This window comes from Pseudomonas sp. NPDC086581 (genome assembly GCF_044746165.1).
Classification (GTDB): Bacteria; Pseudomonadota; Gammaproteobacteria; order Pseudomonadales; family Pseudomonadaceae; genus Pseudomonas.
In genome coordinates this window covers 110,161-167,089 of the sequence record NZ_JBIVBR010000010.1, presented here as the reverse complement: position 1 = coordinate 167,089, position 56,929 = coordinate 110,161, and the positions used below count along the sequence as shown (strand labels likewise).

Sequence of the window (56,929 nt, the reverse complement as noted above, 5' to 3'; positions counted from 1 at the left end):
TCAATCCGCAGCTAGGTGAAACGGTCCTAGAAACCGTAAAACCTCAACAATAACAACTGCTTAACTGCATGGTACCAGCATGACCAGCGCGATCACCATCGAGCGGATATGCATGGAGTTCGGTACACCCGGACAAGGCCTCAAGGCCTTGGACGATGTGTCACTGGAAATCCGCGCCAACGAATTCTTCACCCTCCTCGGCCCATCGGGATGCGGCAAGACCACCTTGCTGCGACTGATCGCCGGCTTCGAACAACCCTCCTCCGGCAGCATTCGCCTTTACGGCGATGCGATGGAAGGCCTTCCCCCCTTCAAGCGCCCGGTCAATACCGTCTTCCAGAGCTACGCCCTGTTCCCCCACATGACCGTGGCCGAGAACATTGCCTTCGGCCTGGAAATGCAGGGCAAGCAACGCAGCGACATCGACGCCACGGTGCAGAAGATGCTCGACCTCGTGCGCCTGCCGGATGTCGGCAAGCGCCGCGCCGACCAGCTCTCCGGCGGCCAGCAACAGCGCATCGCCCTGGCCCGAGCTCTGGCCAGCCGGCCCAAGGTACTGCTGCTCGACGAATCGCTGTCCGCGCTGGACCTCAAGCTGCGCAAGGAAATGCAGATCGAGCTCAAGCGCCTGCAGCACGAAACCGGCATCACCTTCATCTTCGTCACCCATGACCAGGAAGAAGCGCTGACCATGTCCGACCGCATCGCGGTGATGAGCCGCGGCAAGGTCATGCAGATCGGCACGCCCACCGAAATCTACGAGGCACCGGTCAACCGACTGGTGGCCGACTTCATCGGCGAAACCAACTTCCTCGAGGGCGAATCCAGCGGCGACAGCGTGCGCCTGGCTGACGGCCAGCTGCTGCCGGCCGCCACCACCCTGCCCGGCAAGGTGACCCTGGCGATCCGCCCGGAGCGCACCGAGCTTGCGCAGGATGGCCAGCTCGAAGGCGTGGTGGAGAACATCGTCTACGTCGGCACCGACACCGTGTACCACCTCAATGTCGCCGGTCAGGGCGGCTTCCGGGTCCGTCAGCAGAACCGCGACGGCGCCCTTTCCACCCACGCGCCCGGCGCACGGGTGCGGGTCCGCATTCCCGCCACCGCCATCCGGGTGCTGGCCGAATGAGTACACTGCGCGCACAAGCGGAACGAAAGTCGCTGTTCAATCGCCTGGCCCTGACCAGCCCGGCGATGATCATGCTGGTGGTGTTCCTCGTCCTGCCGCTGGGCATCATGTTCGCCGTGTCGATCCAGGCACCGGGGGACTACGGCGGCGTGAAATGGGGCCAGCATACCGTCGAGGCCTACATCAATTTCCTCTGGGAACGCGACCTGGACGACAGCCTGGCGTTCAACGCCGACTACCTGGGCATCTTCCAGCGCTCGTTCTGGCTGTCGATCCTGACCACCCTGGGCTGCGTGCTGATCGGCTTCCCCACCGCGCTGTACCTGGCGCTGCAGGACGAACGCCGGCGCAACCTGCTGCTGTTCCTGGTCACGGTGCCGTTCTGGACCAACCTGCTGGTGCGGGTCTACGCCTGGATGCTGCTGCTGCGCAACGGCGGGCTGATCGATGAGGGCCTGCACGGGCTGGGCTTCTCGGACGCCTCCCTGGGCATCCTCTACACCGATAACGCGGTGATCATCGGCCTGCTCTACACCTACCTGCCGTTCATGGTCCTGCCCATCTACACCAGCCTGGAGAAGATGGACTGGCGTCTGGTGGAAGCGGCCTTCGACCTGGGCGCCAACCGCTGGAAGGCCCTCAAGCGGATCATCATCCCGCTGGCCATGCCCGGCATCGTCGCCGGCTGCATCCTGGTGTTCATCCCTTCGCTGGGCAGCTACATCATTCCCGAGCTGCTCGGGGGCGGTAAGTCGCTGATGATCGGCAACCTGATCCAGCTGCAGTTCGGCACGGCGCACAACTGGCCGTTCGGCGCGGCGCTGTCCTTCGCCCTGCTGGCCTTCGTGCTGCTGGCGATGATGATCTACAGCATGCGGTTCAAGCAGGGCGCGTCGGGAGGTCATCCATGAAGTCGGCCAACCCGCTGTGGAAGTTCACCGGGGTCCGGCCCGCCGCGTGGCTGTTCTTCGCCTTCCTCTACATCCCGATCTTCGTGCTGGTGGTGCTGAGCTTCAACAGCGGCCAGTCGGCGACGCTGTGGGAAAGCTTCAGCCTGAAGTGGTACTCGGTGGTGGCGGACGACCCGGAGATCCTTCGCGCGGCGAAGAACTCGCTGATCGTCGCGACCCTCGCCACTGTCGTCGCCACCACCCTGGCCACGCTCGCCGCACTGGGCATGCGCGGTCGCTCGTTCCGTGGACAGACGCTGATGAGTGGCGTACTGGGCCTGCCGCTGCTGGTGCCGGAGATTGTCACCGCCGTGGCAACCCTGATGTTCTTCGCCTTCATCGGCCTGAAGCTGTCGCTGTTCACCATCCTGCTGGCGCACATCGTGTTCTGCATTCCCTTCGCCTACCTGCCGATCCGCGCCCGTCTCGAAGGCATGGACCCGCGGCTGGCGGAAGCGGCGGCGGACCTCTATGCGTCGCCGTGGAAGACCTTCTGGAAGGTGACCTTCCCCCTGCTGACGCCGGGGATAGTGTCCGGTGCGATGCTGGCGTTCATCATCTCGATGGACGACTTCGTCATCACCTACTTCGTCGCTGGCGCCGGGGCCACCACCCTGCCGGTGTACATCTTCAGCTCCATCCGCATGGGGATTTCCCCGAAGATCAACGCCATATCTTCAATAATACTGTTGATTTCCATCGCGTTCGTTGCGTTGTCGTACTACGTCGGCCAGCGTCGCCGCTGACCTCCTGCCGCCAATCAAAACAACATTGCAAGGAGCTTCACCGATGAAATTCCGCCGTACCCCCATCGCCCGCGCGCTCGTCGCCGCCAGCTTGCTGCTGGCCGGCAGCGCCCACGCCGACGGTACCCTGCACTTCGCCAACTGGTCCGACTACTTCCCGCCGGAACTGCTGAAGAAGTTCGAAAAGGACACCGGCATCCACGCCACCCTGGACTCCTACGACAGCAACGAAACCCTGCTGGCCAAGCTGAAGGCCGGCGGCGGCGCCTACGACGTGGTCGTGCCGTCGGACAGTTTCATCGAGATCTTCGTCAAGGAAGGCCTGCTGCAGAAGCTCGACAAGTCGCAGCTGCCGAACCTGGCGAACCTGAAAGACAAGTTCAAGACCCTGACCTACGACCCGGGCCACGACTACTCCGTGCCCTACCTGTGGGGCACCACCGGCTACAGCTACGACAGCGCCAAGGTGCCCGGCGGCAAGCTGGATGAGAGCTGGAAGCCGTTCTTCGAACCGCCGGCCGAGCTGAAAGGCAAGGTGGTGGCACTCAACTCCATCGAGGAGCTGTACGCCCCGGCGTCCTACTACCTGGGTATCGACGAGTGCACCGAGGACCCGAAAGAGGCGGCGAAGATCCAGGACCTGCTGCTCAAGCAGAAACCGATGCTGGCCATGTACAACAGCGACGGCACCATCGAACGCATGGCCGCCGGCGAAGTTTCCATGCACCAGCAATGGAACGGCGCCTTCCACCGCGCCCACGCCCAACGCGCCAGCCTGGTCTACGTCTATCCCAAGGAAGGCGTGCGCCTGTTCATCGACAACCTGACCATTCCCAAGGACGCCACCAACATCAAGGAGGCCCACGCCTTCCTGAACTGGATGATGCAGCCTGAGAACATCGCCCTGGCCTCCAACTTCGCCAAGTACAACAACGCGATCGAAGGCTCTGACAAGTTCATGGACAAGGAGCTGTTCGACGACCCGGCGATCAACACCCCGGCGGACAAGCTGGATCGCCTGAAGCCCTTCAAGCTGTGCTCGCCCAAGGCACTGCAACTGCGCTCCAAGGTCTGGACCAAGCTGAAGAAATGACCCGCAGGTCACCCGGCGCGGCGGTGCGCGCCGGGTGGCTCTGACAGCCAATTTGGCCATTTCGATCCCTTTTTGACCCTTTGCAGGGTTCTGCCCGGCACCCTCGGTTGCTAGAGTCGGGCGGCTCGCGCAGGGAGCGGCTGGAAAGGCGGCCAGCCCTTGCCCCATCACAGATGGCGCAAGGATTTCCCGAGGGAACGCGAGCGCGTTATCCACAAGAACAAATGCCCCGAGAACGCCCATGACCAGCTTTTGCGTCACCCTGCAGCAAACACCCTCATTCCTCGCGCGTCGTCAGCGCTGCGGCTGAGCCGTAGTCGACGACATCAGGACGGCCACCGAACGCCGCCCGCCCGCAAGATCACATAAAAATCGCGAGGAATCCCCATGGCCAGCCAACACAGCGCCAGCACCACACGCACTCCACAGAGCACCCAACAGGGCACCCCGGCCAACGCCGACGCCCGCCTGAAACGCGTCCTGGGCCTGCCCGCCCTGGTCTTCTTCGGCCTGGTCTACATGGTCCCGCTGACCATGTTCACCACCTACGGCGTGGTCACCGAAATGACCGGCGGCCGTACCGCCACCGCCTACCTGATCACCCTGCTGGCGATGCTGTTCACCGCAGCGTCCTACAGCTTCATGGTGCGCAAGTACCCGATTTCCGGCTCCGCGTACTCTTACACCAGCCTGAGCTTCGGCCCGGTGGTCGGCTTCCTGTCCGGCTGGTCGCTGCTGCTCGACTACCTGTTCCTGCCGATGATCAACTACCTGCTCATCGGCCTGTTCATGAACATCGCCTTCCCGGAAATCCCGGCGTGGATGTTCGTGGTCGCCTCCATCGCCCTGGTCACCGTGCTCAACGTGGTCGGCATCAGCCAGGTCGCCGGCATGAGCAACGTCATCGTCGGCGCGCAGCTGGTGTTCATCGTGGTGTTCGTGGTCATGTCGATCAAGAGCCTGGCCGGCGGCGCCGCGATCGACTTCTCCCTGCCCTTCATCGGTGACGGCACCCAGCCCGGCTTCGCCCCGCTGATGGCCGGCGCCGCCGTGCTGTGCCTGTCGTTCCTGGGCTTCGACGCGGTCTCGACCATGGCCGAGGAAACCCGCGACGCGCGCCGCGACATCCCCCGCGCGATCATCATCACCACCGTCATCGCCGGCCTGATGTTCACCCTGCTGGCAATCATCAGCCAGCTGGTATTCCCCGGCAGCGTGTTCCAGAACGCCGACTCGGCGGCCAACGAAGTGATGCTCAAGGCCGGTGGCCAGTTCCTCGGCAACTTCTTCACCTCCGCCTACATCGCCGGCTGCATCGGCTCGGCGCTGGCATCCCAGGCTTCGGTGTCGCGCATCATCTTCACCATGGGCCGTGACGGCATCCTGCCGCGCAGCCTGTTCGGTGTCCTGCACGCGCGCTTCCAGACCCCGGTCGTGGCGATCCTGGTGGTCTCCGCCGTGTCCCTGCTGGCGGTCGTGCTGGACCTGACCACCCTCGCCTCGATGATCAGCTTCGGCGCGCTGGTGGCCTTCTCCGTGGTCAACCTGGCGGTGATCCGCACCTACCTGGGCGTCGAGCGCCGCCGCGGCGCGAAGAACGTCCTGCTGTACGGAGCGATTCCGTTCATCGGCCTGTGCCTGACCCTGTGGCTGTGGACCAGCCTCTCGCAGCTGACGCTGGTCGTCGGCCTGAGCTGGTTCGCAGTCGGCTTCGCTTACCTGGCGGTGCATACCGGCGGCTTCCGTCGCAAGGCACCGAGTGTGAATTTCGAGGAAAACGCCTGACGGCAGAGCTACTAGAACCCAACGGGCGCCCGGAGGCGCCCTCAGGAGCGCGTGATGTTGACGATCTATACCGACGACCATCGCTTGCACCACGGTCAGCACGAGCTGATCGGCGGCCAGTTCACCCCCTGCTTCGAAAAGCCCAGCCGCGCCGACATGGTGCTGGACCGGGCCAAGGCGGTGAAACTGGGCGACATCCAGGCCCCGCGTGACTTCGGCCTGGAACCCATCCTGAGGGTGCACAGCGAAGGCTTCGTGCGGTTCTTGCAGCACGCCTGGCGTGACTGGCTGGCCACCGGCCGGACCCACGACATGCTGCCGATCTGCTGGCCTACCCGCCGCCTGCGGCAGAAGGAACCGGACAGCATCGACGGCCGGCTGGGTTACTACAGCCTGGACGCCGGCGCGCCGATCACCGCCGGCACCTGGCAGGCGGTGCTCAGCTCGGTGAACGTGGCGATGACCGGCCAGGCCGAACTGGCCAAGGGCGCGCGCTCGGTGTTCTCGCTGTGCCGCCCGCCGGGTCACCACGCCTCGGCGGACTTCATGGGCGGCTACTGCTTCTTCAACAATGCGGCCATCGCCGCCCAGTCGATCCTCGACCAGGGCGCCAACCGCGTGGCCATCCTCGACGTCGACTACCACCACGGCAACGGTACCCAGGACATCTTCTACGACCGCGCCGACGTGCTGTTCACCTCGATCCACGGCGACCCGCGCTTCGAGTACCCCTACTTCCTCGGCTACGCCGACGAAAAGGGCCAGGGCGTCGGCGAAGGCTTCAACTTCAACTATCCGCTGGCCTCGGGCAGCGACTGGTCGGTGTGGAGCCTGGCGCTGCAGGCGGCGATCCGGCAGATCTCGGCGTACAAGCCGGACGTGCTGATCGTGTCGCTGGGCGTGGATACCTACAAGGAAGACCCGATCTCCCAGTTCAAGCTGGACAGCCCGGACTACCTGCGTATGGGCGAAGCCATCGGCAAGCTGGGCCTGCCGACCCTGTTCGTGATGGAAGGCGGTTACGCGGTGGAAGAGATCGGCATCAACGCGATCAACGTGCTGCAGGGCTTCGAAAGCATCGGTTGACGCCGCTCCGGCGGAACGCTGAAAACAAGAAAGCCGCACCGGGATTCCCGGCGCGGCTTTTTCGTTGGAGCTGGATTACTGGAGAACTTCCACGCGATCCACATCGATGTCGGTGGCCTTCAGCTTGTGATGGTCGACCTCGCCAGTCAGGCGCACCTTGGTGTTCTCGGAGACCGAGGCACCGGCGGGCCAGTCGTCGTGGTCGATCTCGACCTGGATGCTGCCGGTGGCGTCCTTGAACTCGTAGTGTTCACCGCCGATGCGCTTGGTGATCACGCCCTCCAGCACCACCGGGGTGTCGTCGGCGGCGGACTGTGCCTGCTTGACCGTGGTGATCTGCGCGGCGGCGGCAGCGGGCTTGGCATCGCTGCCCGGGCCGGTGTAGCCGGCGGCCAGGGTCATGGTGGAGAACAGGCCAGCGGCAGCGATCAGGGGGAGATGACGAAGTTTCATGGATGAGCCTCCTGGGGCGTTTTCGATGGGTTCAGCTTAGAACCGGTGGCTGAAACCAGCCTGAATCCGGACTTAACCCAACCTTAAAGCCATCCGACCCGCACTCCCCCGCTCTGGATCAATCTGTTTTGACGGTCGCCTCGCGCTTGAACACGTAGAACAGGTCCGGCTCGCTCACCATGTAAATGGTGCCCTGCTCGTCGATGGCCACGCCCTCGGCGCGCGGGATGCGGTCGTCCAGGCCATTGAGCCCGCCGAGCAGACTGATGAAGCTGATCGGCTCGCCCTTCTCGTCCAGTTCCAGCAGCAGGTGCGACTCCGCCGACAGCACCAGGGTATGGCCGGTGCGCGGGTCAATGCTCAGCGCCGACACGTTGGTCATCAGCAGGTCGCTGGGCAGGGGCTGCAGCGCACCGCTCAGGCTGGCCCCACCGTCGCTGGGCAGGCTGAACAGCGCCAGCGGATCACGCTCCTGGCCCAGCACCAGTCGATGCTGGCGAGGGTCCCAGGCGATTCCCTCGATACCCTTGTTCTTCTTGCCGCGCGGACCGAGGTCGAAGCTGGACAGCTTCGCGGTGCTCAGTTCGCGGGTCTGCGGGTCGACATGGAAGATGGTCAGGGAGTTCTGGCGTTCGTCGGTCACGGCAACATTGCCGTTCTCCAGTACCGCAACGCCCTCGGGGTTCGACATGCCCAGCAGCGGGATCACCCGCAGCACATCACCGGTAAGCGACAGCTCGGCCAGCAGCGGCTTCTTGCCGGTAACGGTGAACAGGGTGCGGGTCACCGGGTTGTAGGCCAGGTCGGAGGTCTCCTGCCCCTCGAGGCCACCCTTGAGCGGCTTGGCCTGGATCACCGCCCGGTAACCGGGCAACCAGACGCTTTCCGAGCGCGCCTGGGCGCTGGTGTCCTGTTCACGCAGCCAGAGGCGCGCGCGGTCATCCCAGTGGAAGCGGGAGGTCAGGTAGCCGAGCACCACGAGGAGGAACAGCAGGGCCAGCAGCAGCCAGCGGGGACGAAGGATGGACATGGTCATGACGACTCTTGTTGGTCAGCACGGCAAGGTGCCCCGCAACAAGCGAAGGCCGCACAAACGGCGGCCTTCGGCGGGACAACGGGGTTAAAGCACGCGGCTTTCGAATCGGCTGGCACCGGGAAGTTCCAGCACCACCTCACTGCCGCTCGTGAGCGGGCCGACGCCGACCGGGGTGCCGGTGGAGACCACGTCGCCCGGCTGCAGCGAGAAGTGCCCGCAGATGTGCTGGATCAGCGGCACGATGGGGTTGAGCATGTCGCGGCTGTTGCCGTCCTGGCGGACCTCGCCGTCGATCACCAGGCGGATGCCGATGTCGGTCGGGTCCGGGAAGTGGTCGGCGCTGACGAAGGGCGCCAGCACGAAGGCGCCGTCGAAGGACTTGGCCAGCTCCCAGGGCAGGCCCTTTTCCTTCAGCTTGGCCTGTACGTCACGCAGGGTCAGGTCCAGCGCCGGGGCGTAGCCGGAGATGGCATCCAGCACTTCCTCGGTGCTCGGCTTGCGCGACAGCGGCTTGCCGATCAGCACGGCGATTTCCGCCTCGTAGTGCACCGAGCCACTATCCTCCGGGATGGCAAAGCCGCCGGCCTGCGACACGGTGCAGGAGCCGGGCTTGATGAACAGCAGCGGCTCGGTCGGTACCGGGTTGTTCAGCTCCTTGGCGTGCTCCGCGTAGTTGCGGCCGACGCAGACCACCTTGCCCAGGGTGAAATGGATCGGGGTGCCATCGACGTACTGGTGCTGGTAACTCATGACCGACTCCTGACAACGCATGGAAGAGATGATCCGCGCGGGGCTCGTGATCCCGCACGGTTGCCCGCGTCCTGCCGGCGTACGCGCCACTTCCCGTGACGCTGACGTGCGAAGGGCCGGCCCCTCTATCCAAAGAACCGGCCCTTCTGGATACAGCAGCTTATTCGGCGAAGATCTTGCCGGGGTTCATGATCCCGTTCGGGTCGAACACCGCCTTGACCGCCTTCATGTAGCCGATTTCAGCCTCGGAGCGAGAGTAACCCAGGTAATCGCGCTTGGTCATGCCCACGCCGTGCTCGGCCGAGATGGAGCCGTTGTACTTCTGCACGGTCTCGAAGACCCACTTGTTGACGGTCGCGCACTTGGCGAAGAACTCGTCCTTGGTCAGGTTCTCGGGCTTGAGGATATTCAGGTGCAGGTTGCCGTCGCCGATGTGGCCGAACCAGACGACTTCGAAGTCGGGGTAGTTGGCCGCGACGATATCGTCGATGTCCTTGAGGAAGGCCGGGACCTTGCCGACGGTGACGGAGATGTCGTTCTTGTAGGGCGTCCAGTGGGAGATGGTCTCGGAGATGTACTCGCGCAGCTTCCACAGGTTCTGCAGCTGCTGTTCGCTCTGGCTCATCACGCCGTCGAGGACCCAGCCCTGCTCTACACAATGTTCGAAAGTGGCCAGCGCCTCGTTGGCCACTTCCTCGGTGCTCGCCTCGAATTCCAGCAGCGCATAGAACGGGCAGTCGGTCTCGAAGGCCGGCGGCACGTCGCCACGGGCCATGATCTTGGCCAGGGCCTTGTCGGAGAAGAACTCGAAGGCGGTCAGGTCCAGCTTGTTCTGGAAGGCGTGCAGCACCGGCATGATCGAGTCGAAGTCCGGGGTGCCGAGGACCATCGCGGTGAGGTTCTTCGGCTGGCGCTCCAGGCGCATGGTGGCCTCGACCACGAAGCCCAGGGTGCCTTCGGCGCCGATGAACAGCTGGCGCAGGTCATAGCCGGTGGCGTTCTTGATCAGGTCCTTGTTCAGTTCGAGCAGGTCGCCCTTGCCGGTGACGACCTTCATGCCGGCCACCCAGTTGCGGGTCATACCGTAGCGAATGACCTTGATACCGCCGGCATTGGTGCCGATGTTGCCGCCAATCTGGCTGGAACCCGACGACGCGAAGTCCACCGGGTAATACAGGCCGTGCTCTTCGGCGAAGGTCTGCAGCTGCTTGGTGATCACGCCCGGCTGGCAGACCACGGTGCGGTCGAATTCGTTGAATTCCAGCACCTTGTTCATGTAGTCGAAGGCCACGACCACTTCGCCATTGGCGGCGACAGCGGCGGCGGAGAGACCGGTACGGCCACCCGAGGGAACCAGCGCGACCTTGTGTTCATTGGCCCAGCGGACGATGGCCTGGACCTGCTCGGTGCTCTTGGGGAAGGCGATCGCCAGAGGCGCCGGGGCGAAATGCTTGGTCCAGTCCTTGCCATAGGTCTCGAGGGAATCGGCGTCTGTCAGCAGCTTCCCAGCATCCAGCAGGGGCTTGAGCGATTCGATCAGGGCGTCGCGGGTCATTGGAGGAACTCTCAAATGGTTCATGGTCGTCCTGAGAACAGCTCAGGTCGCAACCGGGCAAGGAAAAGGGAGAACATGCTAGCATACGCACCCCACGCAGATCGCCACCTGGCGCCAAGCTTGGCACCGGCCGGTCCGGCCTGAGCTGTTCAATTTCTCGCCACATCCCGGGACTACAGGTTCAAAGCAGATGAGCAAGACTTCTCTCGACAAGAGCAAGATCAAATTCCTTCTCCTTGAAGGCGTGCACCAGAACGCCGTCGACACCCTCAAGGCGGCCGGCTACTCCAACATCGAGTACCTCAAGACCGCACTGTCCGGTGACGAGCTGAAGGAAAAGATTGCCGATGCCCACTTCATCGGTATCCGCTCCCGCACCCAGCTGACCGAAGAAGTCTTCGACGCTGCCAAGAAGCTGATCGCCGTCGGCTGCTTCTGCATCGGCACCAACCAGGTCGACCTGAACGCGGCCCGCGAGCGCGGCATCGCCGTGTTCAATGCGCCCTACTCCAACACCCGTTCGGTTGCCGAACTGGTGCTGGCCGAGGCCATCCTGCTGCTGCGCGGCATTCCGGAGAAGAACGCCTCCTGCCACCGCGGCGGCTGGATCAAGTCCGCTGCCAACTCCTTCGAGATCCGCGGCAAGAAGCTGGGCATCGTCGGCTACGGCTCGATCGGCACCCAGCTCTCGGTCCTGGCCGAAGCACTGGGCATGCAGGTGTTCTTCTACGACACCGTGACCAAGCTGCCGCTGGGTAACGCCCAGCAGGTCGGCAACCTGCACGAGCTGCTCGGCATGTCCGACATCGTCTCGCTGCACGTGCCGGAACTGCCGTCCACCCAGTGGATGATCGGCGAGAAGGAAATCCGCGCCATCAAGAAAGGCGGCATCCTGATCAACGCCGCCCGTGGCACCGTGGTCGAGCTGGACCACCTGGCCGCCGCGATCAAGGACGAGCACCTGATCGGCGCTGCCATCGACGTGTTCCCGGTCGAGCCCAAGTCCAACGACGACGAGTTCGAAAGCCCGCTGCGCGGCCTGGATCGCGTGATCCTGACCCCGCACATCGGCGGCTCCACCGCCGAAGCCCAGGCCAACATCGGCCTGGAAGTGGCCGAGAAGCTGGTCAAGTACAGCGACAACGGCACCTCGGTTTCTTCCGTCAACTTCCCGGAAGTGGCCCTGCCGTCGCACCCGGGCAAGCATCGCCTGCTGCACATCCACGAGAACATCCCGGGTGTGATGAGCGAGATCAACAAGGTGTTCGCCGACAACGGCATCAACATCTCCGGCCAGTACCTGCAGACCAACGACAAGGTCGGCTACGTGGTGATCGACGTCGACGCCGAGTACTCGGACCTGGCGCTGGAGAAGCTGCAGCACGTGAACGGCACCATCCGCAGCCGCGTCCTGTTCTAAGCGCTGCCGGTGACAAGAAAAAAGGAGGCCTTGGCCTCCTTTTTTCGTTTCTGTCTCCCAGCAACTCGATCCAGGGCCAAAGCCCCTCACCCCAGCCCTCTCCCAGAGGGAGAGGGAGCCGCTCGGATTTCCGGGGCAGTCTCGGCGTCAGCCGGCGAACACCAGAACATCAGCACACTCAGGACAGTCCCCTCTCCCTCCGGGAGAGGGTTAGGGTGAGGGCAAGCCCCCACGCCCAAGCCAATCGTCACTTCACATTGATGGTGATCTGCTGCGACTCCACCGGCGGGTCGAACGGCACGTGGTTCTTGTCGCCCACCAGCAGCTGCAGGGTGTGCTTGCCCGGCGGCAGGGTCACCTGGGTCTCGGTCTGGCCCTTGCCGAAGTGCTTGATCTGGTCGGTCATCGGCAGCGGCATGTTCATCGCCGGCTGCTCCTTGAGGTCGATCAGCAGGTGGTGGTGCCCGGTGGCCGGCGAATCCACGCCCGCCGGCGCGACGCCCATGCCCTTGAGGCCGAATTTGACGGTGAAGGTCTTGTCCACCGTGGCACCGTCGGCCGGCTCGATGAAGTACACCTTGGCGCCTTCCGGGGCCGGGGTGCGCGGGATTTCCGCGGCGATGGCGGAAGTACCGGCAAGCAGCGCGGCAAGACCGAGGCAAGGCAGCAGGGTTCTCATGTTCTTCTCCTTCTACGTGGAAATCGAAAAGGCGAAGGATCCGCTCAAGCCGGCCCGCGCCTTTACGCATGGAACGCACAAGCATAGGCGCCAGGGCGGCAGGCTCAAGGAAAATAGTGCGTCTTCGAGTGTCGGAAAGCGCTCTAGCCTCCGGCTTCCAGCCCGGCCAGGCAGACGGCGGCGGCGTCCAGTTCTTCCTCGCTGAACACCAACACGCCCATGCGCTTGAGCGCGGCGGCGGTAACGCCTTCGCCAGCAACCTTCTGGCCGCTGAAGCTGCCGTCGTAGTTCTCGCGGTTGCCACAGGAAGGGCTGCGCGCCTTGAGCACCGCCAGACGGATGTCGTGGCGGCGCACCAGCGCCATGGCCTCTTCGGCACCGAGCAGGAAGGCATCGCTGACGTCCTCGCCCTCCACCGTCATCACCGGGCGGGCGCGCTCCAGCACCGCCATGCCCTGACCGCCGGGGATCTCCGCCGGGGCGCGAGGCGTCGGCAAGCCGCCGGCGACTTCCGGGCACAACGCGACCACCCGCCCCTGGTCGAGCCAGCGTGACAGCAGGTCGAACGGCCCGTGCGCGCCGCCGTCGTAGCGGACGCGATGGCCAAGCAGGCAGCGGCTGACGAGAACCTTCTGCATAGGCGAATCACTCCCTTTTGGAAGGGGACAGACTAGCCGCTCGCCGTTTGCCGGTCACGCCAGGTAACGCAACTTTCATCGGAGCGTCTGTCGCAACAGGTTTCCGACCCGCCGAAAGTCGGGTCCTTGAGCGGAGCACCGGTCGTCGGCGCACGCTCAGACCCGAGCCAAGCACAACCTTCGACGGGAACAGCTATCCGGCACTGGCTGCCAGGCAGGCCGCCACCCAGACTCGCGCATCGGCCAATCGCCATGGAGCCTCCGTCATGCCGCGTCTCTTGCTCTGCACCGCCACCTTCGCCGCGCTCTCCTACCTGCCGCTGGCCTTCGCCGAACTCCGGGCGCTGGACAACGAGCACCTGGGCGCCGTCACCGGCCAGGACGGCATCAGCATCCGCGCCGACGTGCTCGCGCACATGGACAGCGTGGCGTGGAAAGACGACGGCGGCAGCGTCTCGCTGCGCAACGTGTTCATCGACAACGGATGCGTGGGTGCCGGCGATTGCCCCGACGGGCGTGGCGGCAGCCTGCCCTACGGGCCCGCGCAGTTGGGCCTGAGCCTACCGATCTTCGGCATTGAGCAACCGACCCTGCAGGTGGACGTGGTGCAGGGCACTGGCGGGCAGCAGCAACTGGCGCTGACCCTGCCCGACCTGACCACCATCAACCAGCAGCTCAATGCCAGCGGGCTGCCGTCGCAGACCATCCGTTTGCGCGTGGCCGGCGATCTCTATGTGGGTGGCGGCAAGCTGGGGAGCATCGAAGTGCGCGACATCCAGGACATCAGCGGTACCCTGAAGATCTGGGGCCACTGACGCCTTCGGCGTTCAGCGCGCGGCATCGCCACGGCGACGGAACCAGCCGGTGAGCGACAGGCGCTCATGGGTGGCCGGCAGCACCTCGTGGGGAAAGTCGCCGGAGAGGAACACCACCAGCCGGCCGGCCAGCGGCGGCAGATCCAGTATCCGTTCGTCGGGGAGGTACATCCGCAGCTCGCCGCCCTGCGTCACCGGCCAGTCGCGGTTGAGGTAGAACACGGCGGAGAGGGTGCGGCGGTCGTCGTCGCGGAAGCGGTCCAGGTGCTTCTGGTAGAACGCCCCAGGCGGATAGAGCGCGAAGTGCCCCTCGAAGTCTTCCAGGCCCAGGTACAGCGAGCGATTGATCTGCTGGCGCAGCGCGTCCAGTGCACCCAGGTAAAGGTCGCAGGCCTCGGACTGGCCGGGCTCCAGCCACTGGATACGATCGCCGCGAATGCCCTCGCGCACGGCCTGCCCGTCGCCCCGGCCGATGGCGGCGGAGGCCAGCTTGCCGGCCGCGTCGCGGGCACGGCATTCCGTCGCCAGCTGGGCAACCAGGGCATCGGGAAGGAAGGCGTCCTGCTGCGACCAGCCCTTCTCGGCGAGGTCGTCAACGATGCTTTGCAGGAGGGGAGAGTCGGCGTCGAAGCACATCGCGCATTGTAACGTCCGGCGCTAGTGTCTCGACAAGCGGGGCAAGCCTTGCCGACAATAGCCCCCGGCGAGCGAACCCTGCCGCCCAAAAGGAGTTGCAATGCGCGTACTGCTGGCCCTCACCCTTCTTGTACTGGGCACGCCTGCCCTGGCCGACAACTACCAGCGCCTGTACCAGGCCGCCGGCTGGCCGGAACAGCGAGCGCACTTCAATGACGCCCTGCATGCCGCGCAGAAGCGCTACCAGGGCAACCTGCCGCCAGCGCTGTACCAGACGCTGGTGGACAACAGCAACCAGCGTTTCGCCCCCGCCGACATCGATCAGCGCGCTCTCAACGGCCTACGCCAGAACCTGCCCGACAGCACGGCGGCGGTGAACTTCTTCGAGTCGCCACTGGGCCGCAAGGTGGCCGGTGCCGAGACCCTGGCCACGCGCAGCGACCAATTGCAGAAATACGCCAATGGCCTGCCACGCCAGCAGGCCAGCGATGCGCGCAAGCAGATCATCCATCGCCTGAGCCAGATCCTGCCGGCCCGCGAAGCTGGCGCCGAAGTCAGCCTGGCGCTGGCCAGCGTGGCCGCCGACAGCCTCAGCCAGATGCTTCCCGGCCTGCTCGGTGGCGGCAGCGCCCAGGGCATGCTCGAAGGCCAGCGGCAGAAGCTGATGAGCCAGATCGGCGCCGATCTCGACAACACACTGCTGTACGTCTATCGCGGCCTTAGCGACGCCGAGCTGGGCCAGTTCGCCGACTTCAGCGAGTCGCCGGCAGGCCGCGATTACTACCGCGCCGCCCTGGCTGCCCTTAAGGCTGGATTAGCGGTGTCGTCCAACGGACAGTGATCGGAAATCACCTACGGACCTTGCGGACCACTCCGAGGAACACCTCCCCTAGAATGGCACCCGCTGTACAGAGGGTGGCGCCTGAGGATCATGGCGCAAGGAGTGAAGGACACACCCTCGACTACAGCGGCTCTCTTCCCCGCAGTCCCCGCTACGCCATCCGCTCACTGAGAAAATCAAAATAACGCCGGCGCAGCGTCTCGCTCTCGTTCGCCAGGTGGTGCCGCGCGCCGGTGAGCAGCAGGCATTCGATCTTCTCGAACTTGTCCTCCAGCACCTTCAGGTTGTAGCGCCAGTCCACCGTCTCGTCGGCATCGCCCTGCACCACCAGCAGGCTCTGCACCCCGTGGCCGGCCGCCTCGATGCGCGGAATCCAGCGCGCCAGCGCACCAACCCAGGCCGTGGGCAGAATCTTCGGCTGCAGCGGATCGCGATCGCGCAGGAAAGAAAGGAATTCGGCGTCGTTGGAGTTCTCGCTGAAACGTCGCGGGATCGAGTCCACGAAGGGCCGCAGCATCTGGTAGCTGAACTTCGACCAGCCCCAGGCCCGTGGACGCACCAGCGGCGCCAGCAGGATGGTGCGGCCCAGCTCTGGGCGCGGTGCGCCGGTGAGCAGGTAGTCCAGCAGGATCGCCCCGCCGGTGCTCTGCCCACAGAGATGCCAGGGTTGCGGCAGGTCCAGCTCCTGGGCCTGGCCCAGCAACGCGCCCAGCACCACCTGGTATTCGGCAAAGTCGCCGATGCTGGCGGCGGCCCCGCCCGACAGGCCGTGCCCCGGCAGGTCGCAGGCCAGCACCGCGAAGCCCATGCCCAGCGCCCAGTCGATCACGTGGCGGTACAGGCCCATGTGGTCGTAGTAGCCGTGCAGCAGCACGACGGTTCCTCGCGCCAGCACCGGTCGCCAGTACTGCGCGGCGATCTGGTAGCCGCCGGCCTCGAAGGTGCCCAGCCGACTCTGCAGGCCGGGATGACGGGCGTGCAGGTCCAGGCCGTAGAAATGCTGGTACAACGCGATGCCAACCTCGTTCGCCTCTGCGGTCAGAGGTCGCAGCAGGGGGCGCAGCAGATCGGGCTGGAAGGCTTCAGGCATGGGCGTTTCGCTTCTGGCAGGCGGGTGACGAAGGGAGCGCGTGCAGCAGCGGGATATTCTGCCGCGCTCGCCCCCGTGGCAAGCTTGTCGGCTATCTTACCGACTCTGTCACTGGTCGCCGCCATGTCCTCACGCCGAAAATCGTTGCTCACCTGGCTGATCGCCGCGCTCTGCCTGGGAGCGCTGCTTGCCACCTACTGGTGGTACGAGAATCGCTTCATCCGCCCGTTCAGCCACCAGCCGCAACTGTTTTCCGGCGACCACCTGATGCTGCCCGCGCAGCTGGCCGGCCCCGGCAAGATCCGCCTGGTGCACTTCTGGGACCCGGCCTGCCCGTGCAACGTCGGCAACCAGCAGCACCTCGCCGAGCTGATCCAGCGCTTTGGCCCGCAGGGCGTGGAGTTCTTCGCCGTGCAGAAGCCCGGGAGCCGCGGCCACCTGCCGGACACGCTGAACGCCATGCGCGCGCTGGACTCGCTGCCCGGTGCCGAGCAGTTGCCCGCCAGCCCCGCCGTGGCGATCTGGGACGCCCAGGGCAAGCTGGCTTACTTCGGCCCCTACAGCGAAGGTGCGGTGTGCACCTCCGGCAACAGCTTCATCGAGCCGATCCTCGACGCCCTGGTGGGCGGCCGCCAGGTGAACGCGACGCACACCCTGGCCGTGGGCTGCTATTGCCCCTGGGATGGCGCAAAGCACTGAGCCGCATCAACGAAGCCAATGGCCAATCCGTGACTACACTTGGTTCGCCGGCCCATGAGGGGCCGATCGCCACCAAGGAGCTTTTCGCATGCGTCTTCCTTCCGCCCTCGCCTTCTGCGCCGTTCTCTCCACCGGGCTAGTGCTGCCCCTGGCCGCCCACGCCGAAGATGCACCCAGCAGCAAACAGGTGATGGAGCAACACAAGCAGGCCATCAACAACCGCATCGCCGACATCGACTACAAGCGCAAGCGCATCGTCGAAGCCAACATGAAGCTCACCCCGCAGGAAACCGAGAAGTTCTGGCCGATCTACAACAGCTACCGCACCGAGGCGGACAAACTGAGCAAGCAGACCCTGGCGATCATCATCGACTACGCCAACAGCTATAACACTGGCTCGGTGAGCAACGACGAGTCGGCCAAACTGCAGAAGCAGGTGCTGGAGTTGCAGGACGACCGCCAGGAGCTGAAAGAGAAGTACCTCAAGCGCATCGCCAAGGAAGTCTCGCCACAGCGCGCCCTGCGCTTCCTGCAGATCGAAGACCAGCTTGATGCCATGGCGCTGCTGGAAGTCAGCCGCGAAATCCCGCTGGCCGAGTAACCATCAGCCTTCGGTGCCGCCCTGCAGGCGCTGGCGATAGCGCTCGGGCGGCACCGAGTACCAGCGCTTGAACGCGCGATAGAACGGCGACAGCTCTGCAAAACCACAGGCCCGCGCCACCTCGCGGATAGCCTCGCCCTGTTCCAGAAGCTGCGCGGCACGCTGCCGGCGCACCTCTTCCCGCACCTCCCTGAAGGTCTGCGCCCGGCTCGCCAGGTTGCGCTGCAGCAGCCCCGGCCGCACGCCGAGTTCGCGGGCGCAACTTTGCAGAGTGCACTCCTCCTCCCCCAACCGTATTGCGATCAGGTAGCGCAGGCGATTGAGCAGGTCGTTCTCGTCCAGCGTGCCCAGCTGTTCCCGCGCGTGCTCGGTGAGCAATCGGTGCAGCACCGGGTTGCCAGTACGTGAAGGCCGAGACATCTGGGCGCGATCGAACAGCAAGGCGTCATTGGGCTTGCCAAAGCTCGGCGTGAGGCCGAACAGCCGCCGGTGCTCGCTCAGCCGACGCGGCTGCGGATGGCGGAACTCGATGGCCTGGACGCGGAATTCATCGTCGGTGATCAGCGCCAGCAGCTTGAGGAACAGCAGCATCAGGCACTCCATCTGCTGGCGCAGGTTGCTGGTGCCCAGATAGTTGAGGTCGAGGATCAGCCGCACCTGCTCGCCCTCCTCGCGCATCTGCGCGGCAAAGCCCCCGGAGAGGATGTGCTGGAAGCGCAGGAAACTGTGCAGCGCCTCGCGCAGGTCGCTGCTGGCCATCAGCAGGTAGCCGACCACGTCCAGCAGACGCGGCTTCATCGCCTCGCCCAGGTGCAGGCCGATATCGGCGTCGCCGGTAATTTCGTCAAGCATCGTCCAGAACAATGGAGCGTCGTCATGCACCAGACGGCCACTCTGCGCCGGCGGCGGCAGGCGCACCTTCTGCAGGGCCTGGCGGTAGATATCGGTGGGGTCGAAGCCCAGCACCGAGAGCGCCTCGTACAACTGGCGGCGCAGGGTGGCGGACTGGGTCAGCGCCGGGGTGGCGGGGAAGTTCAGCTCGGGGGCGGCCATGGTCACTCCTGGGATTGACCGGAGAATTCCAGTAGCGAGACGTTTGGTCAATGAGCGACGTGCGCTATCCACTGCAGAATCGCCGCATAACAACAAGGAGTTGCCGCATGAAACGCACTTTGACTGTCCTCGCTGTCGTTGTCGCCGCTGCTGCGGCGGGCACCGGCTGGTACCTGCACGACAAGCAGCCGGTACGCGACGGACAACTGCCCCTGGCCGGCCTGGCCAGCGAAGTCACGGTTCGCTACGACGAGCGCGGCGTGCCGCACATCAAGGCGGGCAGCGAGGAGGACATGTACCGCGCGATCGGCTACGTCCACGCCCAGGATCGCCTGTTCCAGATGGAAATCCTCCGCCGCCTGTCCCGAGGCGAGCTGGCCGAGGTGCTCGGGCCCAAGCTGGTGGACACCGACCGCATGTTCCGCAGCCTGCGCATCCGCGACCACGCCGCCGAATACGTGGCCAGGCAGGACAAGAACTCCCCGGCCTGGAAGGCGCTGGTCGCCTACCTCGATGGCGTCAACCAGTTTCAGGACAGCCACCCGCGCCCGGTGGAATTCGACATCCTCGGCATTCCCAAGCGCGCCTTCACCCCCGAAGACACCGTAAGCGTTGCCGGCTATATGGCCTACAGCTTCGCCGCCGCCTTCCGCACCGAGCCGGTGCTGACCTACGTGCGCGACGAGCTAGGCGCGGACTACCTGAAGGTCTTCGACCTCGACTGGCATCCCGAAGGCGTGATGACTCCCAAGGCGCTCGCCGCCGCCGACTGGCAGGACCTGAGCGCTATCGCCCGCCTGAGCCACGCCGCGCTGGAGAAGGCCGGCCTGCCGCAGTTCGAGGGCAGCAACGCCTGGGCCGTCTCCGGCAGCCGCACCAAGAGCGGCAAGCCGCTGCTGGCCGGCGACCCGCACATCCGCTTCGCCGTGCCGGCAGTGTGGTATGAGATGCAGGCCAGCGCACCGGGCTTCGAGCTGTACGGCCACTACCAGGCGCTCAACCCCTTCGCCTCGCTCGGCCACAACCTGCAGTTCGGCTGGAGCCTGACCATGTTCCAGAACGACGACGTCGATCTGGTCGCCGAGAAGGTCAACCCGGACAACCCCAACCAGGTCTGGTACCACGGCCAGTGGACGGACCTGAAAAGCGAGGAGCAGAGCATCGCGGTGAAGGGCGAGGCGCCGGTGAAGATCACCCTGCGCAGCTCGCCCCACGGCCCGCTGGTCAACGATGCGCTGGGCACCGCCGCAGGCAAGACACCGGTTTCCATGTGGTGGGCTTTCCTGGAAACCCAGAACCCGATCCTCGACGCCTTCTATGAGCTGAACCGCGCCGATACCCTGCCCAAGGCCCGCGCGGCTGCCTCGAAGATCCAGTCGCCGGGCCTCAACGTGGTCTGGGCCAACGCTCGTGGCGACATCGGCTGGTGGGCATCAGCGCAGCTGCCTGTGCGCCCGGACGGGGTCAACCCGAACTTCCTGCTCGACGGCGCCAGCGGTCAGGCCGACAAGAGCGGTTTCTACCCCTTCAGCGAAAACCCGCAGGAAGAAAACCCGGCGCGCGGCTACATCGTCTCCGCCAACTTCCAGCCGGTGCCGGCCAACGGCCGGCCGATTCCGGGTTACTACAACCTGCCCGATCGCGGCCAGCAGTTGGACAAGCGCCTGTCCGACACTTCCGTGAAGTGGGATCTGCAGAATAGCCAGGCGCTGCAACTGGACACCGCTACCGGCTACGGCCCGCGTGTCCTCAAGCCGTTGCTGCCGATCCTGCGTGGAGCCGCCGCCACCGACGAAGAAAAGGCGCTGGTGGAGAACCTCGCAAGCTGGCAGGGGGACCATCCGCTGGATTCGGTCACCGCCACCGTGTTCAACCAACTGCTCTACCAGATCGCCGACGGCGCCATGCGCGACGAGATGGGCGACGCCTTCTTCGACAACCTGCTGTCCACCCGCGTGCTCGACGTCGCCCTGCCGCGCCTGGCCGCCGACGAGAACTCGCCCTGGTGGGACAACCGCAAGACGCCGCAGAAGGAAACCCGCACCGATATCGTCAAGGCCGCCTGGAAGGACAGCCTGGCGCACCTGCGTGCCAAACTCGGCCAGGACTCGAAGCAGTGGCAGTGGGGCCAGGCGCACACCCTCACCCACGGCCACCCGCTGGGCCAGCAGAAGCCGCTGGACCGCATCTTCAACGTCGGTCCGTTCGCCGCTCCTGGTGGCCATGAGGTGCCGAACAACCTGTCCGCCCGCGTCGGCCCGGCGCCCTGGCAGGTGATTTACGGCCCGTCCACCCGTCGCCTGATCGACTTCGCCGACCCGGCCCACAGCCTGGGCATCAACCCGGTAGGCCAGAGCGGCGTGCCATTCGACAAGCACTACGACGACCAGGCCGAGGCGTACATCGAGGGCCAGTACTTGCCGCAGCACTACGACGACAACGAGGTGAAGGCCAACACAAAGGGCATCCTGCGATTGATTCCCGTGCGTCGCTGAAGCCCGGTCGACTAGAGCTAAACGGAAATGAAAAACCCCGCTCCTGCGGGGTTTTTCATTGGTGCGATATAGAGAGTGTTGCGGGAGATGCCGAAGCTCCCTGGCGCGTTATTTCCCCAAGGGATAACGATCGGGGTGTTGTATTGGGCGCCGTCTCCCGCACGGAGTGCCATAAGGCGTCACTGGAAGTTTGCCGGCGGCACGATCCGGTCCTGGTTCGGGGGGTGACCGGAAAGCGCCACCGAACGCTTAGAGCGTAGTTGGCAATCGGCCGGGTGGGGGGCTTTGCAACCCACGGATTTTTCCGATAAACCCCGTACTTCCAAGCACTTCGGAATAACGTGTGTGCAAAAAACACGGGCCACCCGAAGGTGGCCCGTGGTTCGACAATCGCCGGATACTACCGGCCGACAAGACGGCGTCAGGCGGTGGCTGTCGAACCCTTCTGCCAGTCGGTCGCGTTGGACTCCATGGCTTCCTGGATCGCACGCTTGCGACGTTCCTCGGCCTGACGGGTGAAGTACCAGGCGAAGAAGGTGAACAGCGAAACGGTGAGCAGGATCAGGCTGGCCACGGCGTTGATCTCCGGCTTCACGCCCAGGCGCACGGCGGAAAATACTTCCATCGGCAGGGTGGTGGAACCAGGACCGGACACGAAGCTGGCCAGTACCAGGTCATCCAGCGACAGGGCGAAGGACATCATGCCGCCCGCCGCCAGCGACGGGGCAATCATCGGGATGGTGATCAGCATGAACACTTTCCAGGGCTTGGCGCCCAGGTCCATGGCCGCTTCCTCGATGGACAGGTCCAGTTCGCGCAGGCGCGCCGACACCACGACCGCCACGTAGGACGAGCAGAAGCTGGTGTGGGCGATCCAGATGGTCACGATGCCGCGTTCCTGCGGCCAGCCGATCAGCTGGGCCATCGCAACGAACAGCAGCAGCAGCGACAGACCGGTGATCACTTCGGGCATGACCAGCGGCGCGGTGACCATGCCGCCGAACAGCGTACGGCCACGGAAGCGCGGGATGCGGGTCAGCACGAAGGCGGCCAGCGTACCCAGGGCCACGGAGGAAATCGCGGTGTAGCAGGCGATCTCCAGCGAGCGGAACACCGAACCGACCAACTGCTGGTTGTCCAGCAGGCCGACGTACCACTTCACCGACCAGCCGCCCCATACAGTCACCAGCTTGGAGCCGTTGAACGAGTAGATGACCAGGATGAGCATCGGCACGTAGATGAAGAGCAGGCCCAACACTAGCATGATGTTGGAGAACGACCAGCGCTTGTTCATACCTTGCCCTCCAGCTCTTTAGCTTGGTTCTTGTTAAAGAGGATGATGGGCACGATCAGGATCAGCAGCATCACCACGGCAAGGGCAGAAGCCACCGGCCAGTCACGGTTGTTGAAGAATTCCTGCCAGAGCACCTTACCGATCATCAGCGTCTCGGGGCCACCGAGCAGTTCCGGGATCACGAACTCGCCCACAGCCGGGATGAACACCAGCATGCAGCCGGCGATGATGCCGTTCTTGGACAGCGGGACGGTGATCTTCCAGAAGCTGGTGAAGTTGCGCGCGCCGAGGTCGGACGCGGCTTCCAGCAGGCTCATGTCGTGCTTCACCAGGTTGGCGTAGAGCGGCATGACCATGAAGGGCAGGTACGAGTAGACGATGCCGATGTACACCGCGAAGTTGGTGTTCAGGATAGTCAGCGGCTCGTTGATGATGCCCAGCCACATCAGGAAGCTGTTGAGGAGGCCGTTGTTGGACAGGATGCCCATCCAGGCGTACACGCGGATCAGGATCGCCGTCCAGGTCGGCATCATGATCAGCAGCAGCAGGACGGTCTGCATTTCCTTGCTGGCGCGGGCGATGGCATAGGCCATCGGGTATCCGATGAGCAGGCACAGAAAGGTGCTGATCGCCGCCATCTTCAGCGAGCCCAGGTAGGCGTCGATGTAGAGCGGGTCGTCCGTCAGCATCAGGTAGTTGCCCAGGTTCATCACAACCTGGAGCGTCTGGTCGGCGTACTGGAAGACTTCGGTGTACGGCGGAATGGCCACGTCCGCTGCCGCCAGACTGATCTTCAGCACGATGGCGAAGGGCAGCAGGAAGAACAGGAAGAGCCAGAAGAACGGCACACCGATCACGGCATGCCGGCCGTTCGGCAGGCGTTTCATGAGCGATTTGCTGATGTTCATGATTGCAGTACCACACCGCTGTCGTCGTACCAGCTGATGTAAACCGGCTGGTCCCAGGTCGGGCGCGCGACGTGGCGCTCGGCGTTGGCCATGAAGGCCTGGACGATAAAGCCGGAGGCCAGCTTGATGTAGTACACCGAGTGACCGCCCAGGTAGGCGATGTCGTGGACGGTGCCCTGGGCGACGTTGAAGCCTTCGTGCTCGAGGTTTTCCGGCTTCTGCGCAGTGACCATGACCTTTTCAGGACGCAGCGCGTAGGTCATGCGCTTGTTCTCGGCACGGGTGCTGATGCCGTGGCCGATGTAGATCGGGTTTTCCAGCTGCGGGCAGGCGATGACCGCGTGGTCCTGCAGGTCCTCGACGATCTCGCCGTCGAACAGGTTGACGTTGCCGATGAACTCGCAGATCAGGCGGCTGGCCGGCGTCTCGTAGATGTCCATCGGGCTGCCGATCTGCTCGATGCAACCCAGGTGCATGATGGCGATGCGCTGGGCCATGGTCATGGCCTCTTCCTGGTCGTGGGTCACCATCACGCAGGTCACGCCCACGCGCTCGATGATCTCCACCAGTTCCAGCTGCATCTGCGAACGCAGTTTCTTGTCCAGCGCGCCCATGGGCTCGTCGAGCAGCAGCAGCTTCGGACGCTTGGCCAGGGAGCGGGCCAGGGCCACGCGCTGACGCTGGCCGCCGGAGAGCTGGTGCGGCTTGCGCTTGGCGTACTGGGTCATTTGCACGAGCTTGAGCATCTCGTCGACGATCTTGTCGATCTCAGCCTTGGGCAGGCCGTCCTGCTTCAGGCCGAAGGCGATGTTCTGCGCCACGCTCATGTGAGGGAACAGGGCGTAAGACTGGAACATCATGTTGATCGGCCGCTCATAGGGCGGCAGGTCGGTAATGTCCTGGCCATCGAGGAAGATGCGACCTTCAGTGGGACGCTCGAAACCAGCCAGCATGCGAAGCAGGGTCGACTTGCCCGAACCCGAACCACCCAGCAGGGCGAAGATTTCGCCTTTCTTGATGTCCAGGGACACGCTGTCCACAGCCAGCGTTTCGTCGAACTGCTTGCTGACCCGGTCGATTTTTACCAGAACCTCTTTAGGCTTCTGGTCGCCACTCAAGGCTTTCTTGTAGGCACCGGAGGCTATTGCCATTACCACAACTCCCAAATCATAGAGGCCCGGCCCCCGCGGCCGGGCATGCTTGGTATTACAGGGCTGGCGCAGTTTACGTGCGCCGCTGGGCCTTTCGAGGGGCCCTGCGACGCTCCGTGCCCGCGCGGACGGATTTGGGGAAAACCGTCTTACTTGCCCGACTTGATCTTGGTCCAGGAACGGGTCATAAGGCGCAGGATCTTCGGCGGCAGCTCATGCTGCACGAAGAGTTTGTCGAGAACCTCCTGGGATGGATAAACCTCAGGATTGTTGCGCACGGACTCATCCATGAATTCGCCAGCCTTGGGGTTCGGGTTGGCGTAACCGACGTAATCGCTGACCTTGGCGATCACTTCGGGTTTGAGCAGGTAGTTGATGAACGCGTGGGCCGCCTTCGGGTTGGAGGCATCCTTCGGCACGGCGAGGATGTCGAACCAGAGGTTGGCGCCTTCCTTGGGAATCGCGTAGGCGATGTTCACGCCCTTGCCGGCTTCCTTGGCGCGGTTGGCAGCCTGGAATACGTCACCGGAGAAGCCGGCAGCGACGCAGATATTGCCGTTGGCCAGGTCGGAGATGTATTTGGAAGAGTGGAAGTAGGTGACGTACGGACGCACCGCCATCAGCTTCTCTTCGACCTTCTTGTAGTCATCCGGGTTGGTACTGTTGGGATCCAGCCCCATGTACTTGAGCACAGCCGGCATCATCTCGTCGCCCGAATCAAGGAAGGCGACGCCGCACTGGCTGAGCTTCTTCATGTTCTCGGGCTCGAAGAGGACGGCCCACGAATCGATGGTGTCGACACCCAGCACGGCCTTGACCTTCTCGACGTTGTAGCCGATGCCGTTGGTGCCCCACAGGTAAGGCACGCCGTACAGGTTGCCCGGGTCGTTGGCCTCGAGCTGCTTCATCAGGTGCGGGTCGAGGTTCGACCAGTTCGGCAGCTGGCTCTTGTCCAGCTTCTGGAATGCACCGGCCTTGATCTGGCGACCGAGGAAGTGGTTGGACGGCACGACCACGTCGTAGCCGGTGCGACCGGCCAACAGCTTGCCTTCCAGGGTTTCGTTGGAGTCGAAGACGTCGTACACCGGTTTGATACCGGTTTCCTTCTCGAAATCGGCGAGGGTGGTTTCACCGATGTAGTCCGACCAGTTGTAGATGTGGACGGTCTGCTGCGCCTGTGCCAGCGAAGTCAGGCCGAAGACGGAGACTGCAGCGATCAGGGTTCTGCGGAAGGGAATGCGCACACGTGAGTCCTCTCGTTGTTTTTGACTACTTCGGTCGGTTGCTGCCGGGGTTTCGACGGCCGGTCCGTGGATAGCGCCGAACCCGTTACAGCACGAGAGCGCCGGGGCTTGCGCAGCCATTCCACCGATGGAAGCTGTTTGTTGCTGCCGGTAGCGGGCGGAGGAGCGCACTCCCCCGCCGCTTGCCCGGACCATCCACTGCCGCGCCAGGCGGCAGCGACTACCCGATTACTTGCCGGACTTGATGGTGGTCCAGCTGCGGGTCATCAGACGCTGGGTCTTCGCCGGCAGGTCCGGGAAGGCGTACAGCTTCTTCATCACCTCGTCGGTCGGGTAGATGCCCGGATCCTTGCGAATGGCCTCGCTCACCAGCGGAGTGGCGGCGGAGTTGCCGTTCGGGTAGGAAACGGTATCGCTGATCTCGGCAATGACTTTCGGCTCGAGCAGGAAGTTGATCCACTTCAGGGCGGCTTCGGAGTTCTCCGCATCCTTCGGTATGGCGACGGTATCGAAGAACGCGCCGGCGCCTTCCTTCGGAATGTTGTACTTCACGGTGACCTTGTTCTTGGCTTCTTCAGCGCGAGACTTGGCCTGGTACACGTCACCCGAGTAACCGATGGCCACGCAGATGTTGCCGTTGGCGATATCGGAAATGTACTTGGAGGAGTGGAAGTAGGAGATGTAGGGACGAATCTTCAGGAACAGCGCCTCGGCTTCCTTCAGCTCTTTCGGATCCTGGCTATCGGGCTTGTAGCCCAGGTAGTGCAGGGCGGCCGGCAGCATTTCGGTCGGCGAGTCGAGGAAGCTCACGCCGCAGGACTTCAGCTTCTGGATGTTTTCCGGCTTGAACACCAGGTCCCAGGAATCCACCGGAGCGTTGTCGCCCAGCGCGGCCTTGACCTTGTCCGGGTTGTAGCCGATGCCGATGGTGCCCCACAGGTACGGGATCGCGTACTGGTTGCCCGGGTCACTGATCTCCAGGGTCTTCATCAGGTCGGGGTTGAGATTCTTCCAGTTCGGCAGCTTGGACTTGTCCAGCGGCTGGTAGACGCCAGCCTTGATCTGCTTGGCCAGGAAGGAGTTGGACGGCACCACGATGTCGTAGCCCGACTTGCCGGCCAGCAGCTTGGCCTCCAGCACTTCGTTACTGTCGTAGACGTCGTAGACGACCTTGATTCCGGTTTCCTTGGTGAACTGATCGACCGTGCCCGGCGCGATGTAGTCCGACCAGTTGTAGACGTGCAGTACTTTGTCGTCAGCCTGCGCCATACCAGCCACAGCACCTGCCAGCGTCACGGCGAGCAGGGATTTGCCGAAGGTCTTGAACATGCGGGTAGCTCCGTTTGTTTTTTTGATGTTCCGGGTGGCGTGGACATCTCCTTCCGTCACCACCCGGTGAGCCTGGCCAACGCACAGGCGCAGTCTGTCAAAGGTCTGGTGAAAGACTCAAGACAGAACGGCTGCGGCGGTTTGATCGAGGCACTTGCGCGCCAGGGTGATCAGGTCATCGATCTGCGATTTCTCGATCACCAGCGGCGGCGAAATAATCATAGTGTCTCCCACCGCGCGCATGATCAGACCGTTGCGGAAGCAGTGCTCGCGGCACAGCATCCCGACACCCTTGCCTTCGAAGCGCTCGCGGGTCTTCTTGTTCTTCACCAGCTCCAGTGCTGCCACCAGGCCTACCCCGCGGGCTTCGCCTACCAGGGGATGGTCGGCCAGCTCTTGCCAGCGCTGCTGCAAATACGGTGCCGTTTCGTTCTTCACACGCTCGACAATCTTCTCTTCCCGCAGGATGCGGATGTTTTCCAGTGCCACCGCTGCGGCTACCGGGTGACCAGAGTAAGTGAAGCCGTGGTAGAACTCCCCACCCTCATTCAGGGTATGGACGATCTCGTCGCGAACGATCACACCGCCCATGGGGATGTAGCCGGAGGTCAGGCCCTTGGCGATCGGCATCAGGTCCGGGGCGTTGCCGAAGTATTGGCTGCCGAACCATTCGCCGGTACGGCCAAAGCCGCAGATGACTTCGTCGGCGATGAACAGGATGTCGTACTTGGCGAGGATCTCGCGGATCTTCGGCCAGTAGGTTTTCGGCGGAATAATCACGCCGCCCGCGCCCTGCAGGGGCTCCGCGATGAAGGCGGCGACCTTGTCTTCGCCGACTTCGAGAATCTTCTTCTCCAGCTGTTCGGCAGCCCAGACGCCGAACTCTTCCGGGTCCATGTCGCCGCCTTCGCCGAACCAGTAAGGCTGGGCGATGTGCTCGATGCCGGGGATCGGCAGGTCACCCTGCTCGTGCAGCGCCTTCATGCCGCCCAGGCTGACGCCGGCGACGGTCGAACCGTGGTAGCCGTTCCAGCGACCGATGACCACTTTCTTCTGCGGCTGACCCTTGATGCTCCAGTAATGGCGGACCATGCGCAGCACGGTGTCGTTGGACTCCGAGCCCGATCCGGTGAAGAACACGTGGTTCATGCCTTCGGGGGCGATGTCGGCGATGGCCTTGGACAGCTCCAGCACCGGCGGATGCGCGGTCTGGAAGAACAGGTTGTAGTAAGGCAGTTCCTGCATCTGCTTGTAGGCGACTTCAGCAAGTTCCTTGCGACCGTAGCCGACGTTCACGCACCACAGGCCAGCCATGCCGTCGAGGATCTTGTTGCCCTCGCTGTCCCACAGGTACACGCCTTCGGCCTTGGTGATGATGCGCGCACCCTTCTCGTTCAGTTGCTTGTAGTCGGTGAACGGAGCCAGGTGGTGATCGCGGCTGAGCGCCTGCCAGTGTTGGGTGTTGGCGCTGGTCTGGTTAGTCATCTTGATAAAACCTCTTCTCTAAGAAACACGGGGCCCGGCCACGCGCCGGACCCCACGCCGATCAGACAGAAAGCAGGAGGAACTCGCGCTCCCAGGAACTGATTACTCGCTTGAAGTTCTCGTGCTCGGCGCGCTTCACCGCGACGTAGCCCCGAATGAACTTGTCACCCAGGTATTTCTCCAGGGTCTTGCTGCCTTCCATGCACTCCAGGGCGGCTTCGATGGTCAGCGGCAGGCGCAGGTTACGCCGTTCATAGCCACGACCCTTGACCTGGGCACTGGGTTTGAGGCCTTCGACCATGCCGATGTAGCCACACAGCAGGCTGGCGGCCAGGGCCAGATAAGGGTTCGCGTCGGCGCCGGCCAGGCGGTTCTCCACACGGCGGTTGTCCGGGGTGGAATCCGGTACGCGCAGGCCCACGGTGCGGTTCTCCTCGCCCCACTCCACGTTCACCGGCGCCGAGGTATCGGGCAGGAAGCGGCGGAACGAGTTGACGTTCGGGGCGAACAGCGGCAGCGCCTCGGGGATCAGCTTCTGCAGGCCGCCGATGTGGTGCAGGAACAGCTCGCTCATGCTGCCGTCGGCATTGGAGAAGATGTTCTTGCCGGTCTTGATGTCGACGATGCTCTGGTGCAGGTGCATGGCACTGCCCGGCTCGCCGGTCATCGGCTTGGCCATGAAGGTCGCGGCGACGTTGTGCTTGAGCGCGGCCTCGCGCATGGTGCGCTTGAACACCACGATCTGATCGGCCAGGTCCAAGGCGTCGCCATGACGGAAGTTGATCTCCATCTGCGCGGTGCCTTCTTCATGGATCAGGGTGTCCAGATCCAGGCCCTGCAGTTCGCACCAGTCGTACATGTCCTCGAACAGCGGGTCGAATTCGTTCGCCGCGTCGATGGAGAAGGACTGGCGACCGGTTTCCTGGCGGCCGGAACGGCCGATCGGCGCCTGCAGCGGATAGTCGGGGTCGTCGCTGCGCTTGGTCAGGTAGAACTCCATCTCCGGCGCCACGATCGGCCTCCAACCCTTGTCGGCGTATAGCTGGAGGACGCGCTTGAGTACGTTGCGCGGCGACAGCTCGATGGGGTTGCCCAGCTTGTCGTAGGTATCGTGGATGACCATCGCGGTCGGCTCGATGGCCCAGGGGACGAGGAACACGGCATTCTCGTCCGGGCGGCAGACCATATCGATGTCGGCCGGGTCCAGCAGGTCGTAATAGATGTCGTCTTCGACGTAATCACCGGTCACGGTCTGCAGGAGAACGCTTTCCGGCAGGCGCATGCCCTTCTCGTTGAGGAATTTCGCGGTCGGCGCGATCTTGCCCCGGGCAATCCCGGTCAGGTCAGCGATCATGCATTCCACTTCAGTGATCTTGCGTTCCTTCAACCAGCCACTGAGCTGGTCTAGCTTGCTAGTCATAAAGACCTCAGGGTTTGAGAGCCCGGCCCCAACGCCGGACTCAGCGGTTCCCCGCCCTCTTGCCGCAGGCTTTGCCGAATGCCTGGAAGATAGCGAGATAGTTGGGGTTCGTTTCGACCTGCCATTCCGGGTGCCACTGCACCCCGACGGCGAAGGCCGCACCTTCGACGGAGAAGGCTTCAACCAACCCGTCAGGCGCCAGAGCTTCTACACGAAGGCCGGGCGCCAGACGATCAACGCCCTGGCCGTGAATAGAGTTGACCTGGAACTGCGAGGGTAGCCCGATACCGGCGAAAACGCCGCCCGGCTGCACGTCGACGACGTGCCGCAGACCATATTGGATTTCAATCGGCTCACCGGCGGGTTCGCGGTGGTCCATGAAGCCTTCGACTTCGTGCACCTTCTGGTGCAGCGAGCCGCCGAAGGCGACGTTCATTTCCTGGAAGCCGCGGCAGATGCCCAGCACCGGAATCCCGGCCGCGACGGCGCGGCGAATCAGCGGCAGCGTCGTACTGTCGCGCTCGGGATCATGAGGAGTGCCTGCAATGCTGGCGGAGCCACTATAATGATGGGGTTCGACGTTCGACGCCGAGCCTGTGAAGAGCAGGCCGTCGAACGCGGCCAACATGTCTTCCTGGTCGATGGCATCGCCCAGGGAGGGAATGATCAAAGGAATGCCCGAGGCCCCGGAGATCAGCGCTCTGAGGTATTTGTCGCCAGCAACATGGTAGGGTTTGGAACCGATCTGCTTGATGCAGGCGGACACGCCGATTAACGGCAGGCGAGACATGGGACACCCGTGTTTGTAAGTGTTATGGGCTTGAGGCCGAGCTTAGCCTTGTTCATTTTTTTACACAATAGTCATGTAAAAAATCAAACACGCCCCACTGAACAGCCCGCCAGCAAAGGCTCTCCGCTCATCAAAAGCGGCTCGAAACGCCCCAAAAACGGCCCATCGCGACCGGTGCGCCCCACTTTGGTGCGACATTGACAACCCTTGCCAATTCGGATTGACTCACACCTCAGCTTTCGAATGATTGAAATTTTTAACAATAAAGGTGTTACATCATGTCGGTACCCCAGAGTGCCGTGTCGCTCGAAGAAGCGAGTGAGTTCCTGAAGGAACACCCCGAGGTCCAATTCGTCGACCTCCTTATTGCAGACATGAATGGTGTGGTCCGCGGCAAGCGCATCGAACGCACCAACCTGCCCAAAGTCTATGAGAAAGGCATTAACCTCCCCGCCTCTCTCTTCGCTCTCGACATCACCGGCTCCACGGTAGAAAGCACCGGCCTCGGCCTGGACATTGGCGACGCGGATCGCGTCTGTTTCCCAATCCCCAACACCCTCTCCATGGAACCCTGGCAGAAGCGCCCGACCGCGCAGCTGCTGATGACCATGCACGAGATGGAAGAACGCACGCCGTTTTTCGCCGACCCGCGTGAAGTGCTACGTCAAGTCGTACAGAAGTTCACCGACATCGGCCTGACCATCGTCGCGGCCTTCGAGCTGGAGTTCTACCTGATCGACCAGGAGAACGTGAACGGCCGTCCGCAGCCGCCGCGCTCGCCGATCTCCGGCAAACGTCCGCAATCGGTCCAGGTCTACTCCATCGACGACCTCGACGAGTACGCTGACTGCCTGCAGGACATCATCGACGGCGCTCGCGCCCAGGGCATCCCGGCCGACGCCATCGTCAAGGAGAGCGCCCCGGCACAGTTCGAAGTCAACATGCACCACGTTGACGACGCCCTGAAGGCTTGCGACTACGCGGTCCTGCTCAAGCGCCTGATCAAGAACGTCGCCTACGACCACGAGATGGACTCGACCTTCATGGCCAAGCCCTACCCGGGTCAGGCCGGCAACGGTCTGCACGTACACGTCTCGCTGCTCGACAAGGACGGCAAGAACATCTTCACCAGCGAGGATCCCGAGCAGAACGCCGCGTTGCGCCACGCGATCGGCGGTGTGCTCGAGACCCTGCCGGCGTCGATGGCGTTCCTCTGCCCGAACGTCAACTCGTACCGCCGTTTCGGTTCGGCCTTCTTCGTGCCGAACGCACCGAGCTGGGGCCTGGACAATCGTACCGTTGCCCTGCGCGTACCCACCGGAGCGCCTGAAGCGGTGCGCCTGGAGCACCGCGTCGCCGGCGCCGATGCCAACCCGTACCTGCTGCTCTCGGCGGTACTGGCCGGCGTCCACCACGGCCTGACCAACAAGGTCGAGCCGGGCGCGCCGATCGAAGGCAACGCCTACGAGCAACTGGAGCAGAGTCTGCCGAACAACCTGCGCGATGCACTGCGCGAGCTGGACGACAGCGATGTGATGAACAAGTACATCAGCCCCGAGTACATCGACATCTTCGTCGCGTGCAAGGAGCATGAGATGCAGGAGTTCGAGTATTCGATCTCCGACCTCGAGTACAACTGGTACTTGCACACCGTATAAGTGGTAAACGAAACGCCGGCCCTCGCGCCGGCGTTTCCTTGTGCCTCTGGCACACCCGGGGAACTGCGACATCGCAACGGCGAGGAGGGGCGCTGAGGCGAGTCACATCCGTCGTTCCTGCCTGCCTCGCGATGTCTCCATCCGCCCGCCCGGGCGTCCATCGCGTCTGTCGTGTCCTTGCTGTCGCGCTATCGAGCGGCGAATGAATGCCGCATCCACTGATTACGTGGTTCATTCAGGGAGATCGCCAATGCCACGCCTGTACGCCTTGATTCTGATGCTGTTGTGCCCGCTATCCGCCTGGGCGGACCAGGTCATCCGCGTCTACAACTGGAACGACTACATCGCCCCCGAAGTGCTCAAGGACTTCGAGAAGGACACCGGCATCCGGGTCGAGTACACGACCTACAGCACCGCCGCAGAGGTCAAGAAGGCCCTGGACAGCGGTCAGAAATTCGATGTCGCCGTGCCCTCGCATAATGACCTACCCGCCCTGATCCGCGACAAGCGCATCCAGGCGCTGGACTTCAGCAAGCTGCCCAACCGCAGCCACCTCGACACCCAGCTGCTGAGCAAACTGGCCGCCGTCGACCCCAACAACCAGCATGCCGTGCCCTACCTGTGGGGCGCCGTGGGCCTGGCGATCAACGAACCCGAAGCGGAGAAGGCCTACGGCGGCAAGCTGCCCGACAGCTGGAGCATTCTCTTCGACCCGCAGCAGAGCCAGCGCCTGAAGGCCTGCGGCATGAGCCTGCTGGACGCCCCGGACGAAGCCTTCTCGGTGCTGATGAACTACCAGGGCCGCAACTTCGCCCGCAGCGCGCCGTCGCAGATTCGCCGCGCCGGCGAAGTACTCGCGCAGCTGCGCCCGAACCTGCGCTACATCGACAGCGAGCGCTATATCCAGGACCTCAACGCCGGCAAGCTGTGCGTCGCCATGGCCTGGGTCGGCGACGCCCTGGGCGCGGCCAACGCCGGCCAGCCGGTACGCTTCGTGGTGCCGCAGGAAGGCTCGGTGCTGTTCATCGACAACCTGGTGGTCCCCAGCGCATCGGAACACCCCGACCTCGCGCTCAAATTCATCAACTACCTGATGCAGCCCAAGGTCGCCGCGCAGATCACCGCCGCTACCCTCTACCCCAACGGCAACAAGGACTCTGCGCAGTTCCTCGACGCCGCCCTGCGCGACCAGCCGGGCCTCTACCCGGACCAGGAAACCAAGCGCCGCCTGTTCGCCCTGGAAACCGCGCCGGAGAAGACCGCCCCAGTGATTACCGAAGTCTGGGGCAAGCTGCGCGACGGCGGCAGCTGACTTGCCGAGCACCCCGGAGCTGGCGTCCAATAGCCGCCCAGCTCCGGAGGTCGTCATGCCCGCTCCCTCTCCCTCTCGCAAGCCCCGCGCCAGCAGCCAGGCACGCATCGCCGTGATCCTCGAGGCTGCCCGCGCCCTGCTGGCCGAGAACGGCGCGGCAAGCCTGTCGATCTACGCCGTGGCCGAGCGCGCAGAGATCCCGCCCTCCTCCGTCTACCACTTCTTCCCCAGCGTACCAGCCCTGCTGCAGGGGCTGACCAGCGACGTCCATGCCGCCTTCCGCGCCTGCCTGGAACAACCCGTCGACCACGCCGCCCTGCGCGACTGGCGCGACCTCGCGCGACTGGTCGAGCAGCGCACCCTGGCCGTATACGCCGAAGACGCCGCCGCGCGTCAACTGATCCTCGCCAGCCACGGGCTCGCCGAAGTCACCCAAGCCGACAGCCAGCACGACGTGCAACTCGGCCAGGCCATGCGCGAACTGTTCGAGCGCCACTTCGAGCTGCCGCCGCTACCGCAGGACATCGAGGTGTTCAGCCTGGCCATCGAGCTGGGCGATCGCGTCTACGCCCTCTCCGTGCAGCGCCACGGGCAGATCACCGAGCGCCTGGCCGAAGAAGGCATGCGGGTGATCGACGCCTACCTGTCGCTGTACCTGCCGCCCTGCCTGCCGAAACGCCCCACAGCCCTCAAATAATCGATTTTTATCCGATAAATATCCGAATTATCGAGCTGAATATTTCAAAAAATCCCTTCATAAACCGATTTTTATCGGATATAAACTCTCCAATCTGAGAGCATCCCGAGGCGATGGCAGGACTGGCGACCTATACTGGCCCTCCTGCGAAGCTCGACGGCGCGATCTCCCGAATGACACAGCCCGCTCCGCAGGATGGGTGGAATGCAGCGCTATCCATCGATGGATATCGGCCTCCCCCTCCGCGAAACAACCATCAAGGACCGCCCCATGACCACGCTGACCAGCACTCCCCGCGCCGATGGCTTCCGCATGCCGGCGGAATGGGAACCCCAGACCCAGACCTGGATGGTCTGGCCCGAGCGTCCGGACAACTGGCGCCTGGGCGGCAAGCCCGCGCAGGCCGCCTTCAGCGCCGTGGCCCGCGCCATCGCCCGCTTCGAGCCGGTGACCATCGGCGTCTCCGCCGGCCAGTACGAGAATGCCCGCGCCCAGTTGGCCGACGCGGCCAATATCCGCGTGGTGGAGATCAGCAACGACGACGCCTGGGTGCGCGACACCGGCCCGACCTTCGTCACCAACGACAAGGGCGACGTGCGTGGCGTGGACTGGACCTTCAACGCCTGGGGCGGCCTGGAAGGCGGCCTGTACTTCCCGTGGCACCGCGACGACCAGGTGGCGAGCAAGATCCTCGGCATCGAGCGCTGCGACGGCTACCGCACCGAAGGCTTCGTACTCGAAGGCGGCTCGATCCACGTCGACGGCGAAGGCACCCTGATCACCACCGAGGAATGCCTGCTCAACCACAACCGCAACCCGCACATGAGCCGCGAAGAGATCGAGGACGTGCTGCGCGAGCACCTGGCCATCGACACCGTGATCTGGCTGCCTGACGGCCTGTTCAACGACGAGACCGACGGCCACGTCGACAACTTCTGCTGCTACGTGCGCCCGGGCGAAGTGCTTCTGGCCTGGACCGACGATCAGAACGACCCGAACTACGAGCGCTGCCAGGCCGCCATGCGCGTGCTGGAATCCGCCCGCGATGCCAAGGGCCGCCAGCTGACCGTGCACAAGATCGTCATCCCCGGCCCGATCCATGCGACCGAAACCGAGTGCGAAGGCATCGACCTGGTGATCGGCACCCAGCCGCGCGATCCGTCGATCCGCCTGGCCGGCTCCTACGTCAACTTCCTGATCGTCAACGGCGGCATCATCGCTCCGCGCTTCGACGACCCGGCGGACGCCGAGGCCGAAGCCACCCTCAAGCGCATCTTCCCCGAGCATGAGATCGTCATGGTGCCGGGCCGCGAGATCCTCCTGGGCGGCGGCAACATCCACTGCATCACCCAGCAGCAACCGGCGCCGCAGAAACGCTGATTCGCTGAGTAATGAAAGGCCGTCGCCCCTAACGGAGCGACGGCCTTTTTCATTGGCAGAGGAATGCCGCTGTAGGAGCGAGCTTGCTCGCGAACGGCTTCGCAGCGGGGATCATTCGCGAGCAAGCTCGCTCCTACAAAAAGCAACGTCCGAAGGTGTGAGGCAGACATGAAAAAGCCGCCCTCTCTTGCGAGAACGGCGGCTTTTTTTCAACCCGCAGGAATTACAGCAGCGGGATGGTGTAGCTGACGATCAGGCGGTTCTCGTCCTGGTCGCGCTGGGTCGCGGTGCCCGAGCCGGCGGTCGGCAGACCGCTGCGCAGGGCGGCGTTCTTCCAGGTGAAGCCCAGACCCTTGAAGGTGCCATCCGGAATCACGTAGGCCAGGGAGATATCACGCTCCCACTCGCTCTTGTCGCCGTACTTGGTGTCGATGTTGTCGCCGTGCAGGTACAGGGTCTGGAAGGTCAGGCCCGGCAGGCCGGCCTGGGCGAAGTCGTAGCCGTAGCGGACCTGCCAGGTACGCTCGCCGGCACGCAGGAACTTGCCGATCTGCACGTCGGTGATCAGGTAAGCGGTAGCGCCATCGCCGTTGTTGATGAACGGGAAGTCACTGTCGCCACTGAGCTGCTGGTAGCCGGCACCGAAGCTGTGTCCGCTGACGGTGTAGGTGAAGAGGCCGCTCCAGGCGCGGTTGTCGACTTCGCCCTTGGTCACACCGTTGCCGTAGTAGCCGTTGGTGTAGAAGGCCTTGTCGTGGCCGTTCTTGCCGTCGTCGCTGCTGTGGAAGTAGCGCAGGTCGGATTTCAGCACGCCCGGGCCGATCGCCCAGTTGTGCTGCAGGCCGAGGAAGTGCTGTTTGTAGAAGTCCTGCAGGTTGCCGTAGTAGTACTGCAGCGTCAGGTCCTTGGTCAGCTTGTAGTCGGCGCCGCCGTAGTAAAACTTGTTGACGAACTCACCGGTGCGCGCATTGTTGGCGCCGGCGATGGATAGCCCTTCGTTGTTGCTGGAGCTGCGGCCCTTCATGTGTTCCAGCTGACCGCCGAGCAGGGTCAGGTCCTTGAACTCGTTCGAGGTGACCTGGCCACCCTCGAAGGTCTGCGGCAGCAGGCGACCGTCGTTGTAGGTCACGACCGGCAGCTTGGGCAGCAGGGTGCCGTACTGCAGCACGGTACTGGAAACCTTCACCTTGCCGGTGGCGCCCAGGTGGGAGAAATCATCGACCGCGCGACCGTCACCATCGGTGGGGAAGACAGTACCGGAAAAGCTCGAGCTGGTCGGGTTGTAATGTGTGCCCTTGCCACTGTCCAGGCGCACGCCCAGCAGGCCCAGGGCGTCAACGCCGAAGCCCACGGTGCCTTCGGTGAAGCCGGAGGTGTAGTTGAGCAGGAAGCCCTGGCCCCACTCTTCCTGCTTGCTCGGCTCGGCGGTGCCGTTGCGGTTGTCAGTGTTGATGTAGAAGTTGCGCAGCGTCAGGTTGGCCTTGCTGTCTTCAATGAACCCACCGGCGACGGCGGATTGGGCGAGGCCTGCGGCAGCGATGGCGAGTGCGAGGCTCGATTGCGTGAGAGTGCGGCGTTTCATTGGAATTTCCCCATTTTATTGATCTTGGAAAGCAGGCCATTCAAGACGACCACTGGCTCCAGTGGAGCCCGATCGAACGGCAAGCAGCGGCCATGGCGTGTCAGGCACGCTCGGCATGCGGTAATTCGGCGGTGTACGGCGCTCCCCTATACGGGGATCGAGCGCAGGCAAGCAGGCGGGAGGGCAGTAGAAGAATGGAATGGCATGGATCGGCTCTCGTGTCTTGTTGTTGTGGCAATGCGCGGGGCATGCGCCAGTGGCTAGGCAATCCCCAGGCCAACCGACCTTATTGGCCCGACACGCCCGCCATTTCCGACACCCGGAACGATCAGCAAGCAAACACCTTCAGAAAAATCAGCGGAAAACCGCCACGAGCCCCCTAATCCTGGCGGATAACCGCCATCCCCCTTCGCTGTCACGGCAACGCTGGAGGCCAAGATAAAAGAAGCCCTATAAATCAAAAAAGAATTAATTATTACTATGTAATTTCTTTTAGGAATATATGATAGCACGCCGAATGACCGGCGGCGCCTCCCTGAAGAGGTACCCAGTTCGTGTCAAGTGGCTGACCGTGGGAAAGGGCGTAAGGACTCGGCCTGAGCGGACGAACGCCGGGCAAAAAAAACCCGCCGGCGCTGCAACGCGGGCGGGTTCGGGACCCTGTGCTAGGGGAAGGTCCCAAAGGAGAGCGGCAGACTGGCGTCCGCCTAGGAGTGGTGCGTCCCTGCACCCGAGGGCGGCGATAATGGCCACCACCGGGTGCGGAGTCGATTCCAGCGATCCACCCGCGGCGGTAGGAAAATTCCCCTAGGCCGTGGGCATTGCCGGAGAGTGCGGGGGGCGATCAGTTGCCGCCGACGGCCGCGCTGGTGCTGATGATGTTGGCCGACGGCAGCAGTTGGCTGATGAAGCGGTTCCAGCGCGTGATGTTGGCCGGGCCGATGAACACCACGTCCTGCGGCTGCATGGCGAATTCCTTGGCCAGGGCGTAGGCGGTCGGCCGCTTGGCTTCCAGGTGGAAGACCTGGGCCCGGAAGGCGCCCGGCGCGCTGCCGGCGACCGGTTCCGGGTTGCCACGGATCACGTAGACCGAGTCGCCGTCGGAGGTTTCCGGGGCCAGGCCACCGGCGTTGCCGAGCACTTCCAGCAGCGTCAGGCCAGTGGTGCGGTAGGTGACCACCTGCGGACGCTCCACTTCACCGACCACGTAGACTTTCTTGCGGTCGTTGTAGGGCAGGTGGATCTGGTCGCCGTTCTTCAGGTAGATACCGGTCAGCGTCGAACCGGAGCGGTTGAGCGCGTCGACGTCGAGCACGTATTCGCGGCCATCACGCTTGAGCGTCAGCCCGGAAAGGTCCGCCTCGCCGGTGATCACCCCGGCCTTGCTGACCGCCTGCACCAGCGTGGTAGGCGTGTTGTTCAGTTCGACCTGACCGCCGTTCTGGAAGGCCCCGGAGAGCACCACGTGCTGGCTGCCATAGCGCAGCACGGTGACGTCCACCTGCGGGTCGACGATTCCCTTGTTCGCCAGCCGTCGGGACAGACTCGTACGCAACTGCGCCGGAGTCTGTCCTTCGGCGCGCACCACGCCGGCATAGGGGAAGAAGATGTTGCCGTCGGCGCCGACAACGCGTCCGTTGGCTTCCATCTGCTGGGTCGAGCCGGGGCTGGTCAGTTCCGGGTGATCCCAGACGGTCACCAGCAGTACGTCGCCACCACCGATCACATAGTCCTCCTGGGGAGGACGGTAGTTCAGCAGTTCCGTCGGCACGCCGGGCCGGGCGGCGAAATCGGCTTCCTGGCGTTGCAGCACCTGGGCCGTGATGGGCACGAGGGTGATGTTCATCCCCTGTTTTTGTGCCTCACTCTGGATATCGGAATCCGTCATGTGCTGACCGGGGGAGAACACGCAGCCTTGTAGCGCCAGACTGCCGACTACAAAGCTGAAAGCGAGCAGGTTTTTCATGGCAATCCTTCCTTGAAGCTTGTGTGGAAACTCAATAGGCATTGCGGTGTACGAAACCCTTGAACAGGGTCAGCAAGACAATCTTCAGGTCCCACCAGACGGACCAGTTCTCGATGTAGTCCAGATCGAACTCGATGCGCTTCTGCATCTTCTCCAGGGTGTCTGTTTCGCCACGCCAGCCGTTCACCTGGGCCCAGCCGGTAATGCCTGGCTTGACCTTGTGACGCAGCATGTAACGGCTGACCTGACGCCGGTATTGCTCGTTGTGCGCCACGGCGTGGGGGCGTGGGCCGACCACGGACATGTCGCCGAGCAAGACGTTGAAGAACTGTGGCAATTCATCCAGCGAGGTGCGCCGCAGGAAGGCGCCCAGCGGGGTGATGCGGCAATCGTTGCGCGAGGCCTGGATAACGGCGGCGCCGTCCTCCATGACTGTCATGCTGCGGAACTTCCAGACGCGGATGGGCCGGCCATCCATGCCGTAGCGGGTCTGCCGGAACAGCACCGGGCCGCGCGAGGTGAGCTTCACGGCCACTGCGATGCACAACATGGGCACGGCGATCAGCAGCAGGATCAACGAGGCCAGCACGATGTCCTCGATGCGCTTGAGCACGGCGTTGGGGCCGTCCATGGGCGTGTCGAAGATGCTGATGGTGGCCAGCCCGTTGATGCTCTCGCTGCGCGCGTGCAGCAGGTCGAACATGAACAGGTCGGGGATCAGGTAGACCGACACCGTGGTGTCGGAAAGCTCGCGGATCAGCTCGTTGAGCAGCGGCTCGCGGGACAGCGGCAGGGTCAGGTAGACCTTGTCGATCTGCCCCGAGCGAGCGGCCTCGATCAGCGCCAGGCGGTCGCCTTTCACCGGTACCCGCTCGCCCAGTTCCATCTGCTGCGGGCGGTCGTCGTAGAAGCCGATCAGTCGCAGGCCCATCCAGGGTGCGGCAAGGATGGTCTCGGCCAGTCGCGCGCCGACTTCGCCGGTGCCGTAGATGGCCACATTGCGGCTGTTGAAGCCATGGCGTCGGGCGACGCGCAGCAACATGCGGATGGCCAGGCGGTAGCCGCACATGATCAGCAGCGCTGCGGCGAACCAGCCCAGGCGCCGGGGTTCTTCCAGCTCCACATGGCGCAGCGAGATGTCCAACAGCAGCACAGCGAAGAACGCAAGCGACCAGTACAGGGTGACGCTCAACGACTCACGTAGCAGCGACTCGCCACGCCAGGAGCCGTAGAGCTGGTTCAGCTCGCCGAGCCAGTGAAACAGCATCACGCAGAGCAGCACCGAGACCCAGATCTGTGCATCCAGCACGCCATTGCCGGCGCCAAGCAGCACGACCCCGGTGAGTACGATCACCAGGATGTCGCTCAGGCGGTGCGCCAGCGAGATCAGCGACTGGTGCGCACGCAGAATTCCTTTCGTCTTGTTGGGCATGATGACCTCACGACTGCCGGCGTCGCTCCTGGCGCCGCTGCATTGCAGTCCGTTATCGGGCGCAGTGCCGGCCAGCCCTCCACGGGCTCGCCGGGTGCGGGTTCACTGTCGCTTGTCCAGCAGCAGCTGCTGCAGGTAGCGGCCATAGCCGGTCTTGCTCAGGCGCTCGGCCTGCAGCGCCAGCTGCGTATCGCTGAGCCAGCCCTGCTGGAAGGCGATCTCCTCCAGGCAGGCGACCTTGAGTCCCTGGCGCTCCTCGATGGTCTGCACGAAATGGCCGGCCTCCATCAGCGATTCGTGGGTGCCGGTGTCCAGCCAGGCGAACCCGCGGCCGAGCAGGCTGACGTGCAGTTCGCCCAGCTCCAGGTAAAGGTTGTTGATGTCGGTGATTTCCAGTTCGCCTCGGGCCGAAGGGCGGATCTGGCGGGCCATGTCCACCACGCGGTTGTCGTAGAAATACAAACCGGTGACGGCGTAGTTGGAGCGCGGCACGCGGGGTTTTTCCTCGATGGAAAGCACCCGGCCCGCGTCGTCGAACTCGACCACGCCGAAGCGCCCCGGGTCCGCCACCTGGTAGCCGAACACGGTGGCGCCCCGGGACCGCGCAGCAGCTTCGCGCAGGGTTTCGGTGAAGCCCTGGCCGTAGAAGATGTTGTCGCCCAGCACCAGGCACACCGAGTCGTCGCCGATGAATTGCGCGCCGATCAGGAAGGCCTGCGCCAGCCCGTCCGGCGCCGGCTGCACGGCGTATTGCAGGCGCACGCCGAACTGCTCGCCGTCACCCAGCAGGGCGCGGAAGTTCGGCAGGTCGGCGGGCGTGCAGATCAGCAGGATGTCGTCGATGCCGGCGAGCATCAGCACTGATAGCGGGTAGTACACCATCGGCTTGTCGTAGATCGGCAGCAGTTGCTTGGACACACCCAGGGTAATGGGATGCAGGCGGGTGCCGGAGCCACCGGCGAGGATGATGCCTTTCATGATCTGCCTCCTTGCTTGGCGATCTGTTTGGCGTCGAAGCGCGCCGGGTAGTCCGAGCGCTCGGTCAGAAAGGAGTCGATCAGGCTGGAAAGCCGCAGCGCGGAAATGTCCCAGGAGTAACGCAGGACGTTCTCCTGCCCCAGGCGGCGCAGGTCGGCACGCAGCTTGTGGTCGAGCAGCACGCGACGCAGGGCCGCGGCAATGCCAGGCGGATCGAGGGGGTCGAAGTACAGCACCGAGTTGCCGAGCACTTCCGGGATCGAGGCACTGCTGGAGGCCACCACCGGGCAACCACAGGCCTGTGCTTCCAGCGGCGGAATGCCGAAACCTTCGTACAGCGACGGAAAGGCGAAAACGGCGGCGTTGCGGTATTGCTCGATCAGCTGATCGTCATCCAGCCGGCCCAGCCAGCGCACCCGGTCGCCCTGCCCGCTCTGCTGCAGCTGCGCGTCGACGAAGCTGCGGTTGGCGGCGCCGACGATGCGCAGTTCCACGTCCAGCTCGCCGAGCAGGCGGAACGCTTCGATCAGCCGGGAGAAGTTCTTGTGCGACGCCGGCGAGGACACCGCCAGGACATAGGGACGCTCAAGCAGCGTCGGTTCCAGGCCGGTGCAGAATTCGGCAGATACCGCATTGGCGATCACATGGATGCCTTTGCGGTCGATGCCATAGTGCGAGGCGATCTCCTCGCGGGAAAACTCGCTGACCGTGACCTGCGCCAGCGAGCGGCGCAGCATCAGCGGGATCATCACGCGATACAGCGCGCGGAACTTCCAGGAGAAACTTTCCGGGTGGCGCACGTAGGTGATGTCGTGGTGCGTCACCACCTGCCGCGAATATGCCAGCGGCGCCGTGCTACACAGCGAGACCAGCAGCGGCCGGCCGTGACGGGCCAGCCACAGCGGCAGGTCGATCTGCTCCCAGAGGTGCCCGCTGCGTTGACCGATCTGTTCGACACGGAGTTGGCTGGCGATATTCGGGCGGAGGATTTCGCCAGGCGGCACGACGAAGTGGAGGTCGCTGCGCAGCCGCGCCAGCGACAGCGAAATCTGTTCGGCGAAGCGCTGCACACCACTCACTTGCTGGGTGAGAAAACGCGCGTTGATCACGATCATTTAGGTTCTCCGCGATGGAGTCAGCGCAACGACAGTTGCGGGGTCGACGCGCTGCGCACCAGGGTGGGCGACTCGTCGATGCGGATGCTGGCCTGGCAGTCACCGCCCCCTGCGGGGCACTGCCAGGGCACCGGCCGGCCCTCGCGGCGGGCGATACCGTCGACGGCGTCGAGGCGCCAGAGGGTGTCGCTGCTACCAGGCTTGCTGGTGATGTTCAGGGTCTGCTCGTGGCCAAGGGTCCAGGCCACCAGGATTTCCTCGCTGGCCTTGGCGAAGCGCAGCAGGTAGACGTTCGGGTCTTCGTTCGGCACGCGGCCGACGAAGCGGTAGCGGCCGATGATGTCGGCGATGCTGGCCATCGCGTGGTACGCCGGCTTGGGCTGGCCGCCGACGGTGAGCAGACCGAAGTTGTGCTCCATGTCCGTGCGGTCGATACCGTCGTCCACCAGGTCGTACCACCAGGCGCCCTTCACGTTCGGCAGGCTGCGCACCAGCACATAGGCCCGGGCCAGGTAGGCGGCCTGGCGCTCGCGGCTGATGCCGCAATCGCCTTCGTGGGCCGGCCAGCTGAACTCGGTGAAGTACAGCGGGACCGGTTTACCGGCGGCGTGTTCCAGCTTCTTGTTGACGCCCTGGAACCAGTTCAGCCAGGCCTCGGGAGTGGACATCTCGCCCTCGCAGTACACCGAGGGATGCAGCGAGATACCGTCGGCGACATCCAGTACGCCGCCACCGGCGATGCGCTCGGCGAAGCCCTGGCGAATCCCCTTGAGGGTGACGGCCCCGGCGAGCACCTTCGCCTGCGGGTCTTCCTCGCGGATCACCTTGGCGGCGGCGCGCACCAGGGTCAGGTAGTCGTCGCTGAAGTCCTTGTCGGTGGCGTTTTCCGAGTCCCATTCGTTCCACACTTCGTAGAAGGCGACCTGGCCCTTGAAGGCGCGCACCACGTAGCGCACGTAACGCAGGTAGCCCTCGCGGGAGGCGTCGTCACGCGGCTTGGCGTTGCCGTAGAACTGGTTCTCGTTGCCCAGGATCAGCAACGTGTCTATCCCCAAGCTGCGGGTGCTGCGCAGCTGCGCGCGCCAGGCGGCATCGATGGACAACTTGCCGCGCTCGCGCTCGACACTGGACCAGTAGGCGTCGTCGCGGAACGACAGGATGCCGGCCTCGCGGGCCAGGCGATTGATGCCGTCGCGATTGCCCGCGCGGATGTTCTGGTGGGTACTGGCGCCGACGATGAATTCCGCCGGGCCGAGGTTTGCCACCGGTGCTTCCTTGGCCATGCTGGGCGGCGATTGCAGCAGCCCGCCGATCAACAGCGCACAGGCCAGCAGACTGAGCATGCCGCCCTGCAGGCGCAGGGTGCGCGGTGCCGGTTGCGGCGCGGTCTCGCCCGGCAGGCGCAGGGCGCGGCCGATGGCCAGGCCGAGGAACAGGCTGGGAATCGGCGATTCGAGCACGTCGCTGGTCCAGGCGATGAGCAGGATGCAGTAGGCGATGCCGAGCAGCGCGCGGGCTTCACGGCCAGGTTGGCGCTGCAGGCGCATCAGCATCGGCACTGCCAGCAGATAGAGAGCAACACCGGCCACGCCGAACAGGCACCAGAGGTAAAGCAGCGAATTGTCCGCCACCGCCAGTTGCTCGACGCCGAAGATCGGGAAGGCCGCATAGGCGCTGCCGGTCATGCCCAGTCCGGCGCCGGTGTAGATCCAGCCGTTGTAGTCCATCACCTTGATCAGTTTCGGCCAGGTATTGACCAGGCGATCGACCATCGAGCCCATCAGGTTGTCGCCGGTGGCGGTGGCCAGGTAGGGGTCGACATGGCCGTAGAGACCGTACAGCGGCAACGCCAGCGCGCCGAGCACCACCAGCAGCGCGGCCAGCAGGAACAGCAGGCGCTGGCGGCTGATGCTCATCACCAGCAGGGCCAGGAAGAAGGCGCCGGCGGAGGACTTGTTGGTGGTGAGCACGATACCGACCAGCGCAATCAGGTAGATCAGCCCGCGCACCGGCAGTGCCAGGCGGAAGGAACCCAGGTACAGGCTGAACACCGCCAGCATCATCGCCAGGCTCGACGACATCCGCGAGAACCCGGCGATGCGATCCAGGCCATAGGCGCTCCAGGAACGGTTGCCACTGATTTCGACGCCGCCCATGGAGTAGGTGTAACCCTTCCAAGGCACGTTGATGGTGAGGTCCAGGGCGATACCGGCCAGCGAGGCGATCAGGCAGAAGAAGATGATCCAGCCCACAGCCTTGCGGTGCATTTCCAGGTACTGGCCGCAGAGCAGGCCGAACAGCAGGGGCGCGTAGATGAACACGGAGAAGAAGCCGCTCTGGAATTCTGCGCCATGCAGCCGGCCGAGCAGCAGTGAGGCCGCCGCGAGAATCAGCAGCAGCCACAGGCCGCGCTGCTGCGGGCGGGTGAACAGCTCCCAGCCCACCGCGACGATGCAGGCCACCTTGGGCAGGTAGACGATGGCCGACAGGCCGGCCTGGTCGGTGTAGAAACGCAGCGCGCCGTTGAAGGTCTCCACCAGCAGCAAGGCCACCAGCACCCCGAGCGCCAGCAACGAGCGGTCGAAGGTCACGCGGCGGTCGACCTCAAAGCGTGGATACGGGGATTGCAGTTCCATGCTGGACTCCGCGGGTAAGCAGGGTGTGGCGCAGGATGGCTTCGTATTCGTCGAGCATCCGTTCCAGGCTGAGCATCGGTGCCACGACCTCACGGGAACGCGAGGCCAGGCGCTGACGCAGCACCGGGTCTTGCACCAGGCGCTCGATGGCTTCGCCCAGCGAGTCGCTCCGGTCGGGCGAGCAGAGCAGACCGTTGATTTCGTCCAGGACGATTTCCGTCAGGCCGCCCATGCGCGAGGCGATCACCGGCAGGTGGTGGGCGCAGGCTTCCAGCGCCACCAGGCCGAAGGATTCGGGGGAGAGGCTGGGCACCACGGCAACATCGATCTCGGAAAAGAACTCGGCCGCCTTGCGGTAGCCGACGAAGTGCACGCGCTGAGGATCGGCGAGGGACTTCAGCTGGTTCACGTAGGCGCTGTCGCCCCGTCCAGCGATCAGCAGCGAAGCATCCTCGCCGCGCGCCTGGAACTGCTCGATCAGCCACTCCACGCCTTTGTTCGGGGTCAGCGCGCCGATAAAGCCGAAGCGCAGCGGGCGACGCCCGCTTGCCGACGGCGCGACGGGCACCTCCGCCATTGGCGAGCCGTTATAGACCACGTGGGTCTGGCTGCCGGCGAAATACCCGGCATCGAGCAGCGCATTGAGCTGGTAGCGACTGACGCCGACCACCGCATCGACGTCGCTGGAAGCCGATGCGTGGGAGCGACGCAGCAGCGCGCAAGGCGCACATTGCTGCTCGCAGTGGCGGCCCTTGTTGAAGCGCACGCCGCGTGGGCAGGTCAGGTACTGGTCGTGAAGAATCTGCACAATGGGCAGGCCGGCGTCACGGATCGCATCCCAGGCCGCGATCGACCAGCCCGACAGGTTGTGGCAGACCACCAGGTCCGGCTCGACCTCTGCCAGCACTTTCACCATTAGTGCACGCATGCCGCGGTTGTAGCGATCCAGTGCGTGCCAGGCGAGGCGTTTCAGCGCGCCGTAGTTCTGTTCGTCGAAGGGCCAGTAGAGATTGCGCAGACCGGCGCGCAGCACCGGCACCCCGTTGACCGTCTCGCGCTGCAGACCCGCCTCCGGCCCGGTGCACAGTATCTGCACGTCGTGGCCACGCCCGCGCAGGCCCTCGGCCATGTGCTGCAGCATGACCTCCGTCCCGCCACCGATGTGTGGGGCGTAGAGGGTGTTGAGCAGCAGCAGTCTCATAGCGGGTAAGCCCGGTTCATACCCAGCGCGCCGGCCTCGCCATCGCGGATCGCCTGCAGCAGCAGGGCCAGTCGGCTCTCGCGCTGGTGGCGGCGGGCGAAGAAGTGCAGCAGGCGGATGAACACCCAGCGGTTGAAGCGGTACATCAGCGGCGAGGTGACCCATAGGTTCTTGTCGAACCAGGCCTGGTTGCGCGCGGCGTAGTAGGCGCGCAGGTCGGAGCTGCCGAGCAGGTAGGTCTCGTAGATGTTGGAGGTGCGCGCCTTGATGTTCCAGGAGTTCTCCAGGTCGTCCAGGCCAGCCTCGGGCACCAGGTAGAGGTGCCCGCCCAGGGCGCCGATGCGGAAGGTGTATTCGGTGTCGTCGGCGTAGAGCACCAGGTCACGGCGCGGCAGGCCGATGCGGCGGAACAGGTCGGCATGCCCGAGCAGGCCACCGTAGTAGGCGAACGGCAGCTCCAGCAGCGGCTGCGCCGGGCGCGGCTTCGGCTTGCCCCAGGGGGTGCGGCGCCAGAGCTTGTAGGGCAGCTGGCGGACATGGAAGCCGAAGTAGCTGGAGCGCGGTGGCGCGATGAAGCGGGTCGGCACGCCGGAGGCGACGTCGGCCTGGTGGGTCGGCCGGAAACCCAGTACCGCGGTGTTGTCGACACCGTGGCGCAGGGCGCAGTCGATCAGGCGTTGTTTGAGCAGGGGGAAGGAACCCGGCGTCGGCGCGTTGTCGTCATCCATCAGCCAGATGAAGTCGCAGCCGGTCTTCAGCGCAGCCTCGATGCCCACGGCGTAGCCATTGGCCGAGCCGGTGTTGCTGTCCAGCTCGATGACCTGCACGCGATTGGGCCAGAGCATGAACAGCTGGTCCAACTCCGCCACCGAGGCATTGCTGACGACGATGGCGCGGGTGATGTCCTTCTCGCGGAAGGCGCGCGCCAGCAGTTCCTGCAGGTATTCCAGGCGATCGCCATAAGTCAGCGTCACCAGCACGGTCGATCCATTCATCTCGCCACTCCTCCTTGTACCTGGCCTTGTCTGGGGGGCGCCTCAGGCGCGCCAGCCGTCATTGCCGCTCAGCGCCGAGAGCTGGCTGAGCGGGACCCGGATGCGTTGTTCGCGTTGCAATAGGTTGAGCAGGATCAGGGCGCGTTCGGTGCCGTCGTCGCAGAGGAAGATGGCCTCCACTTCGCATTCGCCAGAACACTTCAGGCGCACGACCTGACCTTCGTGGAAGCCACTGGAGGGCCGCTCGGGCATCGCCGCCAGGCGCTCGCGGATGCCGTCCACCAGGTCGTCGGCCACCGCCAGCGGCTGCGCGCCGAAGCTGACGATGCGCGCAACGCCGCGAGTGGAGCGGATCGGGAACCAGTTGTCGTGCTGCTGATCGAGGCGGATGAACAGATAGCCGGGGAACAGCGGCTGCGGCCGGCTGCCCTGCTTCACCACCGGGCGGTAGCAGGAGAAGCCCTGGCGACCGAGGTTCTCCTCGGCGCGCAGTTCCTGGTGCGGTTTGGTCTGGATCAGGTACCAGCGATACTGCGCGGCTTGCAGGCCAACGCTGACAGCGGAATTCATGATTCGTACTCCCCAAGAAGATCGGTCGAGGGAGCGGGTCGCTCCAGGGTGTAGCGGCCTAGCAACCGCTGCATCTCGTCCGGTGGGTTGAACATCAGCACGTCGATGATCGACAGGCTGGGGACGAAATCCGGGCTGAACTGGGGGTAGCTCAGCTCGTCCATGCGCAGGAACTGCAGCTCCAGGCCATGGGCCTGGAACACGTCGGGCGAGTACAGGTGGCGGCCGCCCTCGGGGTTCAGGTAGACGTCGCCGCCGCTCTGCTTCACGGCCTCGATCAGACGCTGGTCGCGGCCGATGTCCTCGGCCAGCTCCAGCTCCGAGGCCCGCACCATCGGCGTGTCGATGCCGATGTAGTGGCAGATGCGGCGGATCGAGTGCTCGGCGAAGTGCGACAGGTTGCGCTCGGGGTGCTCGAGGATTTCCTCCAGCAGCGGCATCACCTGCTCGTAGCACGGCGCGCGGTGGTAGGCATGGCGGATGGTGTGCAGCAGCCGCCGGTTGCTCAGCTGCATCTGCTCGCTCAGCCTGCGTTCGTTGATCGCCTGGGTCTGCGAGCCCTGCTCCAGGGGAAAGCTGAACTGCCAGATCTTCCCGCCGACCAGCAGGCGATTGCGGTTGATCCACCCACGCCGGGTGTACTGCAGACTGTCGCCGAGAATGAACAGGCCGCTCGCGGCGATCAGCTGGAAGTACCCCAGGTAGGGGAACAAGTACGGCTGCATGAGGCTGACGATATGGACCATGGCTGCATCCTTTCCCTAGATTCCCTTTTCAGTCCTTGGCGTCGTAGCGGTAGGCGTAGGCGCCGTAGTCGTATGCCGCCGTCGAAGCCTTGCGTTTCACACCGTTGAGGATGGCGCCCTGCAGGTGGATGCCGCTCTGCGCCAGGCGCCGCCGCGCGGTGTCGATCTCGCTCGCCGGGCTCTGGCCGAAGCGCGTCACCAGCAGGCAGATGCCGCACAGCCGACCGACCAGGGCCGCGTCGGTCACCGCCAACACCGGCGGGGTGTCGACTATCACCAGGTCGTACATCGACGAGGCATCGCGCAGCAGCTGGGCGAAGTTGTCGTGCATCAGCAGCTCGGACGGGTTCGGCGCGGCGAAGCCGCAGGAGATGAAGTCCAGCTCCGGCACCTCGGTAGGCAGGATCACTTCGCTCAGCGGACGGTGCGAACTCAGCGCGTCGGACAGGCCGTGGCGCGGCGTCAGGCCGAATACCCGGTGCAGGTAACCCTTGCGCATGTCGGCGTCGATCAGCAGGGTGCGCAGGCCCGATTGCGCAACGATGGCCGCGAGGTTGCTGGAGACGAACGACTTGCCGGCGCCCGGCGCCGGGCTGGTGAGCATCACCACGTTGTTGCGCGCTTCGAGCAGGGCGAAGTGCAGGTTGGTGCGCAGGCTGCGGATCGCCTCGTTGGCCAGGTCGCCGGGGGCGGACGCGGCGAGCAGCTTGGGCGTATGGCCGAGGACGTCGCTCTTGCGTTCCTTCTCCAGGCGCTCCTGCTGCCGCGAGTAGGGAACCGCGGCGAGCACGGAGAGGCCCAGCTGTTCGATCGCTTCGGGATTCTCCACGCCACGGTAGAAGGCCTGGCGCAGGAACAGGATGGCGAGGGCGACGCAGAAGCCGAGCAGGGTGGCGAGCAGCACGATGACCTTGCGCATGGGCTTGGCCGGCTGCTCGACGTTGGCCTGGGCGGTGTCGATCACTCGCACGTTGCCGATGGTGCCGGCGCGAATGATGTCCTGCTCCTGGGCCTTGTTCAGCAGGCTGGTGTAGGTCTGCCGGGTGACCTGCATGTCACGGGACAGGCGCAGCAATTCCTGCTGGGTGGCCGGCAGGGTCTGGATGCGTTTCTGCAGTTGCGCCTTGCGGTCCTGCAGGCTGCTGACCTGCTTGAGCAGGGCCTGGTAGGTCGGGTGAGTCGGGGTGTAGAGGCGATCGTACTCGTCGCGCTTGAGCTTGAGCTCGGAGAGCTGGTTGTCGATACCCACTACCTGGTCCAGGACGCCGCGGGTCTCGACGCTGATGTCGGCAGACTTGGCGGTAGTCTGGTAGGCGTTATACGCAGCTTCGGCCTTCTCCAGATCCATGCGCACCACCGGCAACTGCGAGCGCAGGAACTGCAGGCGCTGGGAGGCTTCGGCGGAGCTGCGTTCGACGTTCTGCAGTACGTAGAGGTGGCTGATCTTGTCGAGGATGCGGTCAGCCTGCTGCGGGCTCGGATCTTCCAGGGTCATGTAGATGATCCCCGAGTCCTTGCCGGCCTCGACCACCTTGAGCAGCTTCTGGTAGTTCAGGGTGGTGGTCAGCAGGCGGTTCTTGGCGACGATGAACTCGGTGCCGGGCCGCGCCACCAGTTCGTCCACCTCGATGCTGAAGCCCTTTTCCAGCACCGGCTTCTTCAGCTCGCCGCGCAGGATCAGTTGATCGTCGGCATTGAGCAGGTGGTAGGCGTCGCCGCCATCGGCCACCAAGGTCAGCGGCTCGCCGAGGTACTCCTCCGGCACATCGAGGGAGAACACCTTGATCTGCTCGCCACCCCAGCCATAGGAACCCATGCCCAACCAGGGTGCGGACAGGGCCTCACCGGCCTCGGGCTTGTAGCGCCGCGCCAGGTAGTCACCGATCAGCGGCAGGTGCTTGGGCTTGGCGATGATATCCAGCTTCAGCAGCTCGACCGCCTTGCCGAGTACCGCGCGGGATTTCAGCAGCTCGATCTCGGTGGCGGCGATGGACACGGAGTCCGGGCGGTTGATCACCTCCGGCGTGCCGTTCAGGCCGTTCTTCTTCTGCTCGATCTGGATCATCGCGCCGGAGACGTAGATCGGCGTGGCGATCACCGCGTAGAAGAGCCCGAGTACGGCGAACAGGCCGGTGACAGCCAGGATCATTTTCTTGTGATCGAACAGCAGGCGCAGCAGGCCGGCAACGTCGATGCGGGTGTCCTGGAGCGTTTCCAGGGACGAGCGGGGCATGACACTCATGGACTTCCATCCTCCATTGAGGTGGCGCGGCTCAGCGCGCCGAAATCGGGTTCAGCCGCTTGAGCAGGTTGGCGCCGTGGTTGCCGATCAGCAGCAGGAAGGCCTGCACCTTGCGCATGGGCGAGACGGCGGCCATGGACATCCGGCAGACCTGCATCAGGAAGTACTCGTTGAGCTCCTGGTTGCCCAGGCGCTGGTAGTAGCGCGCCAGGCAGTAGTAGGTGTGCAGGGTCATCTGCTGCTGCACGCGATCAGCCTGCATGGAGAAGATCCCGCCCTGATGCACGCGGTAAGCCGCCGGGCGGATTTCCTCGATGAAACGGCCCTTGCCATAGGCGCCCAGCAGCGACCACCAGCACAGGTCGACCATGCGCGTGGTGCGCAGCTCCTCCGGCATCTCGGTGAGGACATTGCGGAAGCAGGTGGTGAGGGTGGAGATCGGCCGCGCCTGTTGCAGCTCCAGGCGGCTGGCGTCGCGGCGGTACTTGCCGGTGAGCTGCCGGGGCTTGATCACGCCGTCCTCGTTGTAGGTGTAGGCGTCGTGGTAGGTGATCACGTAGTCCGGGTTCTGCTCCAGGAAGTCGACCTGGATCTGCAGCTTGCGCGGGTCGGTCCAGAAGTCGTCACCTTCGCAGTAGGCGATGTAGCGGCCCCGGCATTTCCTGAACACCGGCAAACCGTGGGAGACGCCCTTGGAGTACTGGTTTTCCTTGTGGAAGATCGGCTTGATGATGTGCGGGTAGCGCGCGGCGTAATCGGCGATCAGCTCGCTGGTGCCGTCGTTGGAGGCGTCGTCGTTGACCAGCACTTCAAAGCGGAAGTCGGTGACCTGCTCCAGGAAGCTGTCCAGCGTGCGGCCGATGTAGTTCACCTGGTTGTAGGCCAGGCAGACGATGCTCAAAAGAGGCTTGGGGTCTTCCGGCCAGTTGGAGAGGATCTGCAGCTCGGAGCGGATATCCATGTCTAGACACTCGGCTTGTGGGACGGTTTGAACAGGCGCAGCAAAGCCGGGGCAGAGCCCGCGCCAACGAGGAACAGGGTGATCAGGCCGCACACGGCCAGCGCCACCAGCAGCCACAGCCGCTCGCCGGAGCGGGCCAGCAGCGCGTAGAAGGGCTCGCTGAGCAGCAGGCCGGCGGCGCTGAGCGCGGCGATCTGCAGGGTGTCGCGCAGCCACGGGCCATGCAGGCCGGGAGCGAAGGCGTGGTGCACGATCGCTGGCCAGATCAGGAACGACACCAGGCGCAGGCCGAACCAGCACAGCGCCACGCCGAGCACGCCATAGACGTAGGCGCTGGCGATCACCAGCGGCACGGTCACCAGGGTGGAGATGACCGTGTACCAGACGTGCATGCGCAGCAGGCCGTGGGCGTATTGCAGGTAGAACTGGAAGCTGGCCACCGCCAGCAGGCCTGAGCCGAGTACGTACCAGGCCAGGATCGGCCGGCACCAACTGGCGGCCACGGCATCGCCGCTCCAGGCCAGAACCAGGTCATGACCATGAGCGGCGATCACCGCGACCATCGGGAACAGCAGCACACAGACGAAGCGGTTCGCCTTCAGATAGAGCTGCTGCATGTCTTCGTGGCGTTGTTCGGCGACCAGCACGGTCATGCGCGGCAGCAGCGACTGCGCCAGCGGATTGACCAGCGTGAGGACGCCGCCGGAAATCAGCGCCACCAGGGAGAAGTAGCCGTACTGCTGCAATGGCAGCAGGTTCGACAGCAAGACCTTGTCCAGCTGAGTGAGCACGATCCACAGGCAGGACGTGAAGGACATGCCCAGTGCAAAGGGCAGCACCGGGCGTACCGTGTCCCAGCAGAAGCGGGTCAGCAGACGCACGTCCATCCACAGGTAAGCCTTGCCGCCCAGCAGTAGCGCCTCGATCAGCGATACCGCCACTTGGAACTGGAAGAACACCAGCGGATCCTGGCTGACCTGCGCCACCAGCAGTAGGCCGCCGAAATAGCGCAGGGTGGTGATGACGACGTTCACCGCGTTGATGAAACCGTGCAGCTCCTGCCCCTGCAGCGCGCTGCGGTACAGGGTGGCGTACAGCCGCAAGGCCACCAACAGACCCATGAGGCTGATGCACTGCGCGACCAGCTCGGGCGAGAGTTGCTGTACGTTGAGCCACTGCCCGGCCACCCAGTTGCTACCGCCCCAGACCGCCAGGCTGCTGAGGACAGTCAACGGCAGCAGGATCAGCTCGAAGGAACGCAGCAGGCGGGCATGGGCCTGTTCTTCGCCACTCACGCCGCGGCCGTGGGCAACCTGGCGCACCAGCGCCGGCGACAGGCCCATGTCGAGCAACAGCAGCCAGCTCTGCAGCACCGCGAAAAAGCCGATCAGCCCGTAGGCCTCGGCCCCGAGGTGGCCGAGGTAGAACGGCTGGATCAGGATGCCGATGACGATGGCGTACGCCTGCCCCGCGTAATTGAGCAGGGTATTGCGGACCATCGACAGCGAGCGTGCGGTGCGCATGATCGTCCCCTTACACCGCGACGGCGACGCGGCCGCTTTCCAGCAGCAGCACTTCGATCACCGCGCGCTGGACCTCCTGCGGCAGGCCCGGGTACAGCGGCAGGCAGAGGATGCGCTGGCTCAGCTCGCGGGACAGCACTTGCGGCACCTGCGGGGCGAGGTAGTCGAGGGTGTCCAGCGACGGGTAGAAGTAACGCCGCGGGTTGACCCCGATCTCGTTCAGCGCGGTGCGCACGCGCAGCACCTGGGCTTCGTCGCGCAGGCCGATGGGGTAGTAGCTGTTGTTCAGCCGCGCGTAGCTCTCGCTGGCCTGCAGGTCGTAGTAGCCGCTGAGCGCTGCGGTGTAGCGGGCGGCGATCTCCTCGCGCTGGGCGAGGATGCTGTCGATCTCGTCGAGCACGCACAGGCCCATGGCGGCGGAGAACTCGTTGAGCTTGGCGTTGATCCCCAGGCCGACGATCTGGTCGACGCCGGCGATACCGAAGTTGCACATCAGGCGGATCTGCTTCGCCAGCTCGTCGTCGGAGGTGACGATGGCGCCGCCCTCGATGGTGTGGAACAGCTTGGTGGCATGGAAGCTCAGGGTGGTGGCGTCCCCCCAGGCCAGCACCGACCGGTCGCGGTAGCGCGAGCCGAAGGCGTGGGCGCCGTCGTAGATCACTTTCAACTGGTTGCGCTGGGCCACCGCCTGAATCTCCTCCACCGCACAGGGATTACCGAACACGTGGGTGGCGACGATGGCGGTGGTATCCGGCGCAAGGCTGGCTTCGATGCGCGCAGGGTCGAGGTTCCAGGTCCGCGGATCGATGTCGGCGAAGCGCGGGCGGATGCTCTCCCACTGCAGCGTGCTGCTGGTGGCAACGAAGCTGAAGGGGGTGGTCACGGCACTGCCGGTCACGCCCAGGGCCCGGTAGGCCACTTGCAGGGCGATGGTGCCGTTGTTGGTCAGAATCACATGGCGAACGCCGAAGTAGTCCTGCAGGCGCTCTTCCAGTTCCGTGACGAAGGGGCCGTGGTTGGTGATCCAGCCGGAGGCATAGATCTGGTCCACGTAGGCCTTGAACTTCTCCGGGTTGCCCAGGTAGGTCTTGGTCACATTGATCACGGTCGCATCCCTCTCTTGGATGGAAAGTCCGTTAGCTGTCGATCCGGCGCGCGCCGCTCACCCCAGCGCCGACAGCGCGAAGGGCGCGTCGTCGATGTCGTTATCCACGGGATGCGCCGCTCGAGACGCGCGGCTGGCCAGGTGTTCCTGCAGGGCCTCGATGACCCGGCCGCTGGCGTCGTTGTGGAACTGCCAGACGCCGTAGATACGGCTGTCAAAGGAACGCTCGCTGCCCAGCATCGGGTTGGCCGCAAGACCGGAGCCGAGGCCGAAGCTGTAGAGACCGGGAATCGGCCGGCCGGTGTGATCGCGCAGGCAGCCGGCGGCGTCGGAGTCCAGCCCGCCCTTGCTCTCGCGCACCTGCAGCGGCTCGCCGTTGGCGCGGCGCAGGGCCGGCAGGCACGGCTGGTAGCCGATGGCCTGGACGAACACACCGTCGTCGCTGCAGCACTGCTCCAAACGCTCGCGCACAGCGGGTGAGCGATCTTCCAGGCAAAGCAGCTCGACCTTCACCCGGGTGCCGCTGACCACTCCGTTGGAGAGCACGTCGGTGCCGACCTGGTGGGCACGGTAGCGTAGACCGCCGGAGCGGTTGACCCTCCCGGATACCGGGCAGACATCCATGCCCTCGTCCACCCCATAGCCGGCCGCACGAGCCTCCTCGACGCTCTCGAAGAACAGGCGGATCGGCGCACGGTGCAGCAAGGTGATCTGCTCGAGGCCCAGGCAGTCCAGGGCGCAGGCGAGGTTGTCGAGGATCGAGAAGGCGCTGTGGGAACCGCCGACCACGGTGAAGCGGGTGCCCGGGGTCACCCGGTCGCCGAACAGTTCCACCAGCTCGGCGGCGTTCAGGCTCAGCAACGCGTCGGAGGAGTAGACCGTGGGGCCATCGTGGGACAGGTGCAGGTCCTGCTCGGCCAGGCTCCAGTTCAAGTACTCGCGGTTCTGCCGGCCGCCCAGGTTCATCACCAGCGCGCCTGCGTCAATCTGCGCGGTGTGGGAGCCGCTACGCAGCGCCAGCTGGAAGCTGCCGTCGTCCAGTGCGGTGATTTTTTCGATACGCGTACCCAGCGCCACTTCGACACCCAGGTGCTCGGTGACGTAGCGCATGAACAGCGTCGAGGCGTGCGCCAGCAGCTCGCCCACTTGCGTGAGCATCGGCGCGCCATGCGGGTCGTTCTGCAGGGCACGGAACGCGCGGGAATGCGCCAACGGCGCAAAAATGGGCAACAACGCCGGATCACGCAGGCAGTCGAGGAACACGTCGCCCACCGAGTTGGCGGTGATGTGGTAATCCCCCAACCGGCCGCGGCCGACCGCCAGTGCAGCGTCCACGACCAGCAGGCCATCGCGGGCGAGGCTCGCCAGCGCACCGGTCTTGTAGGCGTTGAACAGGAAGCCCATGCCTGCCGGGCCGGCACCGCCGACCACACAGGCATAGTTGGAACGAAGCGATTGCTCGGCCATCAGCCTTGACTCCCAGCGCGGCGGGGCGCGCGGCTCTCGTGAGGCCGGCGCTGTCGGCCGGCAGGGTGGCAGCGCTCGCGCCGGAATTCCGTCACTCGCGGCGCAGCCGCCGTCGCGCGGACCTTCTTCGGGAAGGTCGCGGGAGTCAGTTCGGAATGGATGGCGAACGCCTGCAGGAGAACTTCGGCAGAT

General features: G+C 64.4%; 48 protein-coding genes. 16 read left to right on the top strand and 32 right to left on the bottom strand.

Annotated features, from left to right (window positions below):
• Positions 1-79 precede the first annotated feature (79 nt).
• The 6 genes from ACIPK7_RS20725 (at position 80) to ACIPK7_RS20700 (ending at position 6,789) form a co-directional block, all read left to right on the top strand.
• Positions 80-1,129, top strand: coding sequence for an ABC transporter ATP-binding protein (locus tag ACIPK7_RS20725; protein WP_192433224.1), 1,050 nt, complete (start codon positions 80-82; stop codon positions 1,127-1,129).
• Complete coding sequence (locus tag ACIPK7_RS20720; protein ID WP_401089890.1) at positions 1,126-2,040, top strand: ABC transporter permease; 915 nt, start codon at positions 1,126-1,128, stop codon at positions 2,038-2,040. Before ACIPK7_RS20725 ends, ACIPK7_RS20720 begins: the two co-directional genes overlap by 4 nt.
• A complete protein-coding gene (locus ACIPK7_RS20715; RefSeq protein ID WP_017520830.1) occupies positions 2,037-2,825 on the top strand; it encodes an ABC transporter permease in 789 nt (262 codons plus the stop codon). The genes ACIPK7_RS20720 and ACIPK7_RS20715 overlap by 4 nt, the downstream gene beginning before the upstream one ends.
• A gap of 43 nt (positions 2,826-2,868) precedes the next feature.
• Positions 2,869-3,918, top strand: a complete 1,050-nt coding sequence (locus ACIPK7_RS20710) for an extracellular solute-binding protein (protein ID WP_253447674.1) — start codon at positions 2,869-2,871, stop codon at positions 3,916-3,918.
• A gap of 387 nt (positions 3,919-4,305) precedes the next feature.
• Entirely contained in the window at positions 4,306-5,703 is a 1,398-nt protein-coding gene (locus ACIPK7_RS20705; protein ID WP_151188680.1) for an APC family permease, read from the top strand.
• Positions 5,704-5,757: 54 nt separating this feature from the next.
• Entirely contained in the window at positions 5,758-6,789 is a 1,032-nt protein-coding gene (locus tag ACIPK7_RS20700; protein WP_017520827.1) for a histone deacetylase family protein, read from the top strand.
• Positions 6,790-6,864: 75 nt separating this feature from the next.
• Here the strand turns inward: ACIPK7_RS20700 and ACIPK7_RS20695 are convergent, their stop codons facing one another.
• The 4 genes from ACIPK7_RS20695 to ACIPK7_RS20680 all read right to left on the bottom strand — a co-directional run bounded on the left by ACIPK7_RS20695 (position 6,865) and on the right by ACIPK7_RS20680 (position 10,583).
• Positions 6,865-7,242, bottom strand: a complete 378-nt coding sequence (locus tag ACIPK7_RS20695; RefSeq protein ID WP_401089887.1) for a NirD/YgiW/YdeI family stress tolerance protein — start codon at positions 7,240-7,242, stop codon at positions 6,865-6,867.
• A 118-nt stretch (positions 7,243-7,360) separates the two neighbouring features.
• A complete protein-coding gene (locus ACIPK7_RS20690; RefSeq protein WP_081515256.1) occupies positions 7,361-8,278 on the bottom strand; it encodes an SdiA-regulated domain-containing protein in 918 nt (305 codons plus the stop codon).
• Positions 8,279-8,362: 84 nt separating this feature from the next.
• Positions 8,363-9,028 (bottom strand): fumarylacetoacetate hydrolase family protein, encoded by a 666-nt coding sequence (locus tag ACIPK7_RS20685; RefSeq protein ID WP_401089885.1) that lies wholly within the window; start codon positions 9,026-9,028, stop codon positions 8,363-8,365.
• 160 nt (positions 9,029-9,188) lie between these two features.
• Complete coding sequence (locus tag ACIPK7_RS20680) at positions 9,189-10,583, bottom strand: FAD-binding oxidoreductase (RefSeq protein WP_138213750.1); 1,395 nt, start codon at positions 10,581-10,583, stop codon at positions 9,189-9,191.
• Positions 10,584-10,773: 190 nt separating this feature from the next.
• Here ACIPK7_RS20680 and serA point away from each other — a divergent pair, with 190 nt between their 5' ends.
• Positions 10,774-12,003, top strand: coding sequence for a phosphoglycerate dehydrogenase (gene serA / locus ACIPK7_RS20675; protein ID WP_045215566.1), 1,230 nt, complete (start codon positions 10,774-10,776; stop codon positions 12,001-12,003).
• Positions 12,004-12,250: 247 nt separating this feature from the next.
• On the opposite strand, the gene ACIPK7_RS20670 is transcribed toward serA, so the two are convergent.
• Both ACIPK7_RS20670 and ACIPK7_RS20665 read right to left on the bottom strand, forming a co-directional pair.
• Positions 12,251-12,682, bottom strand: coding sequence for a DUF4399 domain-containing protein (locus ACIPK7_RS20670; RefSeq protein ID WP_192433234.1), 432 nt, complete (start codon positions 12,680-12,682; stop codon positions 12,251-12,253).
• 143 nt (positions 12,683-12,825) lie between these two features.
• Positions 12,826-13,320 carry a DUF523 domain-containing protein gene (locus ACIPK7_RS20665; protein WP_045215561.1) on the bottom strand — a complete coding sequence of 165 codons (495 nt, stop codon included), beginning with the start codon at positions 13,318-13,320 and terminating at the stop codon, positions 12,826-12,828.
• 266 nt (positions 13,321-13,586) lie between these two features.
• Here ACIPK7_RS20665 and ACIPK7_RS20660 point away from each other — a divergent pair, with 266 nt between their 5' ends.
• Positions 13,587-14,135: a DUF6160 family protein gene (locus ACIPK7_RS20660; RefSeq protein WP_401089882.1), complete on the top strand. Its 549-nt coding sequence runs from the start codon at positions 13,587-13,589 to the stop codon at positions 14,133-14,135.
• 12 nt (positions 14,136-14,147) lie between these two features.
• Here ACIPK7_RS20660 and ACIPK7_RS20655 read toward each other — a convergent pair whose 3' ends face one another.
• The gene (locus ACIPK7_RS20655; protein WP_401089880.1) at positions 14,148-14,771 is read right to left on the bottom strand and encodes a 2OG-Fe(II) oxygenase; all 624 of its coding nucleotides are present in this window, start codon (positions 14,769-14,771) and stop codon (positions 14,148-14,150) included.
• A 100-nt stretch (positions 14,772-14,871) separates the two neighbouring features.
• Here ACIPK7_RS20655 and ACIPK7_RS20650 point away from each other — a divergent pair, with 100 nt between their 5' ends.
• A complete protein-coding gene (locus ACIPK7_RS20650) occupies positions 14,872-15,612 on the top strand; it encodes a hypothetical protein (protein ID WP_401089878.1) in 741 nt (246 codons plus the stop codon).
• Between the two features lie 151 nt (positions 15,613-15,763).
• On the opposite strand, the gene ACIPK7_RS20645 is transcribed toward ACIPK7_RS20650, so the two are convergent.
• A complete protein-coding gene (locus ACIPK7_RS20645) occupies positions 15,764-16,702 on the bottom strand; it encodes an alpha/beta hydrolase (protein WP_192433242.1) in 939 nt (312 codons plus the stop codon).
• Positions 16,703-16,825: 123 nt separating this feature from the next.
• Here ACIPK7_RS20645 and ACIPK7_RS20640 point away from each other — a divergent pair, with 123 nt between their 5' ends.
• Entirely contained in the window at positions 16,826-17,401 is a 576-nt protein-coding gene (locus tag ACIPK7_RS20640) for a DUF6436 domain-containing protein (protein WP_138213745.1), read from the top strand.
• Positions 17,402-17,489: 88 nt separating this feature from the next.
• Positions 17,490-18,002: a transcriptional regulator gene (locus ACIPK7_RS20635; RefSeq protein WP_192433244.1), complete on the top strand. Its 513-nt coding sequence runs from the start codon at positions 17,490-17,492 to the stop codon at positions 18,000-18,002.
• A gap of 3 nt (positions 18,003-18,005) precedes the next feature.
• On the opposite strand, the gene ACIPK7_RS20630 is transcribed toward ACIPK7_RS20635, so the two are convergent.
• The gene (locus ACIPK7_RS20630; RefSeq protein ID WP_192433246.1) at positions 18,006-19,055 is read right to left on the bottom strand and encodes an AraC family transcriptional regulator; all 1,050 of its coding nucleotides are present in this window, start codon (positions 19,053-19,055) and stop codon (positions 18,006-18,008) included.
• Between the two features lie 107 nt (positions 19,056-19,162).
• On the opposite strand from ACIPK7_RS20630, the gene ACIPK7_RS20625 reads away from it, so the two are divergent.
• A complete protein-coding gene (locus ACIPK7_RS20625) occupies positions 19,163-21,550 on the top strand; it encodes a penicillin acylase family protein (RefSeq protein WP_401089875.1) in 2,388 nt (795 codons plus the stop codon).
• A 421-nt stretch (positions 21,551-21,971) separates the two neighbouring features.
• Here the strand turns inward: ACIPK7_RS20625 and ACIPK7_RS20620 are convergent, their stop codons facing one another.
• The 8 genes from ACIPK7_RS20620 to ACIPK7_RS20585 form a co-directional block, all read right to left on the bottom strand.
• Positions 21,972-22,844 carry an ABC transporter permease subunit gene (locus ACIPK7_RS20620; protein WP_081515243.1) on the bottom strand — a complete coding sequence of 291 codons (873 nt, stop codon included), beginning with the start codon at positions 22,842-22,844 and terminating at the stop codon, positions 21,972-21,974.
• Complete coding sequence (locus ACIPK7_RS20615; RefSeq protein WP_192433458.1) at positions 22,841-23,722, bottom strand: ABC transporter permease subunit; 882 nt, start codon at positions 23,720-23,722, stop codon at positions 22,841-22,843. Before ACIPK7_RS20615 ends, ACIPK7_RS20620 begins: the two co-directional genes overlap by 4 nt.
• Before the next feature lie 26 nt (positions 23,723-23,748).
• A complete protein-coding gene (locus ACIPK7_RS20610; RefSeq protein WP_081515241.1) occupies positions 23,749-24,903 on the bottom strand; it encodes an ABC transporter ATP-binding protein in 1,155 nt (384 codons plus the stop codon).
• Positions 24,904-25,052: 149 nt separating this feature from the next.
• The gene (locus ACIPK7_RS20605; RefSeq protein WP_225614920.1) at positions 25,053-26,123 is read right to left on the bottom strand and encodes a polyamine ABC transporter substrate-binding protein; all 1,071 of its coding nucleotides are present in this window, start codon (positions 26,121-26,123) and stop codon (positions 25,053-25,055) included.
• Positions 26,124-26,375: 252 nt separating this feature from the next.
• Complete coding sequence (locus ACIPK7_RS20600; protein ID WP_192433252.1) at positions 26,376-27,476, bottom strand: polyamine ABC transporter substrate-binding protein; 1,101 nt, start codon at positions 27,474-27,476, stop codon at positions 26,376-26,378.
• Between the two features lie 117 nt (positions 27,477-27,593).
• The gene (locus ACIPK7_RS20595; RefSeq protein WP_192433254.1) at positions 27,594-28,961 is read right to left on the bottom strand and encodes an aspartate aminotransferase family protein; all 1,368 of its coding nucleotides are present in this window, start codon (positions 28,959-28,961) and stop codon (positions 27,594-27,596) included.
• Positions 28,962-29,022: 61 nt separating this feature from the next.
• Positions 29,023-30,381, bottom strand: coding sequence for a glutamine synthetase family protein (locus ACIPK7_RS20590; RefSeq protein WP_401089872.1), 1,359 nt, complete (start codon positions 30,379-30,381; stop codon positions 29,023-29,025).
• Positions 30,382-30,421: 40 nt separating this feature from the next.
• A complete protein-coding gene (locus ACIPK7_RS20585) occupies positions 30,422-31,171 on the bottom strand; it encodes a gamma-glutamyl-gamma-aminobutyrate hydrolase family protein (RefSeq protein ID WP_401089870.1) in 750 nt (249 codons plus the stop codon).
• A 278-nt stretch (positions 31,172-31,449) separates the two neighbouring features.
• Here ACIPK7_RS20585 and ACIPK7_RS20580 point away from each other — a divergent pair, with 278 nt between their 5' ends.
• The 4 genes from ACIPK7_RS20580 (at position 31,450) to aguA (ending at position 36,218) form a co-directional block, all read left to right on the top strand.
• Positions 31,450-32,829 carry a glutamine synthetase family protein gene (locus tag ACIPK7_RS20580; protein WP_024762139.1) on the top strand — a complete coding sequence of 460 codons (1,380 nt, stop codon included), beginning with the start codon at positions 31,450-31,452 and terminating at the stop codon, positions 32,827-32,829.
• A 250-nt stretch (positions 32,830-33,079) separates the two neighbouring features.
• On the top strand, positions 33,080-34,141 hold the full coding sequence (locus ACIPK7_RS20575; protein WP_401089868.1) for a polyamine ABC transporter substrate-binding protein: 1,062 nt from the start codon (positions 33,080-33,082) through the stop codon (positions 34,139-34,141).
• A gap of 55 nt (positions 34,142-34,196) precedes the next feature.
• On the top strand, positions 34,197-34,838 hold the full coding sequence (locus tag ACIPK7_RS20570; RefSeq protein ID WP_401089866.1) for a TetR/AcrR family transcriptional regulator: 642 nt from the start codon (positions 34,197-34,199) through the stop codon (positions 34,836-34,838).
• A gap of 270 nt (positions 34,839-35,108) precedes the next feature.
• Positions 35,109-36,218 carry an agmatine deiminase gene (gene aguA, locus ACIPK7_RS20565; protein ID WP_192433266.1) on the top strand — a complete coding sequence of 370 codons (1,110 nt, stop codon included), beginning with the start codon at positions 35,109-35,111 and terminating at the stop codon, positions 36,216-36,218.
• Between the two features lie 223 nt (positions 36,219-36,441).
• Here the strand turns inward: aguA and ACIPK7_RS20560 are convergent, their stop codons facing one another.
• The 15 genes from ACIPK7_RS20560 to ACIPK7_RS20490 form a co-directional block, all read right to left on the bottom strand.
• Positions 36,442-37,800 carry an OprD family porin gene (locus tag ACIPK7_RS20560; protein WP_192433268.1) on the bottom strand — a complete coding sequence of 453 codons (1,359 nt, stop codon included), beginning with the start codon at positions 37,798-37,800 and terminating at the stop codon, positions 36,442-36,444.
• Between the two features lie 844 nt (positions 37,801-38,644).
• The gene (locus tag ACIPK7_RS20555) at positions 38,645-39,766 is read right to left on the bottom strand and encodes a polysaccharide biosynthesis/export family protein (protein WP_401089864.1); all 1,122 of its coding nucleotides are present in this window, start codon (positions 39,764-39,766) and stop codon (positions 38,645-38,647) included.
• 31 nt (positions 39,767-39,797) lie between these two features.
• Positions 39,798-41,198 carry an undecaprenyl-phosphate glucose phosphotransferase gene (locus ACIPK7_RS20550; RefSeq protein ID WP_192433272.1) on the bottom strand — a complete coding sequence of 467 codons (1,401 nt, stop codon included), beginning with the start codon at positions 41,196-41,198 and terminating at the stop codon, positions 39,798-39,800.
• A 102-nt stretch (positions 41,199-41,300) separates the two neighbouring features.
• Positions 41,301-42,176: a glucose-1-phosphate thymidylyltransferase RfbA gene (gene rfbA / locus ACIPK7_RS20545; protein WP_192433274.1), complete on the bottom strand. Its 876-nt coding sequence runs from the start codon at positions 42,174-42,176 to the stop codon at positions 41,301-41,303.
• Positions 42,173-43,291, bottom strand: a complete 1,119-nt coding sequence (locus ACIPK7_RS20540) for a glycosyltransferase family 4 protein (protein WP_401089861.1) — start codon at positions 43,289-43,291, stop codon at positions 42,173-42,175. The genes rfbA and ACIPK7_RS20540 overlap by 4 nt, the downstream gene beginning before the upstream one ends.
• Positions 43,292-43,311: 20 nt before the next feature.
• On the bottom strand, positions 43,312-45,927 hold the full coding sequence (locus ACIPK7_RS20535) for a hypothetical protein (RefSeq protein WP_401089859.1): 2,616 nt from the start codon (positions 45,925-45,927) through the stop codon (positions 43,312-43,314).
• Positions 45,896-47,128: a glycosyltransferase family 4 protein gene (locus ACIPK7_RS20530; protein WP_401089858.1), complete on the bottom strand. Its 1,233-nt coding sequence runs from the start codon at positions 47,126-47,128 to the stop codon at positions 45,896-45,898. The genes ACIPK7_RS20535 and ACIPK7_RS20530 overlap by 32 nt, the downstream gene beginning before the upstream one ends.
• The gene (locus ACIPK7_RS20525) at positions 47,125-48,123 is read right to left on the bottom strand and encodes a glycosyltransferase (protein ID WP_401089856.1); all 999 of its coding nucleotides are present in this window, start codon (positions 48,121-48,123) and stop codon (positions 47,125-47,127) included. Before ACIPK7_RS20525 ends, ACIPK7_RS20530 begins: the two co-directional genes overlap by 4 nt.
• Before the next feature lie 42 nt (positions 48,124-48,165).
• The gene (gene rfaH / locus ACIPK7_RS20520; protein ID WP_192433285.1) at positions 48,166-48,693 is read right to left on the bottom strand and encodes a transcription/translation regulatory transformer protein RfaH; all 528 of its coding nucleotides are present in this window, start codon (positions 48,691-48,693) and stop codon (positions 48,166-48,168) included.
• Positions 48,690-49,439 carry a WbqC family protein gene (locus ACIPK7_RS20515; RefSeq protein ID WP_192433287.1) on the bottom strand — a complete coding sequence of 250 codons (750 nt, stop codon included), beginning with the start codon at positions 49,437-49,439 and terminating at the stop codon, positions 48,690-48,692. Before ACIPK7_RS20515 ends, rfaH begins: the two co-directional genes overlap by 4 nt.
• A 28-nt stretch (positions 49,440-49,467) precedes the next feature.
• A complete protein-coding gene (locus ACIPK7_RS20510; protein WP_192433289.1) occupies positions 49,468-51,681 on the bottom strand; it encodes a polysaccharide biosynthesis tyrosine autokinase in 2,214 nt (737 codons plus the stop codon).
• 31 nt (positions 51,682-51,712) lie between these two features.
• Positions 51,713-52,642: a glycosyltransferase gene (locus tag ACIPK7_RS20505; protein ID WP_192433292.1), complete on the bottom strand. Its 930-nt coding sequence runs from the start codon at positions 52,640-52,642 to the stop codon at positions 51,713-51,715.
• A 2-nt stretch (positions 52,643-52,644) separates the two neighbouring features.
• Positions 52,645-54,165 carry a lipopolysaccharide biosynthesis protein gene (locus ACIPK7_RS20500; protein WP_401089853.1) on the bottom strand — a complete coding sequence of 507 codons (1,521 nt, stop codon included), beginning with the start codon at positions 54,163-54,165 and terminating at the stop codon, positions 52,645-52,647.
• A 10-nt stretch (positions 54,166-54,175) separates the two neighbouring features.
• Positions 54,176-55,270, bottom strand: coding sequence for a DegT/DnrJ/EryC1/StrS family aminotransferase (locus ACIPK7_RS20495; protein WP_401089851.1), 1,095 nt, complete (start codon positions 55,268-55,270; stop codon positions 54,176-54,178).
• Between the two features lie 57 nt (positions 55,271-55,327).
• Positions 55,328-56,737, bottom strand: a complete 1,410-nt coding sequence (locus ACIPK7_RS20490) for a hypothetical protein (RefSeq protein WP_192433298.1) — start codon at positions 56,735-56,737, stop codon at positions 55,328-55,330.
• Positions 56,738-56,929 lie beyond the last annotated feature (192 nt).

What these genes read in the sequence shown, in the direction of transcription:
- ACIPK7_RS20725 (WP_192433224.1), top strand. Translation starts at nt 80, where the DNA reads ATGACCAGCGCGATCACCATCGAGCGGATATGCATGGAGTTCGGTACA.
- ACIPK7_RS20720 (WP_401089890.1), top strand. Translation starts at nt 1,126, where the DNA reads ATGAGTACACTGCGCGCACAAGCGGAACGAAAGTCGCTGTTCAATCGC.
- ACIPK7_RS20715 (WP_017520830.1), top strand. Translation starts at nt 2,037, where the DNA reads ATGAAGTCGGCCAACCCGCTGTGGAAGTTCACCGGGGTCCGGCCCGCC.
- ACIPK7_RS20710 (WP_253447674.1), top strand. Translation starts at nt 2,869, where the DNA reads ATGAAATTCCGCCGTACCCCCATCGCCCGCGCGCTCGTCGCCGCCAGC.
- ACIPK7_RS20705 (WP_151188680.1), top strand. Translation starts at nt 4,306, where the DNA reads ATGGCCAGCCAACACAGCGCCAGCACCACACGCACTCCACAGAGCACC.
- ACIPK7_RS20700 (WP_017520827.1), top strand. Translation starts at nt 5,758, where the DNA reads ATGTTGACGATCTATACCGACGACCATCGCTTGCACCACGGTCAGCAC.
- ACIPK7_RS20695 (WP_401089887.1), bottom strand. Translation starts at nt 7,242, where the DNA reads ATGAAACTTCGTCATCTCCCCCTGATCGCTGCCGCTGGCCTGTTCTCC.
- ACIPK7_RS20690 (WP_081515256.1), bottom strand. Translation starts at nt 8,278, where the DNA reads ATGACCATGTCCATCCTTCGTCCCCGCTGGCTGCTGCTGGCCCTGCTG.
- ACIPK7_RS20685 (WP_401089885.1), bottom strand. Translation starts at nt 9,028, where the DNA reads ATGAGTTACCAGCACCAGTACGTCGATGGCACCCCGATCCATTTCACC.
- ACIPK7_RS20680 (WP_138213750.1), bottom strand. Translation starts at nt 10,583, where the DNA reads ATGACCCGCGACGCCCTGATCGAATCGCTCAAGCCCCTGCTGGATGCT.
- serA (WP_045215566.1), top strand. Translation starts at nt 10,774, where the DNA reads ATGAGCAAGACTTCTCTCGACAAGAGCAAGATCAAATTCCTTCTCCTT.
- ACIPK7_RS20670 (WP_192433234.1), bottom strand. Translation starts at nt 12,682, where the DNA reads ATGAGAACCCTGCTGCCTTGCCTCGGTCTTGCCGCGCTGCTTGCCGGT.
- ACIPK7_RS20665 (WP_045215561.1), bottom strand. Translation starts at nt 13,320, where the DNA reads ATGCAGAAGGTTCTCGTCAGCCGCTGCCTGCTTGGCCATCGCGTCCGC.
- ACIPK7_RS20660 (WP_401089882.1), top strand. Translation starts at nt 13,587, where the DNA reads ATGCCGCGTCTCTTGCTCTGCACCGCCACCTTCGCCGCGCTCTCCTAC.
- ACIPK7_RS20655 (WP_401089880.1), bottom strand. Translation starts at nt 14,771, where the DNA reads ATGTGCTTCGACGCCGACTCTCCCCTCCTGCAAAGCATCGTTGACGAC.
- ACIPK7_RS20650 (WP_401089878.1), top strand. Translation starts at nt 14,872, where the DNA reads ATGCGCGTACTGCTGGCCCTCACCCTTCTTGTACTGGGCACGCCTGCC.
- ACIPK7_RS20645 (WP_192433242.1), bottom strand. Translation starts at nt 16,702, where the DNA reads ATGCCTGAAGCCTTCCAGCCCGATCTGCTGCGCCCCCTGCTGCGACCT.
- ACIPK7_RS20640 (WP_138213745.1), top strand. Translation starts at nt 16,826, where the DNA reads ATGTCCTCACGCCGAAAATCGTTGCTCACCTGGCTGATCGCCGCGCTC.
- ACIPK7_RS20635 (WP_192433244.1), top strand. Translation starts at nt 17,490, where the DNA reads ATGCGTCTTCCTTCCGCCCTCGCCTTCTGCGCCGTTCTCTCCACCGGG.
- ACIPK7_RS20630 (WP_192433246.1), bottom strand. Translation starts at nt 19,055, where the DNA reads ATGGCCGCCCCCGAGCTGAACTTCCCCGCCACCCCGGCGCTGACCCAG.
- ACIPK7_RS20625 (WP_401089875.1), top strand. Translation starts at nt 19,163, where the DNA reads ATGAAACGCACTTTGACTGTCCTCGCTGTCGTTGTCGCCGCTGCTGCG.
- ACIPK7_RS20620 (WP_081515243.1), bottom strand. Translation starts at nt 22,844, where the DNA reads ATGAACAAGCGCTGGTCGTTCTCCAACATCATGCTAGTGTTGGGCCTG.
- ACIPK7_RS20610 (WP_081515241.1), bottom strand. Translation starts at nt 24,903, where the DNA reads ATGGCAATAGCCTCCGGTGCCTACAAGAAAGCCTTGAGTGGCGACCAG.
- ACIPK7_RS20600 (WP_192433252.1), bottom strand. Translation starts at nt 27,476, where the DNA reads ATGTTCAAGACCTTCGGCAAATCCCTGCTCGCCGTGACGCTGGCAGGT.
- ACIPK7_RS20595 (WP_192433254.1), bottom strand. Translation starts at nt 28,961, where the DNA reads ATGACTAACCAGACCAGCGCCAACACCCAACACTGGCAGGCGCTCAGC.
- ACIPK7_RS20590 (WP_401089872.1), bottom strand. Translation starts at nt 30,381, where the DNA reads ATGACTAGCAAGCTAGACCAGCTCAGTGGCTGGTTGAAGGAACGCAAG.
- ACIPK7_RS20585 (WP_401089870.1), bottom strand. Translation starts at nt 31,171, where the DNA reads ATGTCTCGCCTGCCGTTAATCGGCGTGTCCGCCTGCATCAAGCAGATC.
- ACIPK7_RS20580 (WP_024762139.1), top strand. Translation starts at nt 31,450, where the DNA reads ATGTCGGTACCCCAGAGTGCCGTGTCGCTCGAAGAAGCGAGTGAGTTC.
- ACIPK7_RS20575 (WP_401089868.1), top strand. Translation starts at nt 33,080, where the DNA reads ATGCCACGCCTGTACGCCTTGATTCTGATGCTGTTGTGCCCGCTATCC.
- ACIPK7_RS20570 (WP_401089866.1), top strand. Translation starts at nt 34,197, where the DNA reads ATGCCCGCTCCCTCTCCCTCTCGCAAGCCCCGCGCCAGCAGCCAGGCA.
- aguA (WP_192433266.1), top strand. Translation starts at nt 35,109, where the DNA reads ATGACCACGCTGACCAGCACTCCCCGCGCCGATGGCTTCCGCATGCCG.
- ACIPK7_RS20560 (WP_192433268.1), bottom strand. Translation starts at nt 37,800, where the DNA reads ATGAAACGCCGCACTCTCACGCAATCGAGCCTCGCACTCGCCATCGCT.
- ACIPK7_RS20555 (WP_401089864.1), bottom strand. Translation starts at nt 39,766, where the DNA reads ATGAAAAACCTGCTCGCTTTCAGCTTTGTAGTCGGCAGTCTGGCGCTA.
- ACIPK7_RS20550 (WP_192433272.1), bottom strand. Translation starts at nt 41,198, where the DNA reads ATGCCCAACAAGACGAAAGGAATTCTGCGTGCGCACCAGTCGCTGATC.
- rfbA (WP_192433274.1), bottom strand. Translation starts at nt 42,176, where the DNA reads ATGAAAGGCATCATCCTCGCCGGTGGCTCCGGCACCCGCCTGCATCCC.
- ACIPK7_RS20540 (WP_401089861.1), bottom strand. Translation starts at nt 43,291, where the DNA reads ATGATCGTGATCAACGCGCGTTTTCTCACCCAGCAAGTGAGTGGTGTG.
- ACIPK7_RS20535 (WP_401089859.1), bottom strand. Translation starts at nt 45,927, where the DNA reads ATGGAACTGCAATCCCCGTATCCACGCTTTGAGGTCGACCGCCGCGTG.
- ACIPK7_RS20530 (WP_401089858.1), bottom strand. Translation starts at nt 47,128, where the DNA reads ATGAGACTGCTGCTGCTCAACACCCTCTACGCCCCACACATCGGTGGC.
- ACIPK7_RS20525 (WP_401089856.1), bottom strand. Translation starts at nt 48,123, where the DNA reads ATGAATGGATCGACCGTGCTGGTGACGCTGACTTATGGCGATCGCCTG.
- rfaH (WP_192433285.1), bottom strand. Translation starts at nt 48,693, where the DNA reads ATGAATTCCGCTGTCAGCGTTGGCCTGCAAGCCGCGCAGTATCGCTGG.
- ACIPK7_RS20515 (WP_192433287.1), bottom strand. Translation starts at nt 49,439, where the DNA reads ATGGTCCATATCGTCAGCCTCATGCAGCCGTACTTGTTCCCCTACCTG.
- ACIPK7_RS20510 (WP_192433289.1), bottom strand. Translation starts at nt 51,681, where the DNA reads ATGAGTGTCATGCCCCGCTCGTCCCTGGAAACGCTCCAGGACACCCGC.
- ACIPK7_RS20505 (WP_192433292.1), bottom strand. Translation starts at nt 52,642, where the DNA reads ATGGATATCCGCTCCGAGCTGCAGATCCTCTCCAACTGGCCGGAAGAC.
- ACIPK7_RS20500 (WP_401089853.1), bottom strand. Translation starts at nt 54,165, where the DNA reads ATGCGCACCGCACGCTCGCTGTCGATGGTCCGCAATACCCTGCTCAAT.
- ACIPK7_RS20490 (WP_192433298.1), bottom strand. Translation starts at nt 56,737, where the DNA reads ATGGCCGAGCAATCGCTTCGTTCCAACTATGCCTGTGTGGTCGGCGGT.